General features: G+C 68.0%; 55 protein-coding genes, 1 tRNA gene and 1 pseudogene (2 of these 57 cut by a window edge). 25 read left to right on the forward strand and 32 right to left on the reverse strand.

Annotated elements, in window-relative coordinates:
- Window positions 1–916, forward strand: partial view of a serine hydrolase domain-containing protein gene (locus G6N58_RS29095; protein ID WP_232068172.1) — the 3' portion only. It extends 281 nt beyond the left edge of the window; only the last 916 of its 1,197 coding nucleotides appear in the window; its start codon lies beyond the left edge, outside the window; the stop codon is at window positions 914–916.
- A 56-nt stretch (window positions 917–972) separates the two neighbouring features.
- On the opposite strand, the gene G6N58_RS29100 is transcribed toward G6N58_RS29095, so the two are convergent.
- The 3 genes from G6N58_RS29100 to G6N58_RS29110 all read right to left on the reverse strand — a co-directional run bounded on the left by G6N58_RS29100 (window position 973) and on the right by G6N58_RS29110 (window position 4,413).
- Window positions 973–1,422, reverse strand: coding sequence for a hypothetical protein (locus tag G6N58_RS29100; RefSeq protein ID WP_115280453.1), 450 nt, complete (start codon window positions 1,420–1,422; stop codon window positions 973–975).
- Between the two features lie 103 nt (window positions 1,423–1,525).
- Window positions 1,526–2,899, reverse strand: coding sequence for a TldD/PmbA family protein (locus G6N58_RS29105; protein WP_115280452.1), 1,374 nt, complete (start codon window positions 2,897–2,899; stop codon window positions 1,526–1,528).
- Window positions 2,899–4,413 carry a TldD/PmbA family protein gene (locus G6N58_RS29110; RefSeq protein ID WP_115280451.1) on the reverse strand — a complete coding sequence of 505 codons (1,515 nt, stop codon included), beginning with the start codon at window positions 4,411–4,413 and terminating at the stop codon, window positions 2,899–2,901. The genes G6N58_RS29105 and G6N58_RS29110 overlap by 1 nt, the downstream gene beginning before the upstream one ends.
- Before the next feature lie 50 nt (window positions 4,414–4,463).
- Here G6N58_RS29110 and G6N58_RS29115 point away from each other — a divergent pair, with 50 nt between their 5' ends.
- Genes G6N58_RS29115 through G6N58_RS29125 form a run of 3 tightly spaced genes read left to right on the forward strand, consistent with a single transcriptional unit; the run spans window position 4,464 to window position 7,662 of the window.
- A complete protein-coding gene (locus tag G6N58_RS29115) occupies window positions 4,464–4,967 on the forward strand; it encodes a hypothetical protein (RefSeq protein ID WP_115280450.1) in 504 nt (167 codons plus the stop codon).
- Window positions 4,968–5,008: 41 nt separating this feature from the next.
- Window positions 5,009–5,989 (forward strand): TIGR03885 family FMN-dependent LLM class oxidoreductase, encoded by a 981-nt coding sequence (locus tag G6N58_RS29120; RefSeq protein WP_115280449.1) that lies wholly within the window; start codon window positions 5,009–5,011, stop codon window positions 5,987–5,989.
- On the forward strand, window positions 5,986–7,662 hold the full coding sequence (locus tag G6N58_RS29125) for an alpha-amylase family protein (protein WP_115280448.1): 1,677 nt from the start codon (window positions 5,986–5,988) through the stop codon (window positions 7,660–7,662). The genes G6N58_RS29120 and G6N58_RS29125 overlap by 4 nt, the downstream gene beginning before the upstream one ends.
- A gap of 9 nt (window positions 7,663–7,671) precedes the next feature.
- On the opposite strand, the gene G6N58_RS29130 is transcribed toward G6N58_RS29125, so the two are convergent.
- Window positions 7,672–9,114, reverse strand: a complete 1,443-nt coding sequence (locus G6N58_RS29130; RefSeq protein ID WP_115281964.1) for a PucR family transcriptional regulator — start codon at window positions 9,112–9,114, stop codon at window positions 7,672–7,674.
- 120 nt (window positions 9,115–9,234) lie between these two features.
- Here G6N58_RS29130 and G6N58_RS29135 point away from each other — a divergent pair, with 120 nt between their 5' ends.
- The 3 genes from G6N58_RS29135 to G6N58_RS29145 are packed head-to-tail and all read left to right on the forward strand — an operon-like array spanning window position 9,235 to window position 12,530.
- Complete coding sequence (locus tag G6N58_RS29135; protein WP_115280447.1) at window positions 9,235–10,332, forward strand: alcohol dehydrogenase catalytic domain-containing protein; 1,098 nt, start codon at window positions 9,235–9,237, stop codon at window positions 10,330–10,332.
- 28 nt (window positions 10,333–10,360) lie between these two features.
- On the forward strand, window positions 10,361–11,794 hold the full coding sequence (locus G6N58_RS29140; RefSeq protein ID WP_115280446.1) for an APC family permease: 1,434 nt from the start codon (window positions 10,361–10,363) through the stop codon (window positions 11,792–11,794).
- A gap of 37 nt (window positions 11,795–11,831) precedes the next feature.
- Window positions 11,832–12,530, forward strand: coding sequence for an LpqN/LpqT family lipoprotein (locus tag G6N58_RS29145; protein ID WP_147289409.1), 699 nt, complete (start codon window positions 11,832–11,834; stop codon window positions 12,528–12,530).
- Window position 12,531: 1 nt separating this feature from the next.
- Here the strand turns inward: G6N58_RS29145 and G6N58_RS29150 are convergent, their stop codons facing one another.
- From G6N58_RS29150 to G6N58_RS29160, 3 genes are all read right to left on the reverse strand, one after another.
- Window positions 12,532–13,986, reverse strand: a complete 1,455-nt coding sequence (locus G6N58_RS29150; RefSeq protein ID WP_115280444.1) for a peptide MFS transporter — start codon at window positions 13,984–13,986, stop codon at window positions 12,532–12,534.
- Window positions 13,987–14,094: 108 nt separating this feature from the next.
- Window positions 14,095–14,949 (reverse strand): CbiQ family ECF transporter T component, encoded by an 855-nt coding sequence (locus tag G6N58_RS29155; RefSeq protein WP_115280443.1) that lies wholly within the window; start codon window positions 14,947–14,949, stop codon window positions 14,095–14,097.
- On the reverse strand, window positions 14,946–16,991 hold the full coding sequence (locus G6N58_RS29160; RefSeq protein WP_115280442.1) for an ABC transporter ATP-binding protein: 2,046 nt from the start codon (window positions 16,989–16,991) through the stop codon (window positions 14,946–14,948). The genes G6N58_RS29155 and G6N58_RS29160 overlap by 4 nt, the downstream gene beginning before the upstream one ends.
- Before the next feature lie 64 nt (window positions 16,992–17,055).
- Here G6N58_RS29160 and G6N58_RS29165 point away from each other — a divergent pair, with 64 nt between their 5' ends.
- Both G6N58_RS29165 and G6N58_RS29170 read left to right on the forward strand, forming a co-directional pair.
- Window positions 17,056–17,502, forward strand: coding sequence for a MarR family winged helix-turn-helix transcriptional regulator (locus tag G6N58_RS29165; protein WP_115280441.1), 447 nt, complete (start codon window positions 17,056–17,058; stop codon window positions 17,500–17,502).
- Window positions 17,503–17,566: 64 nt separating this feature from the next.
- Window positions 17,567–18,766, forward strand: a complete 1,200-nt coding sequence (locus tag G6N58_RS29170; RefSeq protein ID WP_115280440.1) for an MFS transporter — start codon at window positions 17,567–17,569, stop codon at window positions 18,764–18,766.
- A 59-nt stretch (window positions 18,767–18,825) separates the two neighbouring features.
- Here G6N58_RS29170 and G6N58_RS30605 read toward each other — a convergent pair whose 3' ends face one another.
- The 3 genes from G6N58_RS30605 to G6N58_RS29185 all read right to left on the reverse strand — a co-directional run bounded on the left by G6N58_RS30605 (window position 18,826) and on the right by G6N58_RS29185 (window position 21,098).
- Window positions 18,826–19,146, reverse strand: coding sequence for a hypothetical protein (locus G6N58_RS30605; RefSeq protein WP_174904656.1), 321 nt, complete (start codon window positions 19,144–19,146; stop codon window positions 18,826–18,828).
- 152 nt (window positions 19,147–19,298) lie between these two features.
- Window positions 19,299–20,354 (reverse strand): esterase-like activity of phytase family protein, encoded by a 1,056-nt coding sequence (locus tag G6N58_RS29180; protein WP_115280439.1) that lies wholly within the window; start codon window positions 20,352–20,354, stop codon window positions 19,299–19,301.
- Between the two features lie 30 nt (window positions 20,355–20,384).
- Entirely contained in the window at window positions 20,385–21,098 is a 714-nt protein-coding gene (locus G6N58_RS29185; RefSeq protein WP_115280438.1) for a VIT1/CCC1 transporter family protein, read from the reverse strand.
- Window positions 21,099–21,174: 76 nt separating this feature from the next.
- On the opposite strand from G6N58_RS29185, the gene G6N58_RS29190 reads away from it, so the two are divergent.
- From G6N58_RS29190 to G6N58_RS29210, 5 genes are all read left to right on the forward strand, one after another.
- The gene (locus G6N58_RS29190; RefSeq protein WP_115280437.1) at window positions 21,175–23,112 is read left to right on the forward strand and encodes an acyl-CoA dehydrogenase family protein; all 1,938 of its coding nucleotides are present in this window, start codon (window positions 21,175–21,177) and stop codon (window positions 23,110–23,112) included.
- 95 nt (window positions 23,113–23,207) lie between these two features.
- Entirely contained in the window at window positions 23,208–23,870 is a 663-nt protein-coding gene (locus G6N58_RS29195; RefSeq protein WP_115281963.1) for a hypothetical protein, read from the forward strand.
- Window positions 23,867–24,436: a cytochrome c oxidase subunit 3 gene (locus G6N58_RS29200; RefSeq protein ID WP_115280436.1), complete on the forward strand. Its 570-nt coding sequence runs from the start codon at window positions 23,867–23,869 to the stop codon at window positions 24,434–24,436. The genes G6N58_RS29195 and G6N58_RS29200 overlap by 4 nt, the downstream gene beginning before the upstream one ends.
- Window positions 24,436–24,705 carry a cytochrome C oxidase subunit IV family protein gene (locus G6N58_RS29205; RefSeq protein WP_115280435.1) on the forward strand — a complete coding sequence of 90 codons (270 nt, stop codon included), beginning with the start codon at window positions 24,436–24,438 and terminating at the stop codon, window positions 24,703–24,705. The genes G6N58_RS29200 and G6N58_RS29205 overlap by 1 nt, the downstream gene beginning before the upstream one ends.
- A gap of 115 nt (window positions 24,706–24,820) precedes the next feature.
- Complete coding sequence (locus G6N58_RS29210) at window positions 24,821–25,132, forward strand: hypothetical protein (protein ID WP_115280434.1); 312 nt, start codon at window positions 24,821–24,823, stop codon at window positions 25,130–25,132.
- Window positions 25,133–25,142: 10 nt separating this feature from the next.
- On the opposite strand, the gene G6N58_RS29215 is transcribed toward G6N58_RS29210, so the two are convergent.
- Window positions 25,143–25,215, reverse strand: a tRNA-Asn gene (locus tag G6N58_RS29215).
- A 309-nt stretch (window positions 25,216–25,524) separates the two neighbouring features.
- Between G6N58_RS29215 and G6N58_RS29220 the strand changes: the two genes are divergently transcribed.
- A complete protein-coding gene (locus tag G6N58_RS29220; protein WP_115280433.1) occupies window positions 25,525–25,761 on the forward strand; it encodes a hypothetical protein in 237 nt (78 codons plus the stop codon).
- Window position 25,762: 1 nt separating this feature from the next.
- Here G6N58_RS29220 and G6N58_RS29225 read toward each other — a convergent pair whose 3' ends face one another.
- The 3 genes from G6N58_RS29225 to G6N58_RS29235 all read right to left on the reverse strand — a co-directional run bounded on the left by G6N58_RS29225 (window position 25,763) and on the right by G6N58_RS29235 (window position 29,318).
- A complete protein-coding gene (locus tag G6N58_RS29225; protein WP_115280432.1) occupies window positions 25,763–26,092 on the reverse strand; it encodes a DUF7155 family protein in 330 nt (109 codons plus the stop codon).
- A 66-nt stretch (window positions 26,093–26,158) separates the two neighbouring features.
- Window positions 26,159–28,051, reverse strand: a complete 1,893-nt coding sequence (gene dnaG, locus G6N58_RS29230; protein WP_115280431.1) for a DNA primase — start codon at window positions 28,049–28,051, stop codon at window positions 26,159–26,161.
- A gap of 4 nt (window positions 28,052–28,055) precedes the next feature.
- Window positions 28,056–29,318 carry a deoxyguanosinetriphosphate triphosphohydrolase gene (locus tag G6N58_RS29235; RefSeq protein ID WP_115281962.1) on the reverse strand — a complete coding sequence of 421 codons (1,263 nt, stop codon included), beginning with the start codon at window positions 29,316–29,318 and terminating at the stop codon, window positions 28,056–28,058.
- A gap of 70 nt (window positions 29,319–29,388) precedes the next feature.
- Here G6N58_RS29235 and G6N58_RS29240 point away from each other — a divergent pair, with 70 nt between their 5' ends.
- The 3 genes from G6N58_RS29240 (at window position 29,389) to G6N58_RS29250 (ending at window position 33,630) form a co-directional block, all read left to right on the forward strand.
- Complete coding sequence (locus G6N58_RS29240; RefSeq protein WP_115280430.1) at window positions 29,389–31,419, forward strand: TPM domain-containing protein; 2,031 nt, start codon at window positions 29,389–29,391, stop codon at window positions 31,417–31,419.
- Window positions 31,420–31,609: 190 nt separating this feature from the next.
- A complete protein-coding gene (locus G6N58_RS29245; protein ID WP_115280429.1) occupies window positions 31,610–31,984 on the forward strand; it encodes an ArsR/SmtB family transcription factor in 375 nt (124 codons plus the stop codon).
- A complete protein-coding gene (locus tag G6N58_RS29250; protein ID WP_115280428.1) occupies window positions 31,981–33,630 on the forward strand; it encodes a SulP family inorganic anion transporter in 1,650 nt (549 codons plus the stop codon). Before G6N58_RS29245 ends, G6N58_RS29250 begins: the two co-directional genes overlap by 4 nt.
- Here G6N58_RS29250 and G6N58_RS29255 read toward each other — a convergent pair.
- Entirely contained in the window at window positions 33,617–35,002 is a 1,386-nt protein-coding gene (locus G6N58_RS29255) for a glycine--tRNA ligase (protein WP_115280427.1), read from the reverse strand. The genes G6N58_RS29250 and G6N58_RS29255 overlap by 14 nt on opposite strands.
- Before the next feature lie 153 nt (window positions 35,003–35,155).
- Between G6N58_RS29255 and G6N58_RS29260 the strand changes: the two genes are divergently transcribed.
- Together G6N58_RS29260 and G6N58_RS29265 are read left to right on the forward strand one after the other, a co-directional pair.
- Window positions 35,156–35,509 (forward strand): ArsR/SmtB family transcription factor, encoded by a 354-nt coding sequence (locus G6N58_RS29260; RefSeq protein ID WP_115281961.1) that lies wholly within the window; start codon window positions 35,156–35,158, stop codon window positions 35,507–35,509.
- Complete coding sequence (locus G6N58_RS29265) at window positions 35,506–35,907, forward strand: Fur family transcriptional regulator (RefSeq protein ID WP_115280426.1); 402 nt, start codon at window positions 35,506–35,508, stop codon at window positions 35,905–35,907. The genes G6N58_RS29260 and G6N58_RS29265 overlap by 4 nt, the downstream gene beginning before the upstream one ends.
- Here G6N58_RS29265 and G6N58_RS29270 read toward each other — a convergent pair.
- From G6N58_RS29270 to recO, 3 genes are read right to left on the reverse strand one after another with little or no spacing between them, the layout of a single operon-like run.
- Window positions 35,900–36,310 carry a hypothetical protein gene (locus G6N58_RS29270; protein ID WP_115280425.1) on the reverse strand — a complete coding sequence of 137 codons (411 nt, stop codon included), beginning with the start codon at window positions 36,308–36,310 and terminating at the stop codon, window positions 35,900–35,902. The two genes, G6N58_RS29265 and G6N58_RS29270, sit on opposite strands and share 8 nt — an antisense overlap.
- The gene (locus G6N58_RS29275; RefSeq protein ID WP_068917848.1) at window positions 36,310–37,191 is read right to left on the reverse strand and encodes a decaprenyl diphosphate synthase; all 882 of its coding nucleotides are present in this window, start codon (window positions 37,189–37,191) and stop codon (window positions 36,310–36,312) included. The genes G6N58_RS29270 and G6N58_RS29275 overlap by 1 nt, the downstream gene beginning before the upstream one ends.
- Entirely contained in the window at window positions 37,139–37,981 is an 843-nt protein-coding gene (gene recO / locus G6N58_RS29280) for a DNA repair protein RecO (RefSeq protein WP_068917849.1), read from the reverse strand. Before recO ends, G6N58_RS29275 begins: the two co-directional genes overlap by 53 nt.
- Before the next feature lie 80 nt (window positions 37,982–38,061).
- Here recO and G6N58_RS29285 point away from each other — a divergent pair, with 80 nt between their 5' ends.
- Entirely contained in the window at window positions 38,062–38,607 is a 546-nt protein-coding gene (locus G6N58_RS29285; protein WP_232068052.1) for a CAP domain-containing protein, read from the forward strand.
- On the opposite strand, the gene era is transcribed toward G6N58_RS29285, so the two are convergent.
- From era to hrcA, 9 genes are all read right to left on the reverse strand, one after another.
- The gene (era, locus tag G6N58_RS29290) at window positions 38,604–39,506 is read right to left on the reverse strand and encodes a GTPase Era (protein WP_115280424.1); all 903 of its coding nucleotides are present in this window, start codon (window positions 39,504–39,506) and stop codon (window positions 38,604–38,606) included. The two genes, G6N58_RS29285 and era, sit on opposite strands and share 4 nt — an antisense overlap.
- Window positions 39,503–39,823, reverse strand: coding sequence for a cytidine deaminase-like protein (locus G6N58_RS29295; protein ID WP_115280423.1), 321 nt, complete (start codon window positions 39,821–39,823; stop codon window positions 39,503–39,505). Before G6N58_RS29295 ends, era begins: the two co-directional genes overlap by 4 nt.
- Window positions 39,813–41,117, reverse strand: coding sequence for a hemolysin family protein (locus G6N58_RS29300; RefSeq protein ID WP_115280422.1), 1,305 nt, complete (start codon window positions 41,115–41,117; stop codon window positions 39,813–39,815). Before G6N58_RS29300 ends, G6N58_RS29295 begins: the two co-directional genes overlap by 11 nt.
- Complete coding sequence (ybeY, locus tag G6N58_RS29305) at window positions 41,114–41,650, reverse strand: rRNA maturation RNase YbeY (RefSeq protein WP_115280421.1); 537 nt, start codon at window positions 41,648–41,650, stop codon at window positions 41,114–41,116. Before ybeY ends, G6N58_RS29300 begins: the two co-directional genes overlap by 4 nt.
- Window positions 41,650–42,675 (reverse strand): PhoH family protein, encoded by a 1,026-nt coding sequence (locus G6N58_RS29310; protein WP_115280420.1) that lies wholly within the window; start codon window positions 42,673–42,675, stop codon window positions 41,650–41,652. Before G6N58_RS29310 ends, ybeY begins: the two co-directional genes overlap by 1 nt.
- 68 nt (window positions 42,676–42,743) lie before the next feature.
- Window positions 42,744–43,046, reverse strand: a complete 303-nt coding sequence (locus tag G6N58_RS29315; RefSeq protein ID WP_163908530.1) for a hypothetical protein — start codon at window positions 43,044–43,046, stop codon at window positions 42,744–42,746.
- Window positions 43,031–43,765, reverse strand: a complete 735-nt coding sequence (locus G6N58_RS29320; protein ID WP_115280418.1) for a 16S rRNA (uracil(1498)-N(3))-methyltransferase — start codon at window positions 43,763–43,765, stop codon at window positions 43,031–43,033. The genes G6N58_RS29315 and G6N58_RS29320 overlap by 16 nt, the downstream gene beginning before the upstream one ends.
- A 5-nt stretch (window positions 43,766–43,770) precedes the next feature.
- A complete protein-coding gene (dnaJ, locus tag G6N58_RS29325; RefSeq protein ID WP_115280417.1) occupies window positions 43,771–44,919 on the reverse strand; it encodes a molecular chaperone DnaJ in 1,149 nt (382 codons plus the stop codon).
- 36 nt (window positions 44,920–44,955) lie between these two features.
- Complete coding sequence (gene hrcA / locus G6N58_RS29330) at window positions 44,956–45,987, reverse strand: heat-inducible transcriptional repressor HrcA (protein WP_115280416.1); 1,032 nt, start codon at window positions 45,985–45,987, stop codon at window positions 44,956–44,958.
- A gap of 171 nt (window positions 45,988–46,158) precedes the next feature.
- Here hrcA and G6N58_RS29335 point away from each other — a divergent pair, with 171 nt between their 5' ends.
- Both G6N58_RS29335 and G6N58_RS30995 read left to right on the forward strand, forming a co-directional pair.
- A complete protein-coding gene (locus tag G6N58_RS29335) occupies window positions 46,159–46,470 on the forward strand; it encodes a type II toxin-antitoxin system VapB family antitoxin (protein WP_115280415.1) in 312 nt (103 codons plus the stop codon).
- A gap of 128 nt (window positions 46,471–46,598) precedes the next feature.
- A pseudogene (locus G6N58_RS30995) lies at window positions 46,599–46,750 on the forward strand (ANTAR domain-containing protein); the annotation flags it as partial.
- 6 nt (window positions 46,751–46,756) lie between these two features.
- Here the strand turns inward: G6N58_RS30995 and G6N58_RS29340 are convergent.
- From G6N58_RS29340 to G6N58_RS29350, 3 genes are all read right to left on the reverse strand, one after another.
- Entirely contained in the window at window positions 46,757–49,207 is a 2,451-nt protein-coding gene (locus tag G6N58_RS29340) for a GcvT family protein (protein ID WP_115280414.1), read from the reverse strand.
- A gap of 10 nt (window positions 49,208–49,217) precedes the next feature.
- On the reverse strand, window positions 49,218–50,138 hold the full coding sequence (locus G6N58_RS29345) for a choline kinase family protein (protein WP_115280413.1): 921 nt from the start codon (window positions 50,136–50,138) through the stop codon (window positions 49,218–49,220).
- Between the two features lie 86 nt (window positions 50,139–50,224).
- Window positions 50,225–52,627: a GcvT family protein gene (locus G6N58_RS29350; RefSeq protein WP_115280412.1), complete on the reverse strand. Its 2,403-nt coding sequence runs from the start codon at window positions 52,625–52,627 to the stop codon at window positions 50,225–50,227.
- A gap of 92 nt (window positions 52,628–52,719) precedes the next feature.
- Between G6N58_RS29350 and G6N58_RS29355 the strand changes: the two genes are divergently transcribed.
- The gene (locus G6N58_RS29355) at window positions 52,720–53,430 is read left to right on the forward strand and encodes an HAD family hydrolase (protein ID WP_115280411.1); all 711 of its coding nucleotides are present in this window, start codon (window positions 52,720–52,722) and stop codon (window positions 53,428–53,430) included.
- On the opposite strand, the gene G6N58_RS29360 is transcribed toward G6N58_RS29355, so the two are convergent.
- On the reverse strand, window positions 53,415–54,227 hold the full coding sequence (locus G6N58_RS29360) for a GntR family transcriptional regulator (RefSeq protein WP_115280410.1): 813 nt from the start codon (window positions 54,225–54,227) through the stop codon (window positions 53,415–53,417). The two genes, G6N58_RS29355 and G6N58_RS29360, sit on opposite strands and share 16 nt — an antisense overlap.
- Window positions 54,228–54,570: 343 nt before the next feature.
- On the opposite strand from G6N58_RS29360, the gene G6N58_RS29365 reads away from it, so the two are divergent.
- Complete coding sequence (locus G6N58_RS29365; RefSeq protein WP_115280409.1) at window positions 54,571–55,017, forward strand: STAS domain-containing protein; 447 nt, start codon at window positions 54,571–54,573, stop codon at window positions 55,015–55,017.
- A gap of 1 nt (window position 55,018) precedes the next feature.
- Here G6N58_RS29365 and G6N58_RS29370 read toward each other — a convergent pair whose 3' ends face one another.
- Window positions 55,019–55,677, reverse strand: the 3' portion of a protein-coding gene (locus G6N58_RS29370; protein WP_115280408.1) for a sulfotransferase family protein. It continues 589 nt past the right edge of the window; 659 of the gene's 1,248 nt are visible here — the last part of the coding sequence; its start codon lies beyond the right edge, outside the window; its stop codon occupies window positions 55,019–55,021.

The following is a 55,677-nucleotide window of genomic DNA, read 5'->3' on the forward strand; positions in this document are numbered from 1 at the left end:
GGCGTTGGTCGTGCTGCTGGCCCAGCAGGGCGCATTGACGCTCGACGATCCGGTGTCGAGGTACGTGCCGGGGGTCCCCGGGGGCGACGACATCACGGTGGCGCAGCTGCTGACCATGCGCGGCGGGCTGTACGGCTACACCGACGCGCCCGAACTGGCAGCGGCGCTGGACGCCGACCCCTCGCGCACATACACCCCGGCCGAGGTGCTGGCGATGGCGTTCGCCCGACCACCACGCTTTGCCCCCGGAGCCGAGTTCGACTACAGCAACACCAATTACGCCCTACTGGGCCTGGTGGCGGAGAGGGTGACCGGCACGCCGTTGGCGGTGCTGTTCCAGGAGCGCCTGCTGAAGCCACACGGCCTGACGCAGACCCTGCTACCCGCCGGGGACGAACTGCCTGCACCGTATTCACACGGTTACATGTACGGAGGGACCTCGTACGCCCTGGTCGATGCGGAGTACCCACCCGAGGTGCAGGCCGGCGCTCGGGCAGGCACCCTGCAGCCGACGGACTACACCTTCCAGAATCCCAGTTACGCCACTGCGGCCGGAGGTGCGGTGTCGACAGCGGACGACCTGGCACGCTGGATGCAGGAACTGATGTCGGGCAACGTCTTCGACCCGCAATGGCACCGACGATGGCTGGACAGCTTGGTGGCCGAGGACCCCGGCGAACCGGAGGGGCAGAAGTACGGCTACGGCATCTCGTACCAGAGATTCGGACCACAGGCCGCGATGTACTACCACGGCGGTGAGCTTCCGGGCTTCAACTCGTTCATGGGCCACGATCCGGACAACGACGTGACCCTGGTGATCTGGACGAACCTGACGGTGGCGCCGGACGGCAGGACCACGGCCAACGCGTTGCTGCCGGTGGTGCTGCGGGAGATCTACCGCGAGTTGGACTTCTAGAGACGCGGTCGTGCCCGGCGACTGGGCCGCCGGGCACGAAGGGTGGTCAAGGAGCGTTACGGAGCGGGGACGGTCACGCAGACGCCGCCGACACAGCCGCCGCCGCCCTCGGGGCCACCGCTGCCGCCGCCGACGCCGGGAATCGAGCCACCGCCGCCTTCGGGTCCGCCGCCGCCGGTGGGTCCACCCGGGATCCCGCCGCCGCCACCTTCAGGGCCGCCACCACCGGTGGGTCCACCCGGAATTCCGCCGCCGCCACCTTCAGGGCCGCCGGTGCCGGTGGGTCCACCGGGAACGGCGCCGCCGCCTTCTGTTCCGCTGGGCGCAGGGGTCTCGGATTCCATGGGGGTGGTCATGGTGGTCGTGGTGGTTTCCGAGGTCTCCGTCGTCGTCTCCGACGTGGTGCTGGTTTCCTCCGAATCGCCGCTGCCGCCGCAGCCCACCAGCAGCGTCATCGCTGCCGCGCCGGTGAACAGGGCGAAGGTCGTCCGTGCCGATGCTTTCATCGTGCCGGGGTACCCGTCGCCGCGAACGGGAAACGTCGTATCGAGCGCGCACATTTGTACGGGACACGCCGGGCATTCATGTGCAGACACGCACGCTCGGCCTTTATTGGGCTTGGCTCACCGACGACATGTGAAAGTCCGGAATGCGCAGCGCCGGCATGGTGGCGCGCGTGGCCCAGTCGCCCCACTCACGCGGCAAGGTCGGCTCGGCGACGCCGGCCTCGGTGGCGCGGCGCAGCAGGTCCAGCGGGCTCTCGTTGAACCGGAAGTTGTTCACCGCGGCCGTGACCTCACCGTCCTCGACCAGGTACACGCCGTCGCGGGTCAGGCCGGTGAGCAGCAGCGTGGCGGGGTCCACCTCGCGCATGTACCAGAAGGTGGTGAGCAGCAGACCGCGCTCGGTGGACGCCACCATGTCCGCAAGGTCGGCGCTGCCGCCGGTCATCATCATGTTGGTGGCCGGAATCGCAACGGGTGCATCAAATTCCGCGGCGGCCGCCCGTGGGTAGGCCAGCGCGTTGATCACCCCGTCGCGGATCCAGTCCACCCGGGGGATCACCAGACCGTTGTCGAACACCGACTGACGCTCCGAGGACGTCCCCACGGACACGAAGGGAGCACACTCCTGGCCGGGCTCGACGGGATCGGAGTACAGCGTCAGCGGCAGGTCGGTGAGCTTCTCCCCCACTCGGGTCCCGCCGCCGGGCGCGGACAGCGCGCTGCGGCCTTCCTGGGCACCGCGGCCGTCCATGGTCCAGCCGAGGTAGATCATCATGTCGGCCACCGTAGAGGGAGGCATCAGGGTCTCGTACCGCCCGGCGGGCAATTCGACTGTGCGAGAAGCCCATCCGAGCCTGCGGTCGAGCTCCTGGAGCAGTGCATCGGTGGGCACGTCGACGAACCAGGGAGTGCTGACCCCGGCCCACGCGCTGGCCCCTGCGCGTTTGGCGTTGATCTCCACGGTGCCCGTGGGCTGGGTGAAGCGCCGCCGCACCCCGGTGGAGGTGGCCAGCCAGGTGGTCTCCACGACATGGTGGGCGAATCCGTAGAGCTGGTCGGCGCCGGCGAAGGCCGGGGCCAGCGAGCCGGCCACCGCGCCGAACACCTCGGCACCGGTGCCGGGGCCGGGATGGTCCCAATCCTCGGGCGTGCTGGTGTCAACCAACAGCGGAAAGCCGTCGCGGGCTTCGGGTGCCGACCGCGCCGCCAGTTGAGCGGCGGTGACCAGGACCGCGATGGTGTCCGGGTCCACGTCGGAAGACTGCACCGATCCGACATGGGCTTTGTCACCGTGACGCACGATGGAGATGACGGTGGTGCTGCGGCTGATCGACACCCCGTTGGTGGTCATGGAATTGCCCGCCCAGCGCAGTGAGGCGTCGGTGGTGTCGGTGACCAGGACGATGGTCTCGTCGGAGCCGCTGCCCTGGTCGGCGGCGGCCAGAGCGATCTCGACGACAAGCGGTGCGGGAATCATCAGTGGCCCCCTTCGATGCGAGTGTTGAGCACGTTGACGCCGCGGAACAACGCCGACGGGCACCCGTGGCTGACCGCGGCCACCTGACCGGGCTGAGCCTTGCCGCAGTTGAAGGCGCCGCCCAGCACCCAGGTGCTCGGGCCGCCGACGGCCTCCATCGAATTCCAGAAGTCGGTGGTGGTGGCCTGGTACGCGACATCACGCAACTGCCCGTCCAGGCGGCCGTCGCGGATGCGGTAGAACCTCTGCCCGGTGAACTGGAAGTTGTAGCGCTGCATGTCGATCGACCAACTCTTGTCGCCGACGATGAAGATGCCGTCAGACACCCGGGAGATCAGATCCTGCGTCGAGATGTCCTCGGCCGCGGGCTGCAGCGACACGTTGGCCATCCGCTGAATCGGGACGTGGTGCGGCGAGTCGGCGTACGAGCAGCCGTTGGACCGCGATTGGCCCAGGCGCGGGGCGAACACGCGGTCCAGCTGGTAACCGACGAAGATCCCGTCGCGCACCAGATCCCAGCTCTGCGCCTGCACCCCTTCGTCGTCGTAGCCGATGCTGGCCAGTCCGTGGGGCACGGTGCGGTCGGCGGTCACGTGCATCACCGGGGAGCCGTAGCGCATGGTGCCCAGCTTGTCCGGCGTGGCGAACGACGTCCCGGCGTAGGCCGCTTCGTACCCGATGGCCCGGTCGTATTCGGTTGCGTGACCGATGGATTCGTGAATGGTCAACCACAGGTTGGACGGATCGATCACCAGGTCGGTGGGGCCCGCAACCACCGAGGGCGCCTTGACCTTCTCGGTCAGCAGACCCGGCAGCTCGGCCAGTTCCTGCGACCAGTTCCACACGTCGTCACCGGCCAGCACCTCCCAGCCCCGACCGTACGGCGGGGACAGCGTCCCCATCGACTCGAAGGACCCAGCAGCGGCATCGACAGCCACCGCCTCGAGCATCGGCATCACCCGCACGCGCTGCTGGGTGATCGAGGACCCGAAGGTGTCGGCGTAGAACGTCTGCTCCTTGACCGCGTTCATCCCGGCCGAAACGTGGTCCACCCCGTCGGCGGCCAGCAGCCGGCCGGCGTACTCCCCCAGAAGGGTGATCTTGTCCGGCGTCGGCACCTCGAACGGGTCGATCAGGTAGTCCGACACCCAGGTGGCGTCGGCGTACACGGGCTCGGCGGCCAGATCGACCTGCTCGGCGTTCAGCGGCTCGAGCACGGTGGCCACGGACACCGCACGGCGCGCCGTCTCGGCGGCGACGTCGGCAGTCAGCTCGGCGTGGGAGGCGAAGCCCCAGGTGCCGTTGACGATCACCCGCACCGCGAGCCCGACCTCCCGGGACTCCACCGCGCTCTCCAGCTCGGCGTCGCGCAGCTGGATGTACTCGCTGGTGATGCGATGGATGCGCAGGTCGGCGTAGCTGGCGCCGGCGGAGACGGCCGCGGCCAGCGCGGCGTCGGCGAGAGCTTGGCGGGGCAGGTCAAGGAAGTCGGGGTCGACCGGGCGGGCAGTCACGGATCCCCACGTTAGCGGCCACCCCCCGGGGGCGCGGATACTGGACCACGATGGAAAAGGACCGGGCACCCGTGATGAGCGCGCTGACACCTGCCCTGCGCGACGAGATCGACCGACTGCTGCACACCAGTGATCCGGTGTTCAACCACGGTGAGGTGCTGCGCAGTATCGAGGCCGGCGCCACCGCCGAGCAGATCGCCGCCAAGCACCGCAGGACCGCCGCCGACGTCGAGGCGTACATGAAGAGTCTGCAGCATCTGCTGGTCGGCACCATCCCGGCCAGCCGCACCGCGGCGGCCACCAACGCCGCGGCCTACCGGGAGCTGTTGAGCCGGGAGCTGTCCCCGGGGCTGCAGAGTTACGCCGAGGAACGGCTGCAGCGGCTGCTGGCGATCAACCCGGACGCCACCAGGGCGCCAGCCGCCCCGGCGCGCCCGCGGGTGACCAAGCCCAAGACGGCGCCGGCCAAGCCGACGCGCACCCCGATCCCGGAGCCGACGCGGGACAAGATGTGCCCGGACTGCTTCCAGGTGCATGCCGGCGACTGCTACTGACGCTGTCGTAACTGTCGACCCGAGTGGGTATGGGGTCTCTCATGACGGTCATCGGGTTCCACTGCTCGCACGAACAGATCGATCCGCGCCAACTGCTGCGCGACGTCCAGCACGCCGAACAGGCCGGCTTCACCGCGGGGATGTCGAGTGACCACTTCAGCCCCTGGAGTGAACGGCAGAACGAATCGGGGTTCGCCTGGTCGTTTCTCGGCGCCGCCCTGGCCACCACCGACCTGCCGTTCGGTGTGGTGAACGCACCGGGGCAGCGCTATCACCCGGCCATCATCGCCCAGTCCATCGCGACGCTGGCGCAGATGTTCCCGGGTCGGTTCTGGGCGGCACTGGGATCCGGTGAGGCCTCCAACGAACGCATCAACGGCGAGGTGTGGCCGCGCAAAGAAGTTCGCGACCAGCGCCTGCTCGAATGCGTCGACGTCATCCGCCGTCTGCTGCGCGGCGAGGAGGTCAGCCATGACGGTCTCATCCACGTCAACCGCGCCAAGCTCTGGACCCTCCCCGAGCAGGTCCCTGATCTGGTCGGGCCGGCGGTGTCGGTGGAAACCGCGGCCCGGCACGCATCCTGGGCCGACGCGTTGATCACCGTCAACCAACCGGCCGACACACTGCGCCGTGTGCTCGGCGCCTATCGCGACGCCGGCGGCCGCGGGCCGGCACGGTTGCAGATCCACCTGAGCTGGGCTCCCACCGAGGACGAAGCGCTGGCGATCGCGCACGATCAGTGGCGCAACAACGTGGTCGGACCGCCGGTGTCCTGGGACATCGAGACAGTCGAGGCGTTCGACACCATCGGTGAAACCGTCACCCCGGACCAGATGCACAAGTCGGTGCGCATCTCCAGCGACCTGGGCCGGCACGCCGCCTGGCTGCACGAGTATCTCGAACAGGGTTGGGACGAGCTGTATCTGCACTTCGTGGGGCAACAGCAGAGCGCCTACATCGATGCCTTCGGTGAGCACGTGTTACCGCAGCTGTCCCCGGCGGCGCCGGCGGTGCCCGCATGAGGAAGATCGACACCGGCGATCTGTGGTGGAAGAACGCCGTACTGTACTGCGCGGACATCGAGACGTTCTACGACTGGAACGGCGACGGCTGCGGCGACATCCGCGGCATGACCGAACGCATCGAGTACCTGGCGGATCTGGGCATCAACTGCCTGTGGCTGATGCCGTTCTACCCGACCGCCCGCAAGGACGACGGCTATGACATCACCGACTTCTTCAGCGTGGATCCCCGGCTGGGCAACCTCGGCGATTTTGTGGAACTGGTGCGCACCGCCAAAGCCCACGGCATTCGCGTCATCGTCGATTTTGTCATGAACCACACCTCCGATGCCCACCCGTGGTTCAAGTCCGCCCGCCGCAGCGTCGACGACCCCTATCGCGACTACTACGTGTGGACCGACACCGAACCGCCCGACACCAGCAAGGACGTCGTCTTTCCCGATCAGGAGGACAGCCTCTGGGAGCACGACCCGAAGACCGGCCAGTGGTACCTGCACCATTTCTACAAGCACCAACCCGACCTCAACATCGCCAATCCTGCAGTCCAGGAGGAGATCTCGCGGACACTGGGATTCTGGCTGCAGCTCGGCGTCGCGGGGTTCCGGGTGGACGCCGTACCGTTCCTGTTCGCCCGCGACGGCGCGCCGGATGACCCGGGGAGTTTCGACCCCTACGAGTACCTGGGCGACGTGCGCAATTTCGTCACCCGCCGGGTCGGTGACGCGGTGCTGCTCGGCGAGGTGAACGTGCCGTACAAGGACCAGAAGGCATTCTTCGGTGGGTCCGACGGCGACGGGCTCAACATGCAGTTCGACTTCATCGGAATGCAGAACATCTACCTGTCCCTGGCCCGTGGCGACGCCCGACCACTGGCCAAGGCCCTGCGTCAACGCCCCGCGCTCGACATCACCAGTCAGTGGGCCAACTTCGTGCGCAACCACGACGAACTCACCCTCGACAAACTCAGCGACAGCGAGCGGCAGGAAGTCTTCGACGCCTTCGGCCCCGACCCGGACATGCAGCTGTACAACCGGGGGCTGCGGCGCAGGCTGCCGGCCATGCTCGGCGGTGACGAACACCGGATGCGGATGGTCTACTCGCTGGCGTTCTCCCTACCGGGCACACCGGTGCTGTTCTACGGCGAAGAGCTGGGGATGGCCGAGAACCTGGATGTGCCGGGGCGATTCGCGGTGCGCACTCCGATGCAGTGGACCAGCGGTGACAACGGGGGCTTCTCCAGCGCAGCCAAACGGCGACTGCCCCGCCCCCTGCCGGACGGACTGTACGGGCCGGAGCGGGTCAACGCCGCCGATCAGCGCCACGATCACGACTCGTTCTGGTGGTTCATCCGCGATCTCATCTACACCTACCGCCAGCAGCCCGAGATCGGCTGGTCCACGGTGGAGGTGCTCAAGCAACCGCACCGTGCCGTGCTGGCACACGCCTGCCGGGAGGCGTCGGGCTGGATGATGATCGGGCTGCACAACTTCGGTGACCAGAGCGTCCTGGTCCCGCTGGAGGTGGCGGATGCGCCCCCGGGATCGGTGCTGGTGGATCTGCTCGACGGCAGAGCCCAGCACCCGGTGGACCAGCGCCGGGTCGAGATGCCGCTGGACCCCTTCGGCTACCGCTGGTTGCGGCTGGTGCGGCCGGGCGACGCTCCGATCATCTGAGAACGGGCCCTACCGTTCCAGTGCCCGCAACGCCAACCACGCCGCAGCCCGGTCATCGGGGTTGGACATCGACAGCGCGGTGAGTTCCTCGATGCGCCGGATGCGGTTGGCCAGCGTCTGACGGTGCACTTTCAGCCGCGACGCGGTGGTTCCCCAGGCGCCGTGTTCGGCCAGGAAGATCTTGAGCGTGCGGGTCAGCTCCCCGTGGGTGCCGGTGCTGTCGTCACGTAGCGGATCGAGCACCGCGGCAAGGCGATTGCCGTCGACGCCGTCCAACCGATCGAGCACATAGGACACCGTGGGCATGGCTTGGTAGCGCACCGCCGTGCGGGCATCGGCGACGGCGATCTCGTGCGCCTGCCGGGCTTCGGCGGCAGTGCGCGCCAAGCCGTCGGTAGGTGCCGGTGACCCGAGGCCCAGCCGCAGCGCGATCCGCGCCTCGTCGAGGAAACTCTCCGCGCGCGCCACCAACTCGTCGGCCTTGTCGGTCTTGATGAACCCCATGATCCGGCCGCGATCCTCAGCCAGAACGTGGACGGCACCGATCTCGTCGAACCAGCGCAGCACGATGCGTTCCAGGTCAACGGATTTGGAGCGCGAGGTCAGGACGAAACCGGTCAACGTCGACTCGTGCACCCCCCACCGGCGCAGGAGTGCCGACGCCGCGGGCCCGCCGGTCAGCAGCGTTGCCACCATGGTCTCGCGGCCCAGTCGCTCGGTGACCGAGTGATCGTGGCTGCGCAGTTTGAGGTCCAGCAGCGCTGCAGCCTGAGACGCCAGGTCGCGGCTGTAGCTGGTGGAATGGTCACGCGAGGACACCACGAGGTAAGCGCTGAGGTCTTCACCGGAGCCCACCGGATGGACCTGCAGCCCGGGATGGCGGACCCGCACGGGCCGGTTGAAGGCAACGGCCACAGCATCTTTGACGTGCAAACCGCCGGCGGCAGCCGTGGTGATCACCTGGCCGTGGGCGTCGAGCAGCACAGCCCAGCCGTCGATGCGGTGCGCCAGTTCGGCCACCACCGCTTCGGCGCCGCCGCGGCGGGCGACCTGGGTGAGAACTTTGGTACCGGTGGTGACCAACCGATCCTCGGCCGCCCGGTCGGACGCCAGCAGCGCCACCAGTCGGGCGTAGAGCAACTCCGGTTCGGGCTCGGACGCGGCGATGACGCACAGTTCTTTGTCGACGGTCAGCGCCGACAGGTCGCCCTGTCCCCCGGCGGCGAGCAGCACCGCCCCGGACAGCGCGGCGGCGCGGTCGTCGCCGGCCCGCAGCGCGGCCTCGAGAGCGTCGACGTGGGCGACCACCAGGGTGGCGTAGAAACGGTGCCCCACCACGACGAACTCGTCGAGCCGGACCACCGCGTCGACCGGGGTGGAGGCCACAAGACCAGCGCCCAGTCGGAGCTCGCCGCTCACCACCGCCGCGATCGAACCCAGGTCCCACGCCACGGTGGCAGTGTACGAGATGGTGAAATCACGCCGTCGTATCCACACTTTGTGCCAGTGACGCAGCGCACCTCACGGACCTACGATCAGCCGGCCCGACCACACGCAACCGTGAGGAGCACCATGAAAGGCGTCGTCTACCGCAATCCGGAGACGCCCATCGAGATCGCCGACATCCGGCTGGATCCGCCCAAGGCGGGCGAGGTGCGCGTCAAGATCGCCGCGGCCGGCGTCTGCCATTCCGACCTGCACGTCAAGCGCGGGGAATGGGACGCGCCGGCACCGCTGGTGATGGGCCACGAAGGGTCAGGCGTTGTCGTCGAACTCGGCGAGGGCGTGACCTCGCTGGCAGTGGGCGATCACGTGGTGCTCAGCTGGGTCCCGCCGTGCGGCGAATGCCGCTACTGCCGATCCGGGCACGAAGCCCGCTGCCAGAAGGTTGCGACGCTGGTGGCCCCGCACGGCGTCCTGTTCGACGGCACGTCACGGCTGTCCCGCGACGGCGAAGCACTGCACCACTACCTGGGCGTGTCCTCCTTCGCCGAAGAAGTCGTGGTGCCCGCGTCCGGTGCCGTGAAGGTGCGCGACGACGCCCCCCTGGACGTGGTGGCCGTGGTGGGCTGCGCGGTGGCCACCGGAGTGGGCGCGGTGACCAACACCGCCGCCGTGGTCCCCGGCTCAACGGTCGCCGTGATCGGTTGCGGCGGTGTGGGACTCAACGTCATCCAGGGCGCACGACTCGCCGGCGCCGAACGCATCATCGCCATCGACGTCCTGCCCGGCAAAACCCAACTGGCCGTCCAGTTCGGTGCGACCGACCGCATCGACGCCCCCAAAGGCGACGTCGTGGACCAGCTGTTCGAACTGATCCCCGACGGCGTGGACTACGCCTTCGACGCGATCGGCCGGACCTCCACCACCGAACAGGCCATCAGGATGCTGGGCCTCGGCGGGGCCGCGGTGATCGTCGGCCTGCCGCCCACCGGCGCCCGGGCATCTTTCGAACCGCTGGTCCTGGCCGAGGCCGACCAGCGGATCCTCGGCTCGAACTACGGCTCGGTGCGGCCGTCCATCGACATTCCCGCGCTGGTCGACCGTTACATGGACGGCCAGCTCAAACTCGACCCGCTGATCTCGGCGCGTCGCCCCCTGGCCGAAACCGCCGAAGCCTTCCAGGAACTCGAGTCCGGCGAGGCCCTGCGCACCCTGCTCATCCCCTGACCCTTCCCACGAGTGACGGAGACCCACCATGTCCTCCCCCAGCAGCGACACCACCGCCCCGGTTGACGCCGGCCTGCGTCGCGGCGTGATGAGCGGGCCCGAACTGGCCGCCCAGGCGATCGCGAACATCGCCCCGAGCGCAGTCATCGCGTTCACCGCGGCGGCGATCTACCTCGGCGCCAGCAACGGCACGGTGCTGTCGTTCATCCTGGCCACGCTGGTGATCCTGTCCGTGGGGTACTGCGTGACGGTCTTCGCCCGGCGCCACGCCTCGGCAGGCTCGCTGTACACCTACGTCGCCAAAGGCATCGGCCCCTTCGGCGCCTACCTCGCCGGGATCGCGCTGCTGGTCGGGTGCTGGGGTATCGCGGCGGGCTCACTCGGCGGCGCGGTGTCTTACCTGAACCAGTTCCTCAACCTGCTGGGGCTGCCGGCCGACGGCCTCGGGTGGCAGATCGCCCTGGCGATCGTCCTCGGCGGGCTGGCGACACTGTTCACCATCCGCGGTATCCGGCTCTCGGCCCGGGTGTCGCTGGTACTCGAGCTCGTCTCGGTGGCGATCATCCTGATCCTGCTGGTGCTGGCCCTGGTCTGGGCCGGGCCCGCGGCGTGGGACCCCGACCAGTTCAGCTTCGACGGAATCCCGCTGCAGGGTGTCGCGGCCGGCATGGTGCTGGGCATCCTCGGCTTCGTCGGGTTCTCCTCGGCCGACGCGCTGGGCCGCGAAGCCAGGAACCCGTACACCGCGATCCCCCGCGCCATCATGTGGAGCGCGGTCACCGTGGGCGTCCTGTATGTCTTTGCTGCCTACACCCAGATCGCGGTGCTGGGTGAGGGGCTGGCCGAGAGCGCCAGCCCGCTGGAGGACATCGCCACCCAGATCGGCATGCCGACCTGGTTCGCCCCCATCCTGACCTTCGGCGTCGGCGCGTCGTTCTTCGCCGTCGTCGTCGCACCGCTGAACGTCGTGGGCCGGATCATCTACGTCATGGGCAAAGAGGGCATGGTCGCCGAGCGGTTCGGCCGCACCCACGACTCCCACCTGACCCCGCACCGGGTACTGCTGCTGGCCGGGCCCGCCGCGATCGTGCTCAACGTCATCCTGCTGCTGATGGGCGTCGATCCGATGAACATCGTGGTGTGGGTCGACACCTACGGCACCTACGGCTACATGGTGGCCTACGCGCTGGTCGCGATCGCCTGCGTGGTGTACACCCGCCGGGAGAACATCCCCAACACCCTGGTCTGGGGGTGCGCGACGGTGGCGGTGGTGGCCATGGCGTATGTCTTCTTCGCCAATGTCTGGCCGGTGCCGGCGTTCCCCCTCAACGTCATTCCGTACCTGTTCGTGGTCACCATGATCGCCGCCGTGGCGTGGTACCGGTACAAGGCGGCGACGCGCCCGGACGTCATCGCCCGGATCGGCACCACCGAGACCAACGCGATGGAGGGCGTCGGCTGATCGTCCGCGCCGAGCCCCGCCGCCTAGGCTGGTGGCCGTGAAGCTACAGACGTTCGCCTGGGCCGCGGCTGCCGTCGCGGCGGTCGGGCTCGCCGGCTGCGGGTCCGACAGCGCCCCCGAAGAAACCTCGGCTGCGAGCACGTCGGCGTCGGCCGCAGCGCCCACCAGCACTTCCGCGGCGCCGCAGCAGCCCAGCGCGCCGGCAGCGGCGCCGGGGGCGTCGATGACCCTGAGCGGTTACCTGTCAACCGTCGGGATCACCGAGACCCCCGCGCGCCCCGGAGTGGACGGCGCACCGCAGATCGAGTTGCCGATGCCTGCCGGCTGGCAGCAGGCCATCGACGTTCCCGGCGACTCGTTCTGGGCGATCATCTCGACCACGCCGAAGGACCCCGAGAACCCCGGCATCATCCAGGCGGTGCTGAGCAAGGTCAGCAAGGACATCTCGATCGACACGGTGTTCACCTACGCCTCAGGTGAGCTGCAGAACCTCCCCGGCTACCAGGCGCTGGGCCAGGGTGGCCGGGGCCAGCTCGGCGGCATCGAGGCCTTCCAGATGGGCGGGCAGTTCGACAACAACGGGGTGACCACGCTGGTGGCGCAGAAGACGTTGCTGCTCAGGAGCTCCGGCGGCACGTACCTGCTGAAGGTGCGCGCCACCGGTCCTGTCGACGACGCCCAGACGCTGGTCGCGGCGACGGCCGACCTCGACGAGCAGACCGTCATCACCCAGTGAGTCAGTGCACGCCCTCCATGTGCCTGCTGATCCACGGCGCGATGGCCAGCACCACCAAGCCCACCGCCACGGCCACCAGGCCGAGGATGCCGAAGTAGGCGAACTCGTTGTCGGGGCTGTAGTAGCCCGCCAGCACCCCGGACATCGAGGTGCCGATGCCGACGGAGAAGAAGTACAGCGCCATCATCTGCGCCCGGAACGCTTCTGGCGCAAGCTTTGTCGTGACCGACAGCCCGATCGGTGACAGCAGGAGCTCGGACACCGCAAACACCGCGAGAATGGCGAAGACCGCCAGCGCCGGCACCGACCTGCCCTCGCTGCCGGCCAGCGGCACGAAACAGAGGAAGGCCAGCCCCATTCCGACAACGCCGAACGCGAACTTGCGTGGCGTCGTCGGGGCACGGTTGCCGAGTTTGGTCCACATCACGGCGAATACCGGTGACAGCGCGATGATCCAGATGGGTTCGATGGAGCCGATCCAGCTCGACGGCGCCGTCCAGCCGAAGATCGACCAGTTCATACGCTCGTCGGAGTACACCGCGAGCACGGTGAAGATCTGCTGAAACAGCGACCAGAACACAGCGTTGGCGATGAACAGCGGGATGAACGCACGCACCCGCACCCGTTCCTCGGTGGTGACCCGCGCGTTGGTCAGCATGATCGCGAAGTACGCGACCGACGCCACGATGATGACACCGGTGGTGACCTGCGAGAGGTTGGCCAACGTCACCCAGCCCAGCAGGATCACCGCGGCCACCACCACCACGCCGGCGACCAGTACGGCCACGGTCTTGCCGATCGCGCTGCGTGGCAACGGGTTCGGCACGTCGCGGCCGTGTTCGCCGAGGTTGCGGCGGAAGGCCACGTACTGCGCCAGCCCCAGCGCCATGCCCACCGCCGCGGCACCGAAGCCCCAGTGGAAGCCCACCCGGGTCTGCAGCAGACCGGTGATCAACGGCCCGACGAAGGCACCGAGATTGATCCCGAGATAGAACAGGGTGAAGCCACCGTCGGCCCGTGGATCGGCCTTCGGGTAGAGCGTGCCCAGCAGCGAGGATGCGTTGGCCTTGAGCGCGCCGGATCCCAGCGCCACCAGGACCAGGCCCACCCCCACCCCGGCCAGTCCCGGGATCAGGGCCAGGGCGATGTGGCCGGCCATCACCACCACGCCGCCGTAGAACACCGTGCGCTCCATGCCCAAAAGCCGGTCGGCCAGCCAGCCGCCGAGCACCGTGGACAGATACACCAGCCCGCCGTAGGCACCGACGATGCCCGTCGCGGTGGCCTGCGGTAATCCGAGCCCACCGTCGGTGACGGAGTAGTAGAGGTAGTACCCGAGGATGGTCAGCATGCCGTAGAAGGAGAACCGCTCCCACAGCTCGACGCCGAACAGGTTGGTCAGCCCGATGGGATGGCCGAACAAGGTCCGTGCGGAATCGCGTTCGTGAATAGCCATCACTACACCTTCCCACCGGCGGCCGCTGCCGTCACGGATGACACCGAGACCGACGAGATTCCCATCACCACTCGCACAAACGGGCCCGTGCGTCGGTTTGGGCGAAAGTCAGCGGGCGGAGCTGGACCCCAGAACGGTCAGCTCGGCAGTCAGCGCCAGGGCGCACACCACGACCACGATGGCCATGGCGATCCAGTCGCGGCGGGCGGGTTTGGACTCGGCCGCCGAGATCTGCCCGGTGCCGCCGCGGGCGGTGATCGCATCACCCATCTCGTCGCCGCGACGCAGGGTCACCGTCACTGCGGCGGCCAGCAGGTCGACCAGCTCGATCCCCCACCGGCGGCGCCGCTCCCTGCGGTTGGCCACCGGGGGCCGCGGGCGCAGCTTGCGGGCGGCGAACAGCACCCGGAACTCGTCGATCAGCATCGGGAAGGACCGCAGCGCCAGCGCCAGCGTGACCGCCCAGTCGTCCACGGGGATGCGCAGCCGGCGAAACGGCCGTCCCAACGTGGCGACCGCCGGTGCGACATCAGAGACATTGGTGGTCCACGAGACCATGGCCCCGAGCCCGAGCAACACGATGGACAGCGCGGTGATGCGCAGGAAGTTCAGCACCCCGCCCAGACCCACGGTGACCGAACCCACCACGAATTCGGGGGCGCCACCGGCAAACGACGCCGTGAAACCTCCGAGGAACAGGAAGAACCACAGCCAACCCGGGATCGACGGCAACACCCCGCGCGGAATGTGAGCCAGGTAGGCCGCCACGCCCACCAGCACCGCGACCAGCGCGATGGGCACCCAGCCGGGATAGAACGTCATCAGTACGCCCAGGACGAAGACGATGAGCAGCTTGGTGCCGGCCCACAGCCGGTGGATCACGCTGTCGCCGGGAACCGGGCGCAGCAGGACCACCGAGCGCCGGGTCGGGTTGCGCGGCGGTGCGCCCTCCGGGCTGGTCATGACATCCCTCCCGCCGACGTCGTCGACGCCGGCTCCATGACGCCGCCCCGCAGGTGCAGGATGCGCGGGCACAGTTCCTCGAGGCCCACGAAGTCGTGGGAGATCACCACGACGGTGAGGCCCTGGTTCTTGCGAAGGTCTTCGAGCAACCGCAGCAGCCCGGCCTGGCTCTCGGCGTCCAGGCCGGCCAGTGGTTCATCCAGGATCAGCGCCTTGGGTTCTCGGGCGAGCAGCCCGGCCAGCACCACACGACGCATCTGCCCGCCGGAGAGCTGGTCGGTGCGGCGCCGTGCCAATGACGCGTCCAAGCCGACGGCATTGAGGGCGGTGTGCACGCGCCTGGTGTCATTCGGATCGAAGCCGGCCGCCGAGGCCACCTCGAGATCGACACGGGCGCGCATCAGCTGCAGCCGGGCCGCCTGGAATGCCAACGCCACCGAGCCCACCCGCTCGTGGGCCGGCTGCCCGTCCACCAGTGCGGTGCCGACGGTGGGTACGGCCAGTCCGGCCATGATCCAGGCCAGGGTGGATTTCCCGGACCCGTTGCCGCCGTGGATGAGTACGCCGTCGCCTTTGTGCACGGCAAAGCTGATGTCCTGCAGCGCGGGTTTGGCCCAGGGGGTGCCGGTGCCGTATTCGTGGCTCACGCGGTCGATCTCGATGACCGGGGTACCGGCGGGCTGGCCACCGGTGCCGACGGTGGCAGCCGGGGCAGCCGCGGTCTCGACCATCGCGGTGTTGTCGGTGGAGGCGCTGAGATTGATGGCACGGTCGGCACTGTCGGCTTCGTTGTTGTAGTGCGTGATGTGCACCAGCGCCATGTTGCGACGTTCGGACAGCCCGGACAGCACGTCGAGCAGGGCCTCCCTGCCGGCCTGGTCGACCATGGAGGTCACCTCGTCGGCGATCAGCATCGTGGGGCGCCGGGCCAGTGCGCCTGCCACGGCCAGGCGCTGCAGCTCCCCACCGGACAGCCCGCCGGTGTCGCGCTCCTCGAACCCGGCCAGGCCCACCTCGGTCAGCAGCGCCTCGACATCGGTGGTGGTTCCCGGGGGCAGGCCCCAGACCACGTCGTCGGCCACCCGCGTGCCCAGCACCTGGCTCTCGGGGTGCTGCATGATGACCGCGGTGCCGCCGAGGGCGCCCAGCCCCACGCCGCCGTCGCGCTCGATGACCCCCGAGGTGGGTTGACGTCCGGACAGCAGCAGCATCAGCGTGGTCTTGCCGGACCCGTTGGCGCCGGTGACGGCGACGTGCTCGCCGGCGCCGATCTCCAGACTCACGGGAGCCAGCGCATCGTGGTCGGCATTCGGGTACCGGAAGGACACGTCGCGCAGCCGCACCGGCACCGGGGCAGCAGTCTGGGCGCTCTCATCCTGGTCGAGTTTGTGGACGTCGGGGATGCCGCGCAGGCGATGCAGCACCTTCGACAGCGCCCACCAGCCCAGCAGCGTGACGCTCATGATGGCGAAGATGGCGTAGCCCATCAACAGCCACGGCCAGTAGCTCAGTGCCAGCTGGAAGTAGTCCTTGAAGTCCTGAGCGGGCTGTTCGAGCGCCGGTACGCGCGCCATGATCGCGGCGGTGCCGTCGACGTTGGCGGTCATGGACGCGAAGATGAGATGGCGCAGCCGCGAGAGCACGGCTAGGGCGCCGACGACGAAGATGCCGAAGAGCACTCCCGCCACGAACGACGCGAACACCACGGTGGGCGTGCCGCGGCCGCGGCGACGCACCACCCCGGCGAGCCCACCGATGTATGCGCAGTTGGCCACGGTCATGAACCCGCCGAGCCCGGCGATCAGAAAGGCGATGATGCCAGCAGCCACGGCGGCGGCCACCAGCACCCGAACCCGGTAGCGGTAGGCCAGCAGGGCCATGGGCACCGTGCCGAGCAGAGACAGGGCCGCGGCGAACGGAACGACAACGGCGATGATCGCGGTGGCTGCGCACAAGGCGGCCATCACCGAGGCTTGCGCAGTCTCTGCCGGACGTAATGACCTGGCCGTCTTGGGCACAGTGGCCGCGGAGCTCGAGGTCATTCTTCGATTCTGCCAGTGAGCACACAGATTGAAATACATAGCATTTCTATGTAACCTGGGCATCATGCCGACTGCCAGCGTCTCTGACACTACCGCGCTGGGCGCCGACCTGCTCAAAGTTGTCGCCCGACTCAACCGGTTCGCTACGCAGCGCACCCAGCTGCCGCTGCCCTGGGCGCAGGCACGGCTGCTCTCGACGATCGAAGACCGCGGCGAGGCGCGCATCTCCGATCTCGCGGAGCTGGACCACTGCTCGCAGCCCACCATGACCACCCAGGTTCGTCGCCTCGAGGACGCCGGCCTGGTGACTCGCACCGCCGACCCCGGCGACGCGCGAGCCGTGCTGATCCGGATCACCGAGGCAGGCGTGGACGTGCTGGCCCGAGCACGCATCGATCGCGCTGCCGTGATCGATCCCCTCCTGGAGCAGTTGACCGACGCCGATCGCGCGGCACTGAGCACCGCGGTGGACGTGATGCGTCAGATGTTGGCATCTGCCCAGAACAGTTGAGTTAGGCCGAACTCGGCGGACCGCCGCCGGGTTCTTTTTTTACCCCAATAGATAGGAAAACTATATGTTGCGCCAACCCAGGGCGGTGTGGGCGGTGGCATTCGCCTCCGTCGTGGCATTCATGGGCATCGGACTCGTCGACCCCATCCTCAAACCGATCGCCGACAACCTCGATGCCACCCCGTCACAGGTGTCCCTGCTGTTCACCAGCTACATGGCGGTGATGGGTGTGGCCATGCTGATCACCGGCGTGGTGTCCTCGCGCATCGGCCCCAAGCGCACCCTGCTGCTGGGGTTGGTGATCATCATCGCCGGGGCCGGACTGGCCGGCATGTCGGACACGGTGCTCGAGATCGTCGGCTGGCGCGCACTGTGGGGGCTGGGCAACGCGCTGTTCGTCGCGACAGCACTGGCCACCATCGTCAACTCCGCGCGCGGCTCGGTGGCCCAGGCCATCATCCTCTACGAAGCGGCACTCGGCCTCGGCATCGCCGTCGGCCCACTGGTGGGCGGCCTGCTTGGGTCGATCTCCTGGCGGGGCCCGTTCTTCGGCGTCTCGGTGCTGATGGCGGTGGCCGTGGTGGTGACGGCGTTGCTGCTGCCTGCCACTGCGCCGGCCGCCCGCGCGACATCCTTGCTCGACCCGTTCCGCGCACTGCGGCACCGTGGGCTGCTGGGCGTGGCGATCACCGCCCTGCTGTACAACTTCGGCTTCTTCACCCTGCTGGCGTTCACCCCGTTCCCGCTGGACATGGACGCCCACGGCATCGGCCTGATCTTCTTCGGCTGGGGTCTGGCCCTGGCCTTCACCTCGGTGGTGGTGGCGCCGCGACTGCAGCACCGCTTCGGCACCGTGCCCGTCCTGGTGGTGAATCTGGTGCTGATGACGGCGACGCTGGGCGTGATGGCTGTGTTCACCACGTCCAAGCCGGTGCTCGCGGCGTCGGTGATCGTGGCCGGGCTGTGGATCGGCGTCAACAACACCTTGATCACCGAGACCGTGATGAAGGCGGCACCGGTGGAACGCGGAGTCGCCTCTGCCGCTTACAGTTTCGTGCGTTTCGCGGGCGCCGCGCTGGCGCCGTGGCTGGCCGGTGTGCTGGGCGAGCAGGTCAGTGTGCATCTGCCGTACTGGGTGGGCGCGGGGGCGGTGCTGCTGGGCGCGGTGGTGCTGTTCGTGTCGCGACGCTGGCTGGTCGGCATCGACGAGCCCGAGACCGGGGCGCGGTTGGCCGAGGACGAGGCGTTGGCGAACGCCAGTTAGACCGGAAGCGCGAAAGGCCGCACCTCCCCCTGGGGAGGTGCCGCCTTTCGGTCTGCCGGCTAGCGAACGTTGACGTACACCGTCTGGACCTGTTCGAAGCCGTAGTTACGGTCGTGATCGGTGTAGTTGTCCCGCAACCGCAGCCCCGAGACCGGGTGCAGGAAGCTGGGGCCCTGACCGACGGAGACCACGCTGGCCTCGTTGAGCGGGGTATCGCCCAGCCGGTTGACGATCACGTGGTAACCCTGCGCCTCGAGCGAGGAGATGGTGTCCTGGGCGTTGCCGGGACCGCTGGGGGCAGCCAGCGCAGGTGCCGCCAGACCCACAGTCGCCGCGGTGAGCGCGGTTCCGAAAACGGTGGCGGCGGTGAACTTCTTCATGACGATCGCTTCTCTCGTGTGCCGGTGAATCGTGGCTCTCGATGAGTCGCGGTTCGGATCGGATGTCTGCCGATCTGTTCTCTATAACCGGGCGGCGACGCCGATGATTTCCCTTGGCGGCTATTGAGCGCGCATTGGCAGGAACCGAACAGCTACAGCGCGAACAGCAGGAATTGTGTGGTCTGACTGTCGCTGAAGTTGTCGTCGGCCACCAGGACCACCGACGCGCGGCCGCTTGGCAGCACCGGTCCCAGCGTCAGGCCCTCGACGTTGTCCGGCTCCACCCCGGGAATGGCCGCCAGGTCGGCCAGCAGTGTTTTGGTCATGGCGCGCACCGGCTCCCCCTGCAGGCTGGGCCGGTGCAACACGTCGTCGGCGCCGTCCACCACCGCGCGGTAGATGCGTACCTTTACATGCGTGCCGTAGCCACGCTCGAGCACCAGAAAGGTCCCGTCGTCCAGCGCCACCAGGTCACTGAGTCCGTTGTCGCCGCCGGGACCGGCGGTCACCGGGTCCAGTGGATAGGCGAATTGTGCAGTGGCCAAGCCTGTTTGGGCGTCGTAGCGGGTGACCCGGGTGAGCGCGCCGGCGTTCTCGTCCGGCAGCGGACCGTCGGCGTAGACCGGGCCCTCCATGGCCGCGAACACTGCGCTGCCGTCCGGGGTCAGCGTCAGGCCCTCCAGCGCCTTGTTCTCCCGCGGGCCCTGCTCATCGGGGGACACCCGCAGGCCGGGGAGCAGTTCGAACTCGCCCAGGGGTGCCCCGTCGAAGCCGGCGATCCGCACCCGGGGATGCAGCAGCAACCCGCCCTCGACGTCGCGGGCTCCCTCACTGGACCAGTACAGCCGCTGGCGGCCGGGGTCCACCGCAATGCCCTCGGGATCAGGCGGTGCGTCGGCGGCCAGGCCACCGAACGGGGTGGTGCCGACAAACTGCACATCGTCGATACCGTTGTCGGACAGCGCTATCCGCGCGGTGTAGAAGCGGGCCGGATTGTGCTCCGAGCGGTCGTCGCTGACGATGTAGTACAGCTGATCGACGGGGTTGTAGCTGATTCCCGACAGCCCGCCCACAAGGGTGTCGGCGTAGGTGGTGTCGGCGGGAAACTCGACCTTGCCCAGGTAGGTCAGCCCGGTTTGCTCGGCGTGGGCCACCGGCGCACCCGACACCGCGGCGACCGCGACGATCGACAGGATTCGGCGAAGCATGCCGGCAAACCTAGGCCCAGCGGGTGAACACTAAGCGACGGCCACGCCGATGAGATGTCCCACGACATACGTTGCCGCGATGGCCAGGCCGCCGAACGCCAGTTGGCGCAGGCTCGCCCAGTGCCACGGTTTACCCGTGAAGCGGGACGCCAGCGCCCCCACCACCATCAGACCCACACCGCCGGCCCCCACCCCCGCCCACAGCGACTCGATTCCGAGCAAGAACGGGATCAGCGGGACGATGGCCCCGATGGCGAACATGACGAACGACGACCCGGCCGCCACCCATGGCGACGGCTTCTCGGTGGGGTCGACACCGAGCTCCTGGACCAGGTGGAAGTTGGTGGCCCGGGCCTCGTCGCGGTGCAATTCCTCGGTGGCCTGGGTGGCGGTGGGCTCGGTCAAACCCATCTGCATCAGCATCTGCACCAGCTCCGCCTTCTCCCCCTGCGGATTGGCGCGGATGGCGCGGCGTTCGACGACCACCTCGGATTCGATCTGTTCATTGGCGGTGGTGACCGAGGTGTATTCGCCCAGCGCCATCGAGAAGGCCCCGGCGAGCAGCCCGGCCACACCGGCCAGAACCACGGTGTCGGCGCTGGCACCCGCGCCGACACCGGCAATCAACGCCGTGTTGGACACCAGCCCGTCCATGGCCCCGAACGTCGCGGCCCGCAGCCACCCCCCGCTGACGTCGGAGTGCTTGTGGTCGTAATCGTGCGGCAGCGGTGTCTGCTCGGTCATGACGTCATCTAACGCCTTTTCCCTCGGTTTGCGACATCACAGTTTGTGCACAGCGGTTGCGGGTTACCGTTCAGTAATGACGACCACTGCCGAGCATCTCCGCAACACCCTCGACGGCCGCTGGCGTGACTGCAAGAACGACATGCGCAGGGAACTGTCCGGCGAGATCTTCAAGCCGCACTACACCCCCAACACGGTGATCGCCCGCACCAAGGTCGCCGAGCAGATGCGCATCATGGCTGCGCACGGCGCCGCCGAGGACGGTTTCAGTAAAGAGTCCGGCGGAAACGGCGACGTCGGCGCCGCCGTCACCCGGATCGAGATGCTGGCCATGAGCGATCTGTCGCTGATGGTGAAGGCCGGCGTGCAGTGGGGGCTGTTCGGCGGGGCCATCGAGAACCTGGGCACCGAACGCCACCATCAGGCCTACGTGCGCAAGCTGATCGACCTCGATGTCCTCGGGTGCTTCGCGATGACCGAGACCGGGCACGGCAGCGACGTGCAGTCCATCGAGACCACCGCCAGCTACGACCCGGGCACCGAGGAGTTCGTGATCAACTCCCCCACCCCGTCGTCGCGCAAGGACTACATCGGCGGGGCCGCCGAAACCGCGCGGGTGGCAGCCGTCTTCGCACAGTTGATCACCGGCGGCACCAACCACGGGGTGCACTGTTTCGTGGTGCCCATCCGCGATGACGCCGGCAACGACCTGCCGGGCGTCACCACCTCCGACTGCCACTACAAGGGCGGCCTGCCCGGTGTGGACAACGGCCGCATCATGTTCGATCACGTCCGCGTCCCACGAGAGAACCTGCTCAACAAGTACGCCGACGTCGCCGCCGACGGAACCTACTCGTCGTTGATCGAGAACCCGAATCGGCGCTTTTTCACCATGCTGGGGACCTTGATCCGCGGCCGCGTCACCGTGGGCGGCAGTGCGGGCGCCGCGGCCCGGGTGGCTCTCGACATCGCCACCCGGTATGCCTTGCAGCGCAAGCAGTTCAGCGCACCGGGCGGCGACGACGAAGTGCTGATCATGGATTACCTGGTGCACCAGCGCCGGCTGTTCCCGCTGATCGCCAAGTCCTACGCCCTGCAGTTCGCCCAGAACGAGCTGGTGGCCAAGTGTCACGAACTGCAGACCGCCGACAATCCCGACGCCGAGGAGCAGCGCGAACTGGAGTCGCGGGCCGCGGGGCTCAAGGCCGCCAATACCTGGCATGCCACCTCCGCCATCCAGGAGGCGCGCGAAGCCTGCGGCGGCGCAGGCTATCTGGCCGACAATCGACTGATCGCCCTGAAGGCCGACACCGACGTGTTCACCACCTTCGAAGGTGACAACCATGTGCTGACCCAGCTGGTCGCCAAGGAGTTGCTGACGGCCTACGCCGACGACATCAAGACCATGAGCCCGGTGGAGTGGGTGCGTTTCGCGGCCAACTTCGCCGGCGAGCGGGTGCTCAAGCGCACCGCCGCCGAGACGATCATGCAGACCATCCTCGACACCCGCCAGGACAACGAAGAAGAGGGCAGCCTCTTCAACCGCGGCACCCAGGTGGCCATGTTCGAAGACCGCGAGCAGTACATGCTGGCGTCGGTGGCGCGCCGGCTGCAGGGCAAGGCCAAGGAGATGTCGGCGTTCGACGCGTTCAACTCCGTGCAGGACCACGTGTTGCACGTCGCGCAGGCCCACATCGATCGGATCATCCTGGAGGCGTTCGTCGCCGGCATCGACACGTGCGCTGACAAGCAGGCCCGCGAGGTGCTGAACCTGGTGTGCGATCTGTACGCCCTGTCGGTCATCGAGGCGGACAAGGCGTGGTTCGTCGAGCACCGCTTCCTGTCCACCGAGCGCGCCAAGGCCGTCACCCGGGCCATCAATGACCGCTGCCGCAAACTGCGTCCCCATGCCGAGCTCCTGGTCGAGGGTTTCGGCATTCCCGAACCGCTGCGCTACGCCGAGATGCTGCACCCGGAGGTCCCGCCATCCGAACCCGGCGTCATCCCCCAATAGTTTTGGCAAAATTGCCATAACGCGCTGCGCAGCGCAGTAGCGTCACCGGCGTGGAGCTGAGGTTGCAGCGCGTCGGCGCCTGGTGCGGAACCGTGATGCTGGTGCTCTATGGCACCTGCTTCTCCGGGGTGGCCGGCATGTTCCCACCACTGTCGCCGGTGGCCTCGGCCGACGACATCGCCGCGTTCTACGCCAACAACAAGATCTTGGTGCGCCTCGGCGTGGCCGGGTGCATGCTGACCGCGGTGATCGCCTTGCCGTTCCTGGCCACCGTGGTGCTGCGCATCCGCCGCATCGAGGGCCAGTGGGGCATGCTGTCGATGACGCAGTTGTTCGCGGCCACGATTTTTGTTCCCGCACTTCTGTTTCCGTTCCTGATCATGGCCGCCGCGGCGTTCCGGCCGGAGACCAGGCCCGCCGAGATCACGCTGGCGCTCAACGACGTGTTCTGGCTGATGTTCATCGGCATCGTCGGCACCATCGTGGTGCAGAACATCACGCTGGCCGTCGCGTCCTTTGTGGACGGCAGTGACTTCCCGCGCTGGTACGGCTACTTCAACCTGTGGGTGGCCCTGTTGTCGCTGCCCGGGTGCGTGGTGGTGGTCTTCAACGACGGGCCGCTGGCCTGGCACGGTGTGTTCGCCTTCTACATTCCGGGTCTGGCGCTGACGCTGTGGGTCTTCACCACCACCTACGTCCTGCTACGCGCGATCTCGGCGCAGCAACGCAGCGAGCAGTCGCTGGCTGCCGTCGCGTGACCTCGGTTGCGACCCGCCGGGTGCCAGGCGAGCAGGGCACCTGGGTGTTCCTGTTCGGCGACATGCTGGTGTTCGCGGTGTTCTTCGGGACGTTCCTGGTCGAAAGAGCCGCGGCGCCGGACGCTTTCGACGCCGGCCGCCAGACCCTGCACCTCGAGGTCGGGCTGATCAACACGCTGGTGCTGCTGACCAGCTCGCTGTGCGTGGTGGTGTACCTGGGCGCTCTGCGTGCGCAGGATGGTGCGACGGCGGCCAGGGCGGCCGGGACTGCCGTGGGGTGCGGGGCGCTGTTCGTGGCGCTGAAGATCTACGAGTACACCTCCCTGACCGCAGCCGGGCACGGTCCCGGCGCGGGCGACTTCTACCTCTACTACTTCATCCTCACCGGGCTGCACCTGTTCCACGTCTGCGTGGGCATCGCGGTGCTGGCAGCGTTGCGCAGCCAGGCACGGCGCACGGACCTCAGCAGCACACGGATGGCAATGATCGAAGGCGGCGCCTGCTTCTGGCACCTGGTGGATCTGCTGTGGATCGTGCTGTTCCCGCTGCTGTATCTGGTCAGCTGATGCTGCGCTACGTACGCAACCGCGCGGGGGTCAGCTGGCTCATCCTGGTGGTCGCCACAGTGGCCTCCTGGCTGGTGGGCGCCGACCACGGCACCGGCTCCCTGGTGGCGGTGGTGGTGCTCGGAATCGCCGCGGTCAAGGTCCGTTTGGTGGGGTTGGATTTCATGGAGCTCCGGCAGGCGCCGATGCCGCTGCGGGTGGGCTTCCAGCTGTACTGCGTCGCGCTGTGGGCCGGGCTCTCGGGATTGTTCGTATTCTTGCCTGGCTGATTTTGCCTTCAATATCTGTTGACGACTTCATCACTGGTCACAGCACTCACAGTGCTTGTGAATAAGTTGCTGAAAACACTCTCGCCAGCTCTAGTTGAGGTTTACAGTCCTGCTCATGTGGGGGACAACGATCCTGGCAGGTGTGTCCACCGTTCTGGCGGCGTCGGTGATGGTTGCCGCACCGGCCGCAGCAGAGCCCGACCCGCTGGTGCCGCAGCCACCGTCGTGGTGCCCGGGCAACCCGCCCGGCGCCATCTCGGCGTCAGGGTACGGCGGCTACTGCGAAGGCAGAGATTTCCCGGACGGGACGCGGCTGAATGCCTACGCCATCGGGATGTTCTGGCAGCCGATGCGATGCATTGTCCCGAACGGGACGATGACCCCGCCGCTCGCGCCTCCGGGCGGCTGCGGCGGGATCTTCGGCTAGAAAAGAAAAGCTCCCCCGGATGGACTCGAACCATCAACCGTCCGATTAACAGTCGGAAGCTCTGCCAATTGAGCTACAGGGGATTACGCGAGAGATGACTCTAGCGTACGAGGCTTGTCGACCGATAATCGCCAGCTCAGACCCCCTTCTTGGCCACACGTGTGCGGTTTACTCCGCGACACGCCGTACAGCCGCAGCAGGGCACACATGTGTGCCGCGCCGCCGTCGACGTGTGTGCGGTTTACTGCGCGACACGCCGCAGCGCCGCAGTAGGACACACATGTGTGCGCAAGAGAGGGCGGGGAGACGAGCGGGGGCGTACGAGACGGTGAGCATGCCCACCGGCGGATGAGGCAGGATGGTTGGAACGTCAACATCTGGGAGGCCACGCAGTGATCCGCATTGTCGTCGTACTGGGAGTCGGCTACGTGCTGGGCGCCAAGGCCGGCCGTCGTCGCTACGAACAGATCGCCGGCACCTACAAGGCGGTCACGGGCCACCCCGCGGCCAAGGCGGCGCTGGACGCCGGGCGCCGCAAGATCGCCCAGCAGGTGTCACCTGATCCGGGCATGGTCAAGCTCACCGAGATCGACAACACGACCTCGGTGATCGGACCCGAGAAGTACTAGCTCAGCCGAGCGGGACGTTGACCGACGTGCCGGGCAGCAGCGGCGAGGTGTAGAAACCGCCGTTGCCGATCCCGACGCCGGGCGTGCCCACCCCGATGCCACCCATGGCCGGCCCGGGGCTGGTGGGCCCGACGCCGGTGCCGTTGAGGGTGGGACCCTGGCTGCCCAGCGAATTGCCGATGCATTCACCGGTGCCGCGGGCACCCAACCACGCCAGGCACTCAGCCTGCGTGCTGACGGGTTCAGGGGTGCTCAGCGCAGCGCAGAGGGGCGCTGCCACAGCAGCAGCAGCAAATGCGCCGACGGCCACCATGCGTCGCGTGGATCCCATCAGTCTGCCTTTCACTCGAAAACTGCGGCCCCCCGGCCTATCGAGAGCCTACTTCTTTACAGCCTCTCACGCAGTCAGGTCGTCCCCACTGGCCTGCTGCAGCAGGCTGCGCCGGTAGGCCTCCATCGCCACCAGGTCCCCGAACAGCGCGTGGTACTCGTCGCCCTGCTCCACCGGCGACATCCGCTGCAGCTTGGACTTGACCTCGGCGATCTGGCGGCCCACCCACACCTCCTGCAGCCGGGCCAGCACGCTGGAGATGTAGCGCGGCAACTTCTCCTCGTCGGTGGCGGCCACCGCTTCGACGCTGAGCTCGGTGATCAGCGCAGCCACCGCCGGTGCGGCGGCGTGCTGGCGCACCAGGTCGATCCACTGCGCCCCGCCGCCGCTGCTCGCGGTACCCCCGGCGGCCTCGATGGCGGTGCGCACCGCGGCGTAACCGGGATGGGTGAAGCTCTCGACGGTCAGCGCGTCAAACACCGGCCCGGCCAGCGCCGCGTACTGCAGCGCCATCTTCAGCGCTTCCCGCTGCGGCCACAGCGTAGGGTCCCGCGGATTGGGCCGGGTGGCCTCGGGGGCCTTGCGCGCCGGGGCGGCCCGCTTTGAGTCACTCTGCGCCCGTGGATCTTTGGCATGCTCACGGACCCGGCGAATCACCTGGGCCACGTCGTCCCAACCGACCCAGCCGGCCAGCTGGCGGGCATATTCGTCACGCAGGGTGGGGTCTTTGATCTTGGCCACCATCGGCACGCACCGCCGCAGCGCCGCCACCCGCCCCTCGGCGGTGTCGAGATCCGATTCCGCCAGCGCCGTGCGAATCGCGAACTCGAACAACGGCGTTCGCCGTGCCACCAGATCGCGCAGCGCGGTGTCTCCGTGCTTGAGTCGCAGATCGCACGGGTCCATCCCGTCGGCGGCAACGGCGACGAACGACTGCCCGGCGAGGTTCTGCTCGCCTTCGAACGCTTTCAGGGCGGCGGCGCGACCGGCCGCGTCACCGTCGAACACGTAGATCAACTCGCCGCGGAAGAACTTGTCGTCCATCATGAGTCGCCGCAGCATCGAGAGGTGCTCGTCGCCGAAAGCGGTGCCGCACGAGGCCACCGCGGTGGTGACGCCGGCCAGGTGCATCGCCATGACGTCGGTGTAGCCCTCGACGACGACGGCCTGGTGCCCGCGGGCGATGTCGCGTTTGGCCTGGTCGATTCCGAACAGCACGTTGGACTTCTTGTACAGCGTGGTTTCCGGGGTGTTGACGTACTTGGCCTGGTTCTGGTCGTCGTCGAACAACCGGCGGGCGCCGAACCCGATGACCTCGCCCGACGACCCGCGGATGGGCCACAGCAGCCGGCGGTGGAACCGGTCCATCGGGCCGCGCTTGCCTTCGCGGGACAGCCCCGCCGCTTCCAGCTCCTTGAACTCGAAACCCAAGCGCCGCAGGTGCTTTGTGAGCGTGTCCCAACCGGACGGCGCGTACCCGCAGCCGAACAACCGGGCCGCGGCGGCGTCGAAGTTGCGCTCGGTGAGGTACTGGCGGGCGGTGGCGGCCTCCGGGCTCTCCAGCTGCTGGGCGTAGAACTCGGCGGCCGCGGCATTGGCGGCGATCAGTCGGCTGCGGCTGCCGCGGTCGCGCTGAACGTTGGTGGTGGAGGCCCCGGTGTAGGTGATGGTGTAGTTGATCTTGTCGGCCAGCAGCTCGACGGCCTCGACGAAGCTGACGTGCTCGATCTTCTGCAGGAAGGCGTAGACGTCGCCGCCTTCGCCACAGCCGAAGCAATGGAAGTGGCCGTGGTTGGGCCGCACGTGAAACGACGGAGACTTCTCGTCGTGGAACGGGCACAACCCCTTCAGAGAGTCGGCCCCGGCGCGGCGCAACTGCACATAGTCGCCGACGATGTCCTCGATGCGGGTCTTCTCACGGATGGCCGCGATATCGCGATCAGAAATCCGCCCGGCCATGCGATCAGTCTAGGGGCCGCGGCGAGCGTGCCTCGTGCACTCGCTCCAACCGGGACTCGGTGTAGGACGCGATCTGGTCGATCACCACCCGCAGCCGGGCGCCGTCGTCGGCGGCGGCGATGAATTCGGGCGCGAACTGCGGATCCAGGCTGCCGGGAGCCTGCGCCCACAACGCCAGCGCCACCTCGTGGATACGGTTGCGCTGATCGGCCTGGATGCCCAGATGGCGGTGGTCGGACATGATGAACTGCAGCGCCAGGATCTTGAGCACCGCCACCTCGGCACGCACCAGCGCCGGCACGTGCAGATCTGCCCGGAACCGTCCCAGCGGGCCGCCGCCGGCCACGGCCCTGGTCTCGGTGATGGCGGCGTTGGCGAACCGACCCACCAGCTCGCTGGTCAGCCGTTTGAGTGCCACCGACGCGGCCAGGGTGCCGTCGTACTTGCCGACTGCGGCCACCACTGGCAGCTCCGAGAGCCGCTGAGCGGCTTCGAGCAGGTCGTCGGCCTGGTAGGCCTCGCCCCCCAGCCGCGCCAGCGATGCCGCCGCGTCGGCGTCGGCCAGTACCCGCAGATCGATCCGGCCGGAGATCACCCCGTCCTCGACGTCGTGCACGGAGTAGGCCACGTCGTCGGCCCAGTCCATCACCTGGGCCTCCAGGCAGGCCCGGTCGGCGGGCGCACCGCTGCGCACCCAGTGCGCACCCGCGGCGTCGTCGTCGTAGAAGCCGAACTTCTTGCGGTCCCCGCGGAACCACGGATACTTGGCCACCGCGTCCAGGGCGGCGCGGGTGAGATTCAGCCCTGCCGAACGACCCTGGGCATCAAGGACTTTGGGTTCCAACCTGGTGAGGATGCGGAAATTCTGGGCATTGCCTTCGAATCCGCCGAAGATCTTGGCGATCTCGTCGAGCGCGCGCTCCCCGTTGTGGCCGTACGGCGGATGGCCGATGTCGTGCGCCAGACCGGCCAGATCCACCAGGTCCGGGTCACAGCCCAGGCCGATGGCCATGCCGCGGCCGATCTGGGCCACCTCCAGCGAGTGCGTGAGCCGGGTCCGGGGTGTCTCGCTCTCCCGTGGGCCGACCACCTGGGTCTTGTCGGCGAGACGGCGGAAGGCCACGCAGTGCAGCACCCGGGCCCGGTCGCGGGCGAAGTCGCCGCGGTGCTCGGTATTGGTTCCCGGCATGGCGGCACTCTTGGGCGCCTCGGGCACCTGCCGCTCACGATCGAACGCACTGTAGTGGTCCTGCTCTGACGTACTCACCAGGGCACAGTCTGCCAGGACACCGGCGCGGTCGCGGACAGCCACTCACAGTCCCACTAGATTGGCGGGCATGCGCATCGTCCGCCTGCTGAGCCTGGTCCTGGTGGCCGTGACCGCGGGATTCCTGACCGCACCGGCGACGGCCGCCGAGCCGCCGCTGCGGGTGCCTGCCCAGATCACCGACACCGCCGGAGCACTGACCGATTCCGAGGTCGAGGACGTTCAGGCCGCCCTGGACACGCTCTACGACGACAAGCGGGTGCAGTTGTTCGTGGTGTTCGTGGAGACCTTCGACGGGCAGAGCGGCCAGACGTGGGCCGACAACACCTGGCGGCTCAGCGGATTCGGCGATGATGACGCCCTGCTGGCGGTGGCGACGCTGGACCGCGAGTTCTCCTTCGCCGTCGACGGCAGCACCCAGAGCCGGGCCGCCGCCGTCCAGCGCGACCTGATCGAACCCGCGCTGCGCGAGAGCGACTGGGCACAGGCCGCCATCGGCGCGGCCGAGGGGCTGGGGGCCGACGCTGCGCCGTCCTCGCCCGGTGGCGGCACCGGGGTGTCGTGGGTGGGCTTCCTGGTGGTCTTCGGTGTGATCGTGGCGCTGGGGCTCGCGCTGTGGGTCTGGGGGCGCCGACGCAGGAGCAAGCGCCGGCAGGCCGAGTTCGCCGCCGCCCAGCGGGTGGACCCCACCGATCCGAATGCCCTGGCGTCGGTGCCCATCCAGGCACTCGACGAACTGTCCAAAGCCATCGTGGTGGACGTCGACAACGCGGTACGCACCAGCGAGGGCGAATTGGCCCTGGCCGTGGAGGAATTCGGCCCAACGGACACCGCGCCGTTCCGCACGGCGCTGGAGAACGCCAAAAAGACCCTGGCGCAAGCCTTCAACGTCCGGCAGACCCTCGACGACGCCATCCCCGAGTCGCCGCTGCAACGCCGGGAGCTGTTGACCCGGGTGGTGGTCGCGGCGGCGAGGGCGGATCGCGAACTCGAGACCCAGAGCGACGCGTTCGAGAAGCTGCGCGATCTGGTGATCAACGCCACCGACCGACTGGACACCCTCACCCAGCAGATGGTGGCGCTGACCGCGCGCCTGGAACCGGCGGCGGCGACGCTGACGCGGCTGGGCCAGCAATACTCGACCACCGCGCTGGCCTCCGTGGCGGGCAACGTCGACCAGGCGCGCCAGCGTCTGGGCTTCGCCGATCAGCACATCAGCAGCGCCCGGGCGTTGGTCGCCCGGCCCGCCGGAGACCAGGCCGGGCTGATCGACGACATCCACGGTGCCGAGGCCGCGCTGGCGCAGGCGCAGACGCTGCTGGACGGCATCGACACCGCAGGCAGTGACATCAACCGGGCGATCTCCGGGCTGCCCGCCGCCCTGGCCGACATCCAGTCCGGCATCGAGGCGGCCAACGAGCTGCTCGGCGGCGAGGCGGTACCCCGGGCCGCCGAGCTGACCGCTGCCCGCGACGCCGCGACGGCGGCGGTGGCCGCCGCGAACACCGACGGCGCCGCAGATCCGCTGGGCGTCTTCACCGCGGTCACCAAGGCCGACGCGGACCTGGATGCCATCCTGGCGGCGGTGCAGCAGCAACAGCAGGAGGCCGAGCACCAGGCCCGGCTGCTGGAGCAGTCGCTGTTCACCGCGCGCTCGCGGGTCAAGGCCGTCTCCGAGTTCATCGACACCCGCCGCGGCAGTGTGGGTCCCGACGCCAGGACGCGGCTCTCCGAGGCCGGCCGCCAGCTCGAGGCCGCCGAGGCCAAGCAGCGCACCGCGCCCGCCGAGGCCATCGCGCACGCCAACGGCGCGGCAGTCCTTGCCGCCCAGGCGCAGTCGCTGGCCAACAACGACGTGCAGAACGCGCAGTCGCATTACACCGGGCAGTACGGCAACAACAGCGGTGACCTGGGCGCGGTGATCGGCGGCATCCTGATCGGGAGCGTGCTCAACGGCGGGTTCTCCGGCGGCTGGGGAACCCAGCGCGGCGGCAGCTGGGGCAGTGGGTTCGGCGGCGGCCGCAGTGTGGGCCGGCCGTCGTCGTTCGGCGGCTCGTCGCGGTCCTCGAGCCGCCGCTACTCCGGCGGCGGGCGGTTCTAACCCCATGCGTGGACGGTGCTCGGGTTTACCAGCACCGGTCAGCTCTTCGAGAGCGTGAGCCAGGAGTGCGCCTGGCGTGGAGGCACTCCTCCTATCGTCGGTCTCGCCCCGTCGGGGCCCCGCCCGCGGAGACGGTATTGCTATTCTGTGGATTGATAAATCGTTCAATTCATAGATTGCGTAGGTCATCGTGCCCCAACGTCGGCCCGCCGCGGCGGAGCAGCCGCTGTACGAAGTCAAAGCCAATCTGTTCAAGGCACTGGCCCACCCGTCCCGGATCCGGGTGTTGGAGATCCTTGCGGCGCGGGGTGGCCCCACCTCGGTGAGCGACCTTCTCGACGAGATCGGTATCGAGCCGACTCTGCTGTCACAACATCTGGCCGTGCTCAAACGACACCATGTGGTCAGCGCCGATCGGGTCGGCAACGCAGTGTTCTACGAACTCGCGCACCCGAAGATCCCCGAGCTCCTCGTGATCGCGCGCACCTTCCTGGCCGACACCCTCGGTGCGCAGCGGGCTCAGCTGGAGACTCTGCGAACCCTTCCCCCGCTGCCACACGCGTGAGGTCCGCCCGAGCCCTGCTACCCGAGGTCGCCGACTATCGCGACCTGCCCCGATCCTGGCGACGTGACATCGTTGCCGGAATCACGGTTGCGGTGGTGGCGCTACCACTCGCGCTGGCGTTCGGGATCAGTTCCGGAGTGGGCGCTGCGGCGGGGCTGATCACGGCGGTGACAGCGGGTTTGGTGGCTGCGGTGTTCGGCGGCTCGCACGTGCAGGTCTCCGGCCCCACCGGAGCGATGGCCGTGGTGCTGGCACCCATCGTCGCGGAGCACGGGCTGGGCAGCATCGCGGTGGTGACCATCATGGCCGGGCTCCTGGTCCTCATCGCGGGCATCACAGGGCTGGGCCGCGCGGTGACGTTCATCCCCTGGCCGGTGATCGAAGGTTTCACCCTGGGAATCGCCGCCATCATCTTCCTGCAGCAGGTGCCCGCCGCACTCGGCGCCGTTGCGCCCAGCGGCCAGCGCACCCTCGCCGCCGCGTGGCAGGTGGTGGCTCAGACGAATTGGCAGTCGGCGGGACGCACCCTGGCGATCGTGGGCCTGGTGGCGTTGCTGATGCTGGCACTGCCCCGTGTGCACCGGGGCATCCCGGAATCATTGACCGCGGTCGTGGTGGCGACGGTGTTGGTGTCGGTGGTCGGGATCTCCGTCGCCTCCATCGGGGAGCTGCCCTCCCATCTGCCGGCGCCTTCGATCCCGACCGCCGACCTGGGCACCTTGCGGTCGCTGACCGGCGCCGCCCTCGCCATAGCCGCTCTGGCGGCCATCGAGTCTCTGTTGTCGGCACGCGTGGCGGCAACCATGTCCGACTCGGGCCCGTATGACCCGGACCGCGAGCTGGTGGGCCAGGGTTTGGCGTCGGTGACCTCCGGCGTGTTCGGCGGGATCCCGGCCACCGGCGCCATCGCCCGCACTGCGGTCAACGTCCGGGCCGGGGCGCGAACCCGGGTGTCGGCGATCGTGCACTCCGTGGTGCTGTTGGCCGTGGTCTATCTGGCCACCGGCCCGGTGGCGGCGATCCCCCTGGCGGCGTTGGCCGGTGTTCTGATGGTCACCTCGTTCCGGATGATCTCAGCGGCAACGGTACGAAAGATCCTGCGCTCCACCAGGTCCGACGCCCTGACCTTCATCGTCACGGCGGCGGTGACGGTCTGTTTCGACCTGATCGAGGCCGTGCAGATCGGCGTGCTGATCGCGGCGTTCTTCGCGCTGCGGAACGTGGCCCGCCGCGCGGTCGTGGTCCGCGAGCAGCTGCCCGGCCATTCCCAACCCGGCGATCAGCATGTCGCCGTACTCCGGCTGGACGGAGCCATGTTCTTTGGTGCCGCAGAACGCATTTCGGCAGCGATCACCGAGTCCGGCGACAGCGAGACCACGGTGGTCATCATCCGCATGTCGCAGCTGGGGATGCTCGACGCCACCGGCGCCCACACCCTGGTGCGCATCACCGAGGAGCTGGAGAAACGCGGTATCACCGTGATCATCAAGGGCGTCCGACCCGAACACCTGACGCTGCTGTCCAATGTAGGACTCTTCGAGACCCTGCGGCACGAAAATCACCTGATGGACTCACTCGACGAGGCCATCGCGCATGCGCGCAGCCACGTCAGGGCACTGCCCGCAGGACCGGTCAGCAGCCCTTGAGCCGCACCGCCAGGTAGTTCGACACCCCGGAGATGGCCACCCGCTCCTGGGTCATGGCGTCGCGCTCACGGATGGTGACGGCGTGGTCCTCGAGTGAGTCGAAGTCCAGCGTCACGCAGAACGGGGTGCCGATCTCGTCCTGGCGGCGGTAGCGACGGCCGATGGCGCCGGCGTCGTCGAACTCGATGTTCCAGGACTGGCGCAGCTCGGCGGCCAGGTCGCGGGCCTTGGGCGACAGGTCGGCGTGCCGCGACAGCGGCAGCACCGCGGCCTTGACCGGCGCCAGCCGCGGGTCCAGCTTGAGCACGGTGCGCTTGTCCACGCCGCCCTTGGCGTTGGGGGCCTCGTCCTCGTGGTAGGAGTCCACCAGGAACGCCATCAGCGACCGGGTGAGACCCGCCGCGGGCTCGATGACATACGGCACGAAGCGGGTGTCATTGGCCTGGTCGTAGAACGACAGGTCCACGCCGGAATGCTCTGAGTGCGTGGACAAGTCGAAGTTGGTGCGGTTGGCGATGCCCTCCAGCTCACCCCACGGGTTGCCGGCGAAACCGAACTTGTACTCGATGTCGGTGGTGCCGTCGCTGTAGTGCGACAGCTTCTCCTTCGGGTGTTCGTAGAGCCGCAGGTTGTCGGGGTTGATGCCGAGGTCGACGTACCACTGCAGGCGCGTCTCGATCCAGTACTTGTGCCACTCCCCCGCGGTGGACGGCTCGACGAAGAACTCCATCTCCATCTGCTCGAACTCGCGGGTGCGGAAGATGAAGTTGCCCGGGGTGATCTCGTTGCGGAAGCTCTTGCCGATCTGGCCGATGCCGAACGGCGGCTTCTTGCGTGAGGTGGTGACCACGTTGGCGAAGTTGACGAAGATGCCCTGGGCGGTCTCGGGCCGCAGGTAGTGCAGGCCCTCTTCGGACTCGATGGGACCCAGGTAGGTCTTGAGCATCATGTTGAAGTCGCGGGGCTCGGTCCATTGGCCCTTGGTGCCACAGTCCGGGCAGACGATCTCGGACATGGGCACCGCATCCGGGTCGTCCAGACCCTTCTTCAGCGCGTACGCCTCCTGCATGTGGTCCTGACGGTGCCGCTTGTGGCAGTTGAGGCATTCCACCAGCGGATCGTTGAAAACGGCGACGTGGCCGGAGGCCACCCACACCTGGCGCGGCAGGATGATCGCGCTGTCGAGGCCCACGACGTCATCGCGGCTGGTGACCACCGAGCGCCACCACTGCTTCTTGATGTTCTCCTTGAGCTCGACGCCCAGCGGACCGTAATCCCAGGCGGACTTGGTGCCGCCGTAGATCTCGCCGGACTGGTAGACCAGTCCGCGACGCTTGGCCAGGTTGGCGATGGTGTCGATGACGGACGCCACGATGCTCGAGTACTCCTGAGTTGGTGGGAAGCAACCCGACCAGAGTAGTCGAGGCGTCCGGGGCGACGAACACCCGCGAGACCTTTGACATGCACGATCCTGCATGTAAGAGTGGTAGTGGAAACGATTTCCATTATGGGAGGCGCCGGCGAGATGTCCACCGCTACACATGACGAACTCGATCATCAGCACGGGAGCAGCACCTCCATCACGCTGCCGTCCCGGGAGATCCTCGACGGGGCCGGGGAGATCCTGCGCGCGCTGGCCGCCCCCGTCCGGATCGCGATCGTGCTGCAACTCAATGAGTCGCAGCGCTGCGTGCACGAGCTGGTGGACGCCCTCGGCGTGCCGCAGCCGCTGGTCAGCCAGCATCTACGGATCCTGAAGGCCGCCGGCGTGGTGGCCGGCGAGCGCGCCGGCCGAGAGGTGATGTACCGGCTGGTGGACCACCACCTGGCCCACATCGTGGTGGACGCGGTGACCCACGCCGGCGAGGGACACCGGTGACCGGCACCGAGGTGCGCACCCGCGCCACCAGACAGCGTGCCGCCATCACCGAGCTGCTGGACACCCTCGACGAGTTCAAGTCCGCTCAGGAGCTGCACGACGAGCTGCGTCGCCGCGGCGAGAACATCGGGCTGACGACGGTGTACCGCACGCTACAGGCCATGTCGGTGGCCGACCAGGTGGACACCCTGCGCACCGATACCGGCGAGTCGGTGTACCGCCGTTGCTCGACCCATCACCATCACCACCTGGTGTGCCGCGACTGCGGCGCCACGGTGGAAGTGGAAGGCCCCGAGGTGGAGACCTGGGCGGCCGCGGTGGCCGCGACCCACGGGTTCACCGATGTCAGCCACACCGTCGAGATCTTCGGCCGGTGCGGGGCCTGCGCAGTCAGCTGAGCGCGGCCCGCACGTCGGCGCCGGCGGACAGCACCATCAGGATCAGCGTCCGCAAGGCGTCATCGGCCAGACCGGCGCCGGGAAAGTTGTAGCGCAGCAACACATCTGCGGACTTCTTGGCCGCCCCGTTGCCCGCGGGGTCGGGCACTTTCTCCACCAGCGCAACGGTGCCCAACAGGGTCTTGGCCGCCTGCCGCGCCACCTTCTCCCGGGTTTTGGCGTTCAGCGGCAGATCCCAGGCCAGCGGCTGGGTCAGCGACACCATCTCCAGCCCGTCGGCGATGGTGACCACCCGCAGCGACGCCACCACCCCCGGCTGCATCACCGTCAGGGCGTCGTCGGCCTCCTCGACGGTGGCGACCTCGGCCAGCACGGTCGACAGACGCTCCAGCAGCGACGACATCAGGCCCTGCCGAACCGCCGGTTGCGCGACACGTACTCCTCGCACGCGGCCCACAGGTCGCGGCGGTCGTAGTCGGGCCACAGCTTGTCCTGGAAGACGAACTCGGCGTAGGCCGCCTGCCACAACAGGAAATTCGAGGCCCGCTGCTCACCGGAGGTCCGGATGAACAGGTCGACATCGGGGATGTCGGCGCGGTGCAGGTGCTTGGCAAACGCCGCCTCGCTGATCCGCGACGGGTTGATCTTGCCGTCGACGGCCTCCTGAGCCAGTTGGCGCGCGGCCTCCACGATCTCGGTGCGCCCGCCGTAGTTCACGCAGTAGTTGACCGTGATGACGTCGTTGTCGACGGTCATCTGCTCGGCGATGTCGAATTCCTTGATGACGCTGCTCCACATGCGCGGCCGCGAGCCGACCCAGCGCATGTTCACGCCCATGGCGTCCAGGTTCTCCCGGCGCCGGCGCACCACCTCGCGGTTGAAGCCCATCAGGAACCGCACCTCTTCGGTGCTGCGCTTCCAGTTCTCCGTGGAGAACGCGTACACCGTCAGGTGCTTGATGCCCATTTCGATGGCGCCGCAGGTGATGTCGATCAGCACCGCTTCACCCATCTTGTGGCCCTCGGTGCGGCCGAGTCCGCGCTGCTGGGCCCAGCGCCCGTTGCCGTCCATCACCACCGCGACGTGTTTGGGGACCTGGTCGGCGGGGATTCGCGGCGCCGAGGCTTTCGACGTGTGCTGCGGCGGGCGGGAGAACTTCCCGTTGGTCTTCGGCGGCAGCTCAGGGAAGACCACCGGCCACGTCGAGGTGTCCGGGAACATCGGATAGTCGTCAGGAGCCGGAGGCAGCTGGGGGTAGCTGGTCTTCTCCCGTTTCAAAGCCATGGGGGATATCCTGCCCGACCAGCAGAACCCGACTGTCAGCGAGTGTGCGATCCGGCCGGTAGGCCCGCTCGACGAGCGGCAGTGTGCGCAGTTGACGCTCCAGATGCCATTGCAGATGGGCGGCCACCAGTCCGCTGACCTGGCTGCGGTGCGCCGGCAGCGACAGCTCGGCGTGCTCCCAGTCGCCGTCGTGCAGCGCGACCATCAGATCCACCACGCCCTGCGGCGGCGTGGTGGACCCGGCGGGCCGGCAGTGCAGGCAGACACTGCCGCCGGCGGCCACGTGGAAGGCGCGGTGCGGGCCGGGAGCGGCGCAGCGGGCGCATTCGGTGAGCGCCGGCGCCCACCCGGCGATGCCCATGGCCCGCAGCAGGTAGGCGTCGAGCAGCAGCTCGCGGGAGCGGGTGCCGTCGGCCACCGCCCGCAGGGCGCCGACGGTCAGCTTCTGTAGCGGCGGCATCGGGGCGCGTTCCTCGCCGGCCAGCCGTTCGGCGGTCTCGAGGATGGCGCAGGCGGTGGTGTAGCGGCCGTAGTCGTTCACGATGTCGGTGGCGAACGCGTCGAGGGCGACCACCTGGGTCACGATGTCGAGGTTGCGGCCGGGATGCAGCTGCACGTCGATGTGGGAGAACGGCTCCAGCTTGGCGCCGAACTTGCTGCGGGTGCGACGGACCCCTTTGGCGACCGCGCGGACCAGACCGTGCTCGCGGGTGAGCAGGGTGACGATGCGGTCGGCTTCGCCGAGCTTGTGCTGGCGCAGCACTACTGCTCGATCCCGGTACAGCCGCATTCGTCCCAGTCTGCCAAAGCGGGCTGACAATCCGTGGATGCGCGCCGCGACCGGGGCGACCTCACGTAAGGTCACGTGCCATGACCGTGCTGCGTGCTGCCGTCGTCCTGCCGGTCCTGGCTGCGACGACGTTCGGGTTCGTGACGGCGCCCAGCGCCCAGGCCGACAACCGCCGCCTCAACAACAGCGTGGTCGCCAACGTCTACACCGCCCAGCACCAGGCCGGCTGCAGCACCGAGATCAAGATCAATCCGAAGCTGCGCCTGGCCGCGCAGTGGCACACCAACGACGTGCTGCACAACCGGGCGCTGAACGGCGACATCGGCTCGGACGGCACCACGGTGGCCGACCGCGCCCGCAACGCCGGGTACGCCGGCGAGGTCGCCGAGACCGTGGCGATCAACCCTGCCCTGAGCATCACCGGTGTGGAGATCCTCAACCAGTGGTGGTACCGCCCCGACTACCACGCGATCATGCACGACTGCTCCAACGTCGACATCGGCGTCTGGTCGGAGAACCTGATCGACCGCACCGTGGTGGTGGCGGTCTACGGCAAGGGTGACGGCGCCAGCCCGGTGCCCGGTCCCGGGCGCGAGTTCGGCAACGTGCCCGGCTGGACGCCCTAGAAGCCCAGCCGCCCAAGCTGTTTGGGGTCACGCTGCCAGTTCTTGGCGACCTTGACCCGGAGATCCAGGAAGACCTTGGTGCCCAGCAGCTTCTCGATCTGTGTACGGGCGGCGGTGCCGACCTCGCGCAGCCTGGCGCCCCCCTTGCCGATGACGATGCCCTTTTGGCTGTCGCGCTCGACATAGAGGATGGCGCGCACATCGATCAGATCGTCACGGTCCTCGCGCTGCTCCACCTCATCGATGACGACGGCCAGGGAGTGCGGTAGTTCATCGCGTACGCCTTCGAGGGCGGCTTCGCGGATGAGCTCGGCCATGAGCACCTCTTCGGGCTCGTCGGTGAGCTCCCCGTCGGGATAGAACGCCGGGCCCTCCTCGAGGTGCGAGACCAGCACGTCGGTCAACACGTCGACCTGCTCGCCCTTGGTCGCCGACACCGGGACGATCTCGACGGCCTTGTCCCCGAATGCTTCCTGCACGGCCATCAGCTGCGCGGCGACCTTCTCCTTGGACACCTTGTCGATCTTGGTGACGACGACGATCAGGGTGGTCCGGGGCGCCACCGCGCAGATCTGCTCGAAGATCCACCGGTCGCCGGGGCCGATGGGCTCGTCGGCGGGGATGCAGAAGCCGATGACGTCGACTTCGGAGTAGGTGTCCTTCACCAGGTCGTTGAGCCGCTGGCCCAGCAGAGTGCGCGGCCGGTGCAGTCCCGGGGTGTCGACCAGCACGATCTGGAAGTTCTCCCGGTGCACAATGCCGCGGATGGTGTGGCGGGTGGTCTGCGGCCGGTTGGACGTGATGGCGACCTTGGCGCCCACCAGCGCATTGGTCAGCGTCGACTTGCCGGTGTTGGGTCTACCGACGAAACAGACGAAGCCGGAACGGAATTCGCTCATCTGGGCGTACCCGCGCGATCGGTGACGATGACCGACGCCTCGGGTGAGAGCTCACGGACGGCAGCCACCCCCGGATCGTCGCCGGCGCCGGCCAGCAGCACGGCAGCCTCGAAGCCCGCGGCGCCGCTGGACACCGCGGCGGCCACCGCAGCCTGCAGGGCCGTGAGCTCCAGGGCCCGCAGGCGCACCGGCGCCCCGGCGTAGGTGCGGCCGTCGAGATCGCGCACCGCCGCCCCGGATCCGGCCTCGGCCCGGGCCATCGCGCCGCGGGCCAGGGTGACCAACTTGGCGTCTTCGGGGTCCAGCTCAGTCGTCATCGTGGGACTCCTCGGCGTCGGGTTCGGGCTCGGTGGGGCTGACGAGCACCGTACCGACCCGCACCCGGCCCCGATGGTCGTGGCCGCCTTCGGCCTGCAGCCGCAGCCCGTGGGACACCACCTCGGCACCGGGCAGCGGCACGCGGCCCAGCTCGAGAGCCAGCAGTCCACCTACGGTGTCGACGTCCAGGTCGTCGTCGAATTCGATGTCGTAGAGCTCGCCGAGGTCCTCGATGGGCAGCCGCGAGGACAGCCGGTAGTTGTCCTCCCCCAGCTTCTCCACGGGGGCCACCTCGTCGGTGTCGTACTCATCGGCGATCTCACCGACGATCTCTTCGAGCACGTCCTCGATGGTCACCAACCCGGCGATGGCACCGTATTCGTCGACCAACAGCGCCATGTGCTTGCGGTCGCGCTGCATCTCCCGCAGCAGTTCGTCCAGCGGCTTGGAGTCCGGGACGAACACCGCGGGCCGCATCACCTCGGAGACGCCGGTGTCGCGGCCGCCGTTGCTGGAGTAGTAGGTGCGCTCGATGAGGTCCTTGAGGTACACGACCCCCACCACGTCGTCGACGTTCTCACCGATCACCGGGATGCGGGAGTGCCCGCTGCGCACCGCCAGCGAGGTGGCCTGCCCGGCGGTCTTGTCGTTCTCGATCCACACCATCTCGGTGCGCGGCACCATCACCTCGCGGGCCGGGGTGTCGCCGAGTTCGAACACCGACTGGATCATGCGGCGCTCGTCGTCGGCCACCACCCCGCTCTGCTGCGCCATGTCGACCACCTCGCGCAGTTCGATCTCCGAGGCGAATGGGCCGTTGCGGAATCCCCGCCCCGGTGTCAGCGCGTTGCCGAGCAGGATCAACAGCCGACTGATGGGCGTCAGCAGAATCGAAATGGCTTGCAGCGGAACGGCAGCGCCGAGAGCGATGGTGTACGCGTTCTGCCTGCCGATGGTGCGTGGTCCCACACCGATGGCGACGAAGCTGACCACCACCATGATGGCGGCGGCGGCCAATAGGCCCCAGTCCAGACCCCAGAAATCCTCGAGGAACGCCACCAACAGGGCGGTGGCGGTGACCTCGCAGGCAATCCGCAACAGCACGATCAGGTTGATGTATTTGGGCCGCTCGGCGATCACCTGGTTCAGCCGGACCGCGCCAGGGCGCTCGTCGCGCACCATTTCCTCGACCCGGGCCAGCGAGACGGTGCTGATGGCGGCGTCGATGGCGGCGAACAGACCACCCAGCAAGATCAGTGTTATCGCAATCAGGAGAAGGGCTATACCGCTCACGATTCGTCGTATGCCCTCGACTTGTCGAGCAGCGTGCGGTCCCGCTCCGCCTGCATGGTGCGGTGGTACAACTGCTCCTGATCGGCGTACCAATCCTCGAGCAGTTGCCGCTGCAACGCGAACATCTCCTTCTCCTCATCGGGCTCGGCATGGTCGAAGCCCAGGAGATGCAGCACGCCGTGCACGGTCAGCAGGGCGAGTTCGTGCTCCAGGTCGTGGCCGGCCTTCTTGGCCTGATCCGCGGCGAACTGCGGGCACAGCACGATGTCGCCGAGCATCGACGGGCCGGGTTCGGTCGCATCGGGACGACCGCCGGGCTCCAGTTCGTCCATCGGGAAGCTCATCACGTCGGTCGGCCCCGGCAGGTCCATCCACCGCATATGCAGGTCCGCCATGGCGGCGGTGTCCAGCAGCACCATGGACAGTTCGGCGCCGGGGTTGACGTTCATCTTCGCGATGGTGAAGCGCGCGACGCTGATCAGTTCCTCTTCGGAGACGTCCATCCCCGATTCATTGGAGACCTCAATACTCATCAGCGCCGCCCGGACCGGCGCTGGGCCCGGTTCACCGCGGCCGGCTCTTCGGCACGCGCGTAGGCGTCGACGATCTCGGCGACCAACCGATGGCGCACCACGTCGGCGCTGGTGAGCTCGGCGATGTGGATGTCGTCGATGCCGTCCAGTGTCTCCACTGCGGTCCGCAGGCCCGACCGCGCACCACCCGGAAGATCCACCTGGGTGGTGTCGCCGGTGACCACGATCTTGGACCCGAAGCCGAGCCGGGTGAGGAACATCTTCATCTGCTCGGCGGTGGTGTTCTGCGCCTCGTCCAAGATGATGAAGGCATCATTGAGCGTCCTACCCCGCATATACGCCAGCGGAGCCACCTCGATGACGCCGGCGGCCATCAGCTTCGGGATCGCTTCCTGGTCCATCATGTCGTGCAGCGCGTCGTAGAGCGGCCGCAGATACGGATCGATCTTCTCGCTCAGCGTGCCCGGCAGGAAGCCGAGGCGCTCGCCTGCTTCCACCGCGGGGCGGGTGAGGATGATGCGGTTGACCTGCTTGGTCTTCAGTGCGTTGACCGCTTTGGCCATGGCCAGATAGGTCTTGCCGGTGCCGGCCGGCCCGATGCCGAAGACGACGGTGTTGTTGTCGATGGCGTCGACGTAGCGCTTCTGGTTCAGCGTCTTGGGCCGGATGGTCTTGCCGCGCCGGGACAGGATGTCCAGCGTCAGCACCTCGGCCGGGGAGGCGTCGTCGGACCCGGTGACCATGCCGACGCTGTGCCGGATGGCGTCCTGGGTCAGGGGCTGGCCACCGGCCACCACGGCCAGCAGCTCGGTGACCACCCGTTCGGCGAGCGCGACGTCGGCCGGCTCCCCGGACAGGGTGATGGCATTGCCGCGGACATGCAGATCCGCGACCAGGGCACGTTCGAGCGCGCGGAGATTCTCGTCGGCGGAACCGAGCAGGCCCACCACGAGGTCAGGCGGAACATTTATGCTGCTTTTCACGGTCTTTCCCGTGTCTCCAGCAGTTGTCTCGCGGGGCGTCACGTGGGGTTTTACGCCTGCTTTCTACCTACGAGCGCGGGAGGTGACCGCGCGCTGTCAGTTCGGACACCTCAGTTTACCGTCGGGCCCCGACGCATCCCAATGGATAACCGAACGCCCGCGATCAGCGCCCAGACCGTCAGCACCAGCAGCGCCGGGTAGATGAGCAGCAGATCGAGCCGGATGTTCGCGTCGGGCCCCTCGGTGACGAACAGTTCCCACGCCAGATAGGCGACCCAGAGCACTGCGGCCACCAGCACCACGCGCGATCTCGACCGCGCCCAGAGTCCCAGCAGCAGACCGGCCGGCACCAGTGCCAGCCACGGGTACGCGATGAGGATCGTGGTCCACCGCATCGTCAGGCGGGATCCCACCGCGGGGTCAGCACACCGAGAGCACCCAGCGCCACCGCAGCGGCCGTCGACGTCCGTAACACCGTGGGGCCCAACCGGACTGCCTGCGCGCCCGCGTCCATCAAAGCCGCCAGCTCGGCGTCGGTGAGCCCACCTTCGGGACCGACCACCAGCGTGATCGAATCCGTCTGTGCCACATCGACGTTCGCCAACGGCACGGTGGCCGACTCGTGCAGCGCCAACGTCACACCACCCAGGCTACCCACCACCTCGGCGGTGGAGGCCACCCCGTCGACCTCGGGGATGAAGGCCCGCCTCGATTGCCGGGCCGCCGAGCGCGCCACCGCCCGCCAGCGTCGTAAGCCCTTGTCTGCCTTCGGTCCGTCCCAGCGCGCCACGCACCGGGTCGCCTGCCACGCCACGAACGCGTCCGCGCCGGCCTCGGTGGCCAGCTCGATCGCCAGTTCCGAGCGTTCTGCTTTCGGGATGGCCTGCACCACGGTGACCGAGGGAGTGGGTGCCGGCACCAGGCGGCGCTCGACGACGGTGGCCTGCAGTGCGCGCTTCTCTACGGCGTCGACGATGCAGTCGGCCAGCACGCCGGCCCCGTCACCGAGGACGATGCGCTCCCCCACCCGGATCCGCCGCACGCTGGCGGCGTGGAAACCCTCGTCACCGTCGAGCGTGGCCGCCGATCCGGCGGCGGGAACCGCGTCGAGATAGAAGACCGGGTCCGACACCGGGGTCAGCGACCGCTGAATGTCTCACGCAGACGGCTGAAGATGCTGCCGTTCTGCCCCGCACCGGAGTGCGTCGATTTGACCTCGGCGACGTCGCGGCTGCGGTGCTTCTTCAGATCGCGCAGCAGTTCGGCATCGCGGTGGTCGAGCTTGGCGGGCACCACCACGTTGATGTGGCCGTGCAGGTCGCCACGCACACCGGAGCGCAGGTGTGGCATCCCGTGCCCGCGCAAGGTGGTGACCGCACCGGGCTGGGTGCCCGGCGGGATGGTGATCTCGGTGAGTCCGTCGAGGATCGCGTCGACGGTGACAGTGGTGCCGAGGGCGGCGTCGACCATCGGGACGTCGATGGTGAAGTGCAGGTCGTCGCCGTCGCGGACGAAGATGTCGTGCTGGTCCTCGTGCACTTCGACGTAGAGGTCACCGGAGGGGCCGCCACCGGGGCCCACCTCGCCTTGGGCCGCCAGCCGCACCCGCATGCCGTCACCCACGCCGGCGGGGATCTTCACGCTGATCTCGCGGCGGGCGCGCACGCGGCCGTCGCCACCGCAGCGGTGGCAGGGATCCGGGATGACCTCACCCACGCCGCGGCAGGTGGGGCAGGGACGAGAAGTCATCACCTGACCGAGCAGGGAGCGCTGCACGCTCTGCACCTCGCCGCGACCGCCGCAGGTGTCACACGCCACCGGAGACGAGTTGCCGTGCGTGCCCTTGCCCTTGCACAGGTCGCACAGCACCGCAGTGTCGACGGTGACTTGCTTGGTGACGCCGGTGGCGCACTCGGTCAGGTCCAGGCGCATCCGCAGCAGCGAATCCGAGCCCGGCCGCACCCGTCCCACCGGTCCGCGCGAGCTGGTACCGGCCCCGAAGAACGCCTCGAAGACGTCACCGAGCCCACCGAATCCGGAGAAGCCGTTGGCACCGCCCGCTGCGGCGTTCTCCATCGGGTCGCCGCCGAGGTCGACGATGCGCCGCTTCTCCGGGTCTGAGAGCACCTCATAGGCGACGGTGATCTCCTGGAAGCGCACCTGGGCGGCTTCGTCGGGGTTGACATCGGGGTGCAGCTCGCGCGCGAGCTTGCGATAGGCACGTTTGATCTCCGAATCACTCGCGCCCTTGCTCACGCCGAGCAGACCGTAGTAGTCACGTGCCACGCTAATTCACACTTCCTTCATCAAGCTTCGTACGCATCAGCGGGTGCCCAAGACCTCACCGATGTACAGGGCAACCGCCGCAACGCTGGAGATGGTGCCCGGGTAGTCCATCCGGGTGGGACCGAGAACCCCCATACCGCCGTAGACCGTGTCCATTGTGCCGTACGTGGTGGACACCACCGACGTGCCCGCCATCTGCTCGTGCTCGGTCTCGTGCCCGATGCGGACGGTGACCTTGCCTGCCTGCTGCTGGGCGTCCAGCAACTTCAGCACGATCACCTGCTCTTCCAGTGCCTCGAGTACCGACCGCAGAGATCCGCCGAAGTCGGCGGTGTTGCGGGTCAGGTTGGCCGTGCCACCCATCAGCAGGCGTTCTTCGGTGTGTTCCACCAGAGTCTCCAGCAGCACGGTGGCCGAGCGGCCCACCGCGTCGCCCAGCCCGCCGGATCCATCCAGCTGACTGGCCAGGTCCGCCACCGCCACCGAGGCCGCCGCGAGCTTCTTGCCGTCCAGCGCGGTACCGAGCATCTCCCGCAGCTGCCCCAGTTGGTGATCGTCGATCGGGTTGCCGAGTTCGACGATGCGCTGGTCAACGCGACCGGTGTCGGTGATCACCACCAGCAGCAGCCGGGCCGGGCCCAGTGACACCACTTCCAGATGGCGCACCGTGGAGGTGGACAGGGTGGGGTACTGCACCACGGCGACCTGGCGGGTGAGCTGGGCGAGCAGGCGGACGGCCCGGCGCAGCACATCGTCGAGATCGTGCCCGGATTCCAGGAAGGTCAGGATGGCGCGGCGTTCGGGGGCCGACATCGGTTTGACGTGGTCGAGCCGGTCGACGAACTCGCGGTAGCCCTTCTCGGTGGGGATGCGCCCGGAGCTGGTGTGCGGTTGGGTGATGAAGCCCTCGGCCTCCAGCACCGCCATGTCGTTGCGGACGGTGGCGCTCGAGACACCCAGGTTGTGACGTTCGACCAGGGTCTTGGAACCGACCGGCTCCTTGGTCGAGACGAAATCGGCCACGATGGCGCGCAACACCTCAAAGCGGCGGTCATCGGCACTGCCCATTTGTTGCACCTCCTCAGTCCTGCCATTTTACGGCGTCGGCCAGCAGCGATACCCCTTCGGCGGGGCGAACACGCGTAACGGTGGCAATCGGCGGCGAACCGACTAGCCTTTCGACATGGCCATGATGATCGGGGGGTCGCGTCGGGGGGCAGCAGTGGAGCTGACCGACCGATGATCTTCAAAGGCGTACGGGACGGCAAGCCGTATCCCGAGCACGGGCTGTCCTACCGCGACTGGTCACAGATCCCGCCCCGCCAGATCCGACTCGACGAGCTGGTCACCACCACCACCGTGCTCGCGCTGGACCGGTTGCTGTCGGAGGATTCCACGTTCTACGGCGACCTCTTCCCCCACGCGGTGAGATGGAAGGGCATCGTCTATCTGGAGGACGGCCTGCACCGCGCCGTGCGCGCCGCCCTGCGCAACCGCACCGTGCTGCATGCCCGGGTGTTCGACATGGACCAGCCGGCCCCCGCCATCTGAGCGGTCCGATTGCCAGAGTTGCTGGCGCGCAGAGCCTTTGCCTACGCGCCGGCGGGTGGCCCGCCGCAGTCAGCACATACTGTCGAACTCGGGTGCCGTCAGTGGCATAGTCATGAACACGGGGATTGCAGGCCAAGGGCATGTTGATGGAGCGGTTCGACATCGACGCCGTGGCAGCCTTCGATCTGTTGCCCGGCTGTCGCAGCAGACCAACTCCAAGCTCTCGGCGGTGGCCGAGCAACTGGTCAACCTCGAACATCCGCGCGCCGAAGGCAGTTGAGCGCGGTCAGCGGATCCGCGCGTTGGTCGGGTCGTAGAGCGGCTTGAGTGACACCGTGATCGGGAACAGCGTTCCGCCGACATTCACCTGATACCTGCCGTCGGCGATCCAGCCGGCGTCGATCACGGCGCCCCCGGCGCGCAGGTAGGCCAGTCCGACGCAGCCGCCGGTGGTCTCACCCCAGGCAGCGGAGGTGACCTGCCCCGCCACGGCCCCGTCGCGCACGATCAGCTCACCACCCCAGAGCATGGCCTCCGGATCATCGACCCGGAAGCTGACGCACTTCTTGCGTGGGCCTTCGGCTTTGGCCTTCTCCACCGCGTCACGGCCCAGGAAGTCGATGTCGGTCTTGAGCTTGCAGGCGAACAGCAGCCCGGCTTCGACGGGGTTCTCGCTGGGGGTGAGCTCCCGGCCGAAGGCGCGGTACCCCTTCTCCAGCCGCAGCGAGTCGATGGCGTAGTAGCCGCCCCGGTGGATCCCGAACCGCTCCCCCGCCGCCAGCAGATCCTCGTAGACCCCTACGGCGAACTCGGCGGGAACGTAGATTTCCCAGCCCAATTCACCCACGTAGGTGATACGGGTGGCGCGTACGGTCGCGTAACCCAGTCCGATCTCGCGGCTGGTGCCGAAACCGAAGGCCGCATCGGAGAGGTCGGCATCGGTCAGCGTGGCCAGCACTTCCCGCGAGTGCGGCCCCATCACGCCGAACACCGCATAGGCCGAGGTGACGTCCACGACGGTGGCGGTGAGGCCGTCCGGGATGTTCGTGCGGATGTGGTCCTTGTCCCGCTCGGTCGTGGCCGCGCTGGAGACGATCAGGAATTCCGTTGCGCCGGTACGGGTGACGGTGACATCCGACTCGTAGGTACCACGGGCGTTGAGCATGCCCGTGTAGACCGCACGGCCGATCTCGACACCGACGTCGGCGGTGCACAGCCACTGCAGCGCGGCCTCGGCATCCGGACCCACCACCAGGTACTTCGAGAACGACGTCTGGTCGAACACCGTCACGCCGGTGCGCGTGGAAGTCTGCTCGGCGGCTGACCACGCCAGCCAGTTCGGCTTACCCCAGGTGTATTCGATCACCGGGTCGGTGCCGGCCGGGGCGAAGAAGTTGGCCCGTTCCCAGCCCATCCGGCTGCCGAAGTTCGCACCGGCCTGCACCAACAGGTGGTGCACCGGCGAGCGGCGGAACGGCCGCGCCGTCGTCATCTCGCGATTGGGCCAGGGCACCTCGTAGTGCAGTCCCAGGACCTCGGCCACCCTGTCGTGCAGCCACCGGTTGTTGCCGTTGAACGCTGCGAACCGGCGAATGTCGACGCCGGTCATGTCGCCGGTGGGAGCGCCGTTCACGATCCACTCCGCCAACGCCTTCCCGGCGCCCCCGGAGGTCGCGATGCCGACGGAGTTGAATCCGGCGCCGACGAAGAAGTTGGCGCATTCGGGGGCTTCGCCCAGAATGAACTGATTGTCCGGGGTGAAGCTCTCCGGGCCGTTGTAGAACTTCTTGATCCCGGTGACCTCGAGAGCCGGGATGCGGAGCAGGGCATTGTCCATCAGGATCTCGAAGTGGTCCCAATCCTCGTCCAGCAGCTGGAATTCGAACGGGTAGGGGATCTTGTCGGGCGAGACCCAGGGCTTGGCCTCGGGTTCGAACCCTCCGATGACCAGCCCGCCGACCTCCTCCTTGAAGTAGGTGTAGCCGTCGGGGTCGCGCAGGATCGGCAGATCGGGATGCACACCGGCAATGTCTTCGCTCACCACATAGAAGTGTTCGGCCGAATGCAGCGGTACGTTGACCCCGGCCATGGCTCCCACCTGCTTGGCCCACTGCCCGGCACAGTTCACCACGATCTCGGCCTCGATGTCCCCGGCGTCAGTCCGCACCCCGGTCACCCGTGCGTCATGGGTGAGAACGTCGAGCACCCGGGTCTTCTCGAACACCTGCGCACCCCGCATCCGGGCGCCCTTGGCCAGCGACATCGTCAGGTCGGTGGGATTGGCCTTGCCGTCCCCCGGCAACCAGATGGCGCCCACCAGATCGTCGACCCGCATCACCGGGTAGTGCTCGAGCGCCTGCTCCGGGGTCAGCAATTCACATTCCATGCCGTAGGCCGCGGCGTTGGCGACGGTGCGGCGCAGCTGGATCATCCGGTCTTCTGTGCGCGCGACGGTGACGCCGCCGCACTGCTTGTATCCGGCCGACAGACCGGTCTCGGACTCCAGCTCGGCGTAGAGCTGGGTCGAGTACTGCACGATGCGGGTGGCGCTCTCCGAGGCGCGCAGCTGCCCCACCAGACCGGCGGCGTGCCAGGTGGTGCCCGACGACAGCTGACCCTGTTCCAGCAGAACGACGTCGGTGTAACCGAGTTTGGTGAGGTGGTAGGCGACGCTGGTGCCGATGACGCCGCCGCCGATGATGACGACGTGAGTGCGGCTGGGCAGGGTCTTGGACATGGTTTCCTGTTCAGTCGGTTCTGGTGACGTCGGCGAGGAGCCGGGCGAAGTCCGGTCCGTTGAACTCGGCGATGGCGGCGTCGTAACGCTCCATCGCCCATTCCCAGAAATCGTATTCGATGGGGCACGAGGCATTTTGGATGCAGCCCCACAGGGTCCAGCCGTACTTCGCCACGATGCCCTGCAGCCGCGCTCGGGCGATCTTGTTGCGCAGTCGGGTTCCGTAGTACGCGGTGACCAGTTCGTCGAGCTGGTCCAGCGTGAGCCCGCACTCACTCCAGATGTTGCCCAATTCGAAGCAGGGATCGTTGTTGCCGGAGTACTCGTAGTCGATCAGCCAGATCTTGTCGCCGTCCTCGACGAAGTTGGCGGCCAGCAGATCGTTGTTGCAGGGCACGGTGGTCTGATCGCCCACCCGTAGTGCGGCCTCGATGTCGGCGAACTTGTCGGCGTACTTCAGGTAATCCGCAGGCATCGGGAAGCCGTTGTCCCGCACGGTCTTCAGGTATCCCGGCTGTCGTTCGAACATGTCGAAACGGCCGTGGAACCGGGGCCCGGCATGCAGGATCCGACAGCTGACCGCGGCTTTGGCGATCACGCCGGGACGTTGGAAGTCTGCGTTGGAGAGCGTCTTTCCGTCCACGAACCCCAGGAGCAGGACCCCGATCTCGGGTCGGTAGTCGATCACGGGCGCACCGACGCCCGAGCGCTCGGCGGCGCGGGTGTTGTAGTGCTCCTGATCCCGGTCGATCTCCAGGAAGTTGGTGCTGGTGTCCGTGCAGCGGGCGACGAACCGCCCGGCGGCGGTGGTGACCTTGAAATTGCGGTTGGTCAACCCTCCGGAGAGTTCCACCACCTCGCGTGGTCCCGCCAGCGCCGGGAGCTGATCGAGCAGCGCGGTGACCTCAGCTTCGGTGGACAGAAACGACATACGCACTTCCTCGCGGCCGGCGGACGGTCCGCACCACTGTATCGCCGACACAAATCAAAGGTCTAGACATTCACGTAACAGTCGTGTCAAAGCCTGACCCGGGCACCGGCCGGGTCGTAGAGCGGACCGTTGAGCATGGCCGCCGGGTACCGGACGTTCATCACCTCCACCTCGAACTCGCCCGCGTTGACGCCCGTCGGCAGGTACGCCGAGAACGACGTGGTGCCGATGGTGTGGCCGTAACCGGCACTGCGCACACTCGCCCGGGTGTCGGTCGGGATGTGCACCAGCATCTCGCCGCCGTGCATCACCACGTCGGCATCGGTGCGGAACCAGTGCAACTGCTGCCGGGGACCGGTGGCAGCGATGGCCCGCAGAGCCGGCCCTGCCAGCAGCGCCGGCTTGTCGATCTTGACCCGGGCCGCCAGCCCGACCTCGAAGGGATTGTTGTCCGCCCGCAGATCCGCGGCCCAGGCCAGGTACTGCTTCTCCAGCCGCAGGCTCTCCACCGCACGGTACCCGACGTCCCGAAGTCCGTGCCGGGCACCGGCTTCCATTAGTTTGTCGTACACGTCGAGGACGTATTCACTGGCGATGTGCAGCTCCCAGCCCAGTTCGCCCACGTAGGTGGTACGCAGTGCCAGCACCGGCGCCCACCCGACATCGGTCCTGCGCGCCGTCATGTACGCGCCGGTGAAGCTGTCGGTGGACACGGCCGTGAGCAGCTCGCGCGACTTCGGTCCGCAGACGTTGAGCACGCCGTAGGCGGAGGTGACGTCGATGATCACCACCGACCCGTCGGTGGGCGCGTTCTGGAGCAGGAAGGTGACATCGTGGCGGCCGAATCCGCTGCCGGTGACCAGATAGAACAGGTCCGGGGCCAGCCGGGTGATGGTCACGTCGGCCTCGATACCACCGCGCACGTTGAGCAGCTGCGTGTAGACCACTTTGCCGACGGCGGTGTCCATGTCGGCACCGGCCACCCGCTGCAGCAGGGCCAGCGCACCGGCCCCCCTGACCTCGAATTTCGAGAAGGAGCTCTGGTCGACGATACCGACGCCGGTACGCACCGCGTGATGTTCGGCGGCGATGTACTCCCAGGCATTGCTGCGGCCGAAGGTGGGGACCTCCTCGGTGCCGGTGTTGTCGGGGTCGAACCAGTTGGCTCGCTCGTAGCCGAACTTGGCGCCGAACACCGCGCCCCGTTGGTGCAGCCGGTCGTAGATCGCGCTACGTCGTTGTCCGCGTGGCGGGTTGGCGGCCCGGTTGGGGAAGGCGATCGAGTAGTAGTGCCCGTAGGCCTGCACCGAGGCCAGGTCCAGCACGGTCGGCACATTCTGCGGCCCCCCGAAGCGCCGCACGTCGAAGTGCCACAGATCCAGGCCGGGATCACCGTCGACGATCCAGTTCGCCATCGCGTCACCCGCACCGCCGGCGGCGGCGATGCCCGCGGAGAACCCGCAGCACTGGAAGAAGTTGTCGAGGTCCTCGGTGAGGCCCATCAGCGGCTCGGCGTCGGGCGAGAATGGGATGGGGCCATTGACCCAGGTGCGAATTCCCATGTCGCCGAACGCAGGCAGCCGGTTGGCGGCACCCTCGGCGATGCCTTCGAAGCGGTCGTGATCCGGCGTGAACAGCTCCGGCCCGAGGTCGCGCGGGATGGTGCGCCAACACGCCCGGGTGCCCTCTTCCCAGCCGCCCACCACCAGGGCGCCGGCCTCGGGCTTGAGGTAGAAGCGGGCGTCGGGGTCCCGGAAGGTGGGCAGGTCGGCCGGCAGATCGCCGAACTTCTCGGTCACCACGTACTGGTGCTCGACGGCGTTGACGGCGACGTCCACACCGGCCAGCCGGGCCGTCTCCGCGCCCCACATGCCGGTGGCGTTGACCACCACGTCGCACTCGATGCGCCCCTGGTCGGTGAGCAGTGCGGTGACGCGCCGGCCGGTGCGCTCGACTCCGGTGACCCGGCACTGCTGGACGATTCGCACCCCGGCCGCGCGGGCGCCGGCGGCGAAGGAGAAGGTGAGCTGGCTGGGGTCGACGTACCCGTCGGTGGGGGTCCAGGTGGCGCCGTGGACGCCATCGGTGTTGAGCAGCGGGAAGATTCGCTTCGCCTCCGCAGGATCCACCAGGTGGATGTCGAAGCCGTAGCTCTTGCCCTGGGTGTAGACCCGCTGCAGTTCTTCCCAGCGTTGCGGACTGGAGGCCACCCGGAGCCCGCCGACCCCGTGCCAGCCGGTGGCGTATCCGGTGGCGGATTCCAGCGTCTGATAGGTCTGCACGCTTTTCTGCATCAGCTGGGTGAGGCTGGAACTACTGCGCAGCTGGCCCACCAGACCCGCGGCATGCCAGGTGCTGCCCTCGGTCAGGGACCGCCGCTCCACCACGGTGACGTCGGTCTTGCCGCGCTGGGCCAGGTGATAGGCGACGCTGACGCCCACGACCCCGCCACCGATGATCACGATCTCACTGCGGCCGGGAAGGCCCATTGTCGTCCACTTTCACGCCGAGGTGTGTTGTGACCTGATGTTAAAAGACTAGACCATTGACCGCAGGGTGAGCAGATGGTTGGCTCGCCGGTGTGGACGTCGTCGAGCACTGGGCACAGACCGCCTCACCCGCGGTGATCTTCGATTTCAACGGCACGCTCTCCGATGACGAACCGATCCTGTTCGACATCTTCAGCGAGCTCTTCCGCACCCACCTCGGCTGGACCATGACCGCACAGGACTACCGCACCGAGCTGCTCGGGAAGTCCGACCGCGAGATCATCGCCCACGCCCATGCGCGGCACGGCCGCCCCGACGCACCCAGCGTCGACGAACTGCTGACGTTGCGTCATGGCCGTTACAAAGACCGGGTGGCCGACCACAACCCGATCACCGAACCCGCGGTGGCGCTGGTCGAACTGCTTGTCTCCGAAGATATTCCGGTGGCGATCGTGACCGGCGCCCAACGTGACGACGTGCTGGCGGTGCTGGAACACAGTCCGGTGGGCCCGTGGATTCCCATCCTGATCGCCGAGGAGGACGTGGCCCAGGGCAAGCCCCACCCCGAGGGTTATCTGACGGCGGCGAGGCTGCTGCAACGCGACCCGGGCGACATCCTGGTGTTCGAGGATTCCGTACCCGGGGTGCTGGCCGCCCGCGCCGCCGGGATGCCTTGTATTGCCGTGAGCAGCGACCCGAGCCCGCAACTACGCGAAATCGCCCCCACCGTCGTCCCCGCGCTGTCCCCCGACCTGGTGGCGCAGGCCCTGGCGCGGCGGGCCGGGCGTCACGACGCCGGATAGGTGTCGACGCGGCCCTGGCTGTCGCTGTCCACCCGCGACTTGATCCGGATGCGGCTGCGGTCGGAGCGGTGGTGGTCGCGGGAAAACTCCACGGGTACACCGCTTTCGGTGTACGACGTCCTGGTGATCAGCAGCAGCGGGAAGCCCGGGTCGACCTGCAGGATCTCGGCCTCCTGATCACCTGCCACGGTGGCCTCGATGTGCTCGTCGGCGGTGAACGGCGCGGCGCCGTACTCGCGCATGACGGCATAGAGCGATCCGGTGAGCGTCGCGGTGAGCAGACCCGGGAAGATCTCCGCGGGAAAGTAGGTCTCCTCCAGCACGATCGGCTCGCCGTTGGCCAACCGGGCGCGCAGCACCTCGTGCACCTGCTGCCCGCGCTTGAGTTCGAGCCGGTGGCGAACGTCGCCGTCGGCACGTCGGGTGGTGGCGCGCAGCACCTGCGCGCCGGCCTCGACGTGGATCCGGCGCATCTGCTCGGTGAATCCGGGCAGACCCGCATGGTCGAACTCGAAGCGCGGGGTGGCCACGAAGTTGCCCCCGAACCGGCCGCGCCTACGGTCGATCAAGCCCTTGGCCTCGATGGCACTGAGCGCTTGGCGCAGCGTCATTCGGCTGACACCCAGCGCCTGGGCGATCTCGATCTCCGACGGCAGCTTGTCCCCCGGCTCGAGGGCGCGCGAGACGATCAGGCGCTCCAACCAGTGCCCTATCCGGGTGTGCGCAGGCAGCTCACCGGCACCGGTCAGGTCCGGGCGGACCGCCAGCACCGGATCGGCCATGCTCAACGCTCGCACGGGGGCAGTCTAAGGCGCGGGCCCACCGAGGTGGTCACACCACCGCTGGGGTGCCCCCTACAGCTGCATCGTGTCTACGGAATCCGCATATTGATGCGTTTCAGTCGACGGATATCGCGGCCGCTCCAGCTGCACTTTTGGCTTTACACCTGCGTCAACCTGAGCTTTTTAAGGGTTTACGCGAAGGTGTGTACCCGGTGCGGAATCCGCAGTAAATTTGACCGCAGGTTGATGGTCCAGCCTTGTGTTCAGGTACTGTGGCGACGCGGTTTGTCGCCGTTTCCACACGAACCGCTCGTACGCGTGCGGCTCGCCAGTTTCTTCACAACAGGTAGGGGGCTTCATGCCCGGTTCCGGCACCACCCGGTTGTACCGTCCGGATCCCACGTCAGCAGAAGCCGCCAAGCAGTGCGGTGCAGCCGTTTTCGCCGTTCACCGTCGCAACCCGTTGCGCACCGAGATCACCGTCACCGGTGATATCGACGCTGCCAACGGCCGCGCCCTGGGGCACTATGTCGAACGGCACACCGGCACGAACACGCAGCTGCTGCTGGACCTGCGCGCCGTCGATTTCTTCGGCAGTCAAGGCTTCACCGCGCTCTTCTACATCAGCGTGCACTGCTCGCGCAGCGACGTCGACTGGATCCTGCTGGGCAGCCCCCCGGTGCGGCGCCTGCTGTCGATCTGCGATCCCGAGGGTGAACTCCCACTGGCCGCCGACTTCGAGACTGCCATCGCACGCCTCAACCAGCAGGCCCGCCGACGGCTGCGGGCGGCCTTCGCGGGCTGATTCACGCCAGGAAGCGCCGGACGTACGCACCGAACTCCGCGCGCAGCCGGTCCTCGGAGAGCCCGAACTGGGCCGCCGAGGTCTCGACGCGGCCCAGCCGCCCCCGCCGGTGACCCTCCAGATACTCCTCCACCGACCGCATCTGCCCCTCGGTGAGCTCCTCCCCGGCGACCTCGACGACGCGGCGCAACCAGCCGGTCTCGTCGGCGAGGAAGTCGTCGAAAGTGATGTCGATCGAGCGGTCAGCTGCGATGCTCGCCCGGTCCCGAACGAGTGCGTCGAGCATCAACCTCAGGCGTGCCACCCAGTACGCGGCGATCTCGTCCACCGCCACCGGTGCGCGGTGCATCCGCGCCGAATAGGCGATCATCGCGATCATCGAGACCGCGACGGGCACCGGGTCACGGTGGGTGACCACCACCGTCAGCCCGGGGAACACCCGGTTGAGGACGGGCAGCTGTTCGAGGTGCTGAGGGGACTTCAGCAGCCAGCGCCGGCCTCCGCGCAGGAACTGCAGCACCTTCAGTTGGGTGGCCAGGTATTCGTAGGCCGAGGTCTGGTCGTGCTGGAGGTAGTAGTCGCGCCAGCGGGGCACGTGCCCGAGCGTCTCGAAGAGCATGGTGGAGAAATCGTTGGCGAGCAGCTGGATCTCTTCATGCG

The sequence above is a fragment of the Mycolicibacterium tokaiense genome (genome assembly GCF_010725885.1).
Classification (GTDB): domain Bacteria; phylum Actinomycetota; class Actinomycetes; order Mycobacteriales; family Mycobacteriaceae; genus Mycobacterium; species Mycobacterium tokaiense.

What these genes read in the sequence shown, in the direction of transcription:
- G6N58_RS29160 (WP_115280442.1), bottom strand. Translation starts at nt 16,991, where the DNA reads ATGACCTCGAGCTCCGCGGCCACTGTGCCCAAGACGGCCAGGTCATTA.
- G6N58_RS29285 (WP_232068052.1), top strand. Translation starts at nt 38,062, where the DNA reads ATGACCGTGCTGCGTGCTGCCGTCGTCCTGCCGGTCCTGGCTGCGACG.
- G6N58_RS29105 (WP_115280452.1), bottom strand. Translation starts at nt 2,899, where the DNA reads ATGATTCCCGCACCGCTTGTCGTCGAGATCGCTCTGGCCGCCGCCGAC.
- G6N58_RS29275 (WP_068917848.1), bottom strand. Translation starts at nt 37,191, where the DNA reads ATGGCTTTGAAACGGGAGAAGACCAGCTACCCCCAGCTGCCTCCGGCT.
- G6N58_RS29210 (WP_115280434.1), top strand. Translation starts at nt 24,821, where the DNA reads ATGTGGGGGACAACGATCCTGGCAGGTGTGTCCACCGTTCTGGCGGCG.
- G6N58_RS29340 (WP_115280414.1), bottom strand. Translation starts at nt 49,207, where the DNA reads ATGTCCAAGACCCTGCCCAGCCGCACTCACGTCGTCATCATCGGCGGC.
- dnaG (WP_115280431.1), bottom strand. Translation starts at nt 28,051, where the DNA reads ATGGCCGGGCGGATTTCTGATCGCGATATCGCGGCCATCCGTGAGAAG.
- G6N58_RS29155 (WP_115280443.1), bottom strand. Translation starts at nt 14,949, where the DNA reads ATGACCAGCCCGGAGGGCGCACCGCCGCGCAACCCGACCCGGCGCTCG.
- hrcA (WP_115280416.1), bottom strand. Translation starts at nt 45,987, where the DNA reads ATGGGCAGTGCCGATGACCGCCGCTTTGAGGTGTTGCGCGCCATCGTG.
- G6N58_RS29135 (WP_115280447.1), top strand. Translation starts at nt 9,235, where the DNA reads ATGAAAGGCGTCGTCTACCGCAATCCGGAGACGCCCATCGAGATCGCC.
- G6N58_RS29335 (WP_115280415.1), top strand. Translation starts at nt 46,159, where the DNA reads ATGATCTTCAAAGGCGTACGGGACGGCAAGCCGTATCCCGAGCACGGG.
- G6N58_RS29120 (WP_115280449.1), top strand. Translation starts at nt 5,009, where the DNA reads ATGACGGTCATCGGGTTCCACTGCTCGCACGAACAGATCGATCCGCGC.
- G6N58_RS29100 (WP_115280453.1), bottom strand. Translation starts at nt 1,422, where the DNA reads ATGAAAGCATCGGCACGGACGACCTTCGCCCTGTTCACCGGCGCGGCA.
- G6N58_RS29260 (WP_115281961.1), top strand. Translation starts at nt 35,156, where the DNA reads ATGTCCACCGCTACACATGACGAACTCGATCATCAGCACGGGAGCAGC.
- G6N58_RS29350 (WP_115280412.1), bottom strand. Translation starts at nt 52,627, where the DNA reads ATGGGCCTTCCCGGCCGCAGTGAGATCGTGATCATCGGTGGCGGGGTC.
- G6N58_RS29190 (WP_115280437.1), top strand. Translation starts at nt 21,175, where the DNA reads ATGACGACCACTGCCGAGCATCTCCGCAACACCCTCGACGGCCGCTGG.
- G6N58_RS29345 (WP_115280413.1), bottom strand. Translation starts at nt 50,138, where the DNA reads ATGTCGTTTCTGTCCACCGAAGCTGAGGTCACCGCGCTGCTCGATCAG.
- G6N58_RS29115 (WP_115280450.1), top strand. Translation starts at nt 4,464, where the DNA reads ATGGAAAAGGACCGGGCACCCGTGATGAGCGCGCTGACACCTGCCCTG.
- G6N58_RS29125 (WP_115280448.1), top strand. Translation starts at nt 5,986, where the DNA reads ATGAGGAAGATCGACACCGGCGATCTGTGGTGGAAGAACGCCGTACTG.
- G6N58_RS29150 (WP_115280444.1), bottom strand. Translation starts at nt 13,986, where the DNA reads ATGGCTATTCACGAACGCGATTCCGCACGGACCTTGTTCGGCCATCCC.
- G6N58_RS29365 (WP_115280409.1), top strand. Translation starts at nt 54,571, where the DNA reads ATGCCCGGTTCCGGCACCACCCGGTTGTACCGTCCGGATCCCACGTCA.
- era (WP_115280424.1), bottom strand. Translation starts at nt 39,506, where the DNA reads ATGAGCGAATTCCGTTCCGGCTTCGTCTGTTTCGTCGGTAGACCCAAC.
- G6N58_RS30605 (WP_174904656.1), bottom strand. Translation starts at nt 19,146, where the DNA reads ATGAAGAAGTTCACCGCCGCCACCGTTTTCGGAACCGCGCTCACCGCG.
- G6N58_RS29170 (WP_115280440.1), top strand. Translation starts at nt 17,567, where the DNA reads ATGTTGCGCCAACCCAGGGCGGTGTGGGCGGTGGCATTCGCCTCCGTC.
- G6N58_RS29180 (WP_115280439.1), bottom strand. Translation starts at nt 20,354, where the DNA reads ATGCTTCGCCGAATCCTGTCGATCGTCGCGGTCGCCGCGGTGTCGGGT.
- G6N58_RS29165 (WP_115280441.1), top strand. Translation starts at nt 17,056, where the DNA reads ATGCCGACTGCCAGCGTCTCTGACACTACCGCGCTGGGCGCCGACCTG.
- G6N58_RS29140 (WP_115280446.1), top strand. Translation starts at nt 10,361, where the DNA reads ATGTCCTCCCCCAGCAGCGACACCACCGCCCCGGTTGACGCCGGCCTG.
- G6N58_RS29270 (WP_115280425.1), bottom strand. Translation starts at nt 36,310, where the DNA reads ATGTCGTCGCTGCTGGAGCGTCTGTCGACCGTGCTGGCCGAGGTCGCC.
- G6N58_RS29185 (WP_115280438.1), bottom strand. Translation starts at nt 21,098, where the DNA reads ATGACCGAGCAGACACCGCTGCCGCACGATTACGACCACAAGCACTCC.
- G6N58_RS29195 (WP_115281963.1), top strand. Translation starts at nt 23,208, where the DNA reads ATGCTGGTGCTCTATGGCACCTGCTTCTCCGGGGTGGCCGGCATGTTC.
- ybeY (WP_115280421.1), bottom strand. Translation starts at nt 41,650, where the DNA reads ATGAGTATTGAGGTCTCCAATGAATCGGGGATGGACGTCTCCGAAGAG.
- G6N58_RS29225 (WP_115280432.1), bottom strand. Translation starts at nt 26,092, where the DNA reads ATGGGATCCACGCGACGCATGGTGGCCGTCGGCGCATTTGCTGCTGCT.
- G6N58_RS29205 (WP_115280435.1), top strand. Translation starts at nt 24,436, where the DNA reads ATGCTGCGCTACGTACGCAACCGCGCGGGGGTCAGCTGGCTCATCCTG.
- recO (WP_068917849.1), bottom strand. Translation starts at nt 37,981, where the DNA reads ATGCGGCTGTACCGGGATCGAGCAGTAGTGCTGCGCCAGCACAAGCTC.
- G6N58_RS29240 (WP_115280430.1), top strand. Translation starts at nt 29,389, where the DNA reads ATGCGCATCGTCCGCCTGCTGAGCCTGGTCCTGGTGGCCGTGACCGCG.
- G6N58_RS29295 (WP_115280423.1), bottom strand. Translation starts at nt 39,823, where the DNA reads ATGACGACTGAGCTGGACCCCGAAGACGCCAAGTTGGTCACCCTGGCC.